Source organism: Streptomyces sp. NPDC002232 (assembly GCF_042890295.1).
Taxonomy (GTDB): domain Bacteria; phylum Actinomycetota; class Actinomycetes; order Streptomycetales; family Streptomycetaceae; genus Streptomyces.
Window position 1 is genome coordinate 111,023 of sequence record NZ_JBIARV010000008.1, and the last position, 57,389, is coordinate 168,411.

Annotated in this window: 49 protein-coding genes and 1 tRNA gene (2 of these 50 running past the window's edge); 27 read left to right on the forward strand and 23 right to left on the reverse strand. The window is 72.8% G+C overall.

What is annotated here, in order from left to right; all coding sequences use genetic code 11:
* Positions 1-1,258: the 3' portion of a serine hydrolase gene (locus tag ACFYXU_RS34390; protein WP_389461531.1), read on the forward strand. It extends 1,226 nt beyond the left edge of the window; the window shows 1,258 of its 2,484 coding nt (coding positions 1,227-2,484); the start codon falls outside the window, past its left edge; the stop codon is at positions 1,256-1,258.
* 420 nt (positions 1,259-1,678) lie between these two features.
* A complete protein-coding gene (locus ACFYXU_RS34395; RefSeq protein WP_376508370.1) occupies positions 1,679-3,364 on the forward strand; it encodes an MFS transporter in 1,686 nt (561 codons plus the stop codon).
* Between the two features lie 69 nt (positions 3,365-3,433).
* Here ACFYXU_RS34395 and ACFYXU_RS34400 read toward each other — a convergent pair whose 3' ends face one another.
* The 4 genes from ACFYXU_RS34400 to ACFYXU_RS34415 form a co-directional block, all read right to left on the reverse strand.
* Positions 3,434-3,883 (reverse strand): hypothetical protein, encoded by a 450-nt coding sequence (locus ACFYXU_RS34400; RefSeq protein WP_361394595.1) that lies wholly within the window; start codon positions 3,881-3,883, stop codon positions 3,434-3,436.
* Between the two features lie 13 nt (positions 3,884-3,896).
* Positions 3,897-4,262, reverse strand: coding sequence for a hypothetical protein (locus tag ACFYXU_RS34405; protein WP_361394598.1), 366 nt, complete (start codon positions 4,260-4,262; stop codon positions 3,897-3,899).
* 72 nt (positions 4,263-4,334) lie between these two features.
* Positions 4,335-5,267 carry a M56 family metallopeptidase gene (locus tag ACFYXU_RS34410; RefSeq protein ID WP_329853156.1) on the reverse strand — a complete coding sequence of 311 codons (933 nt, stop codon included), beginning with the start codon at positions 5,265-5,267 and terminating at the stop codon, positions 4,335-4,337.
* A gap of 4 nt (positions 5,268-5,271) precedes the next feature.
* Entirely contained in the window at positions 5,272-5,616 is a 345-nt protein-coding gene (locus ACFYXU_RS34415) for a BlaI/MecI/CopY family transcriptional regulator (RefSeq protein WP_329853398.1), read from the reverse strand.
* Between the two features lie 779 nt (positions 5,617-6,395).
* Between ACFYXU_RS34415 and ACFYXU_RS34420 the strand changes: the two genes are divergently transcribed.
* The 3 genes from ACFYXU_RS34420 to ACFYXU_RS34430 are packed head-to-tail and all read left to right on the forward strand — an operon-like array spanning position 6,396 to position 9,172.
* Positions 6,396-7,820: a hypothetical protein gene (locus ACFYXU_RS34420; protein ID WP_389461533.1), complete on the forward strand. Its 1,425-nt coding sequence runs from the start codon at positions 6,396-6,398 to the stop codon at positions 7,818-7,820.
* Complete coding sequence (locus ACFYXU_RS34425) at positions 7,817-8,407, forward strand: hypothetical protein (RefSeq protein ID WP_389461535.1); 591 nt, start codon at positions 7,817-7,819, stop codon at positions 8,405-8,407. Before ACFYXU_RS34420 ends, ACFYXU_RS34425 begins: the two co-directional genes overlap by 4 nt.
* A gap of 15 nt (positions 8,408-8,422) precedes the next feature.
* Complete coding sequence (locus ACFYXU_RS34430; RefSeq protein ID WP_389461537.1) at positions 8,423-9,172, forward strand: ABC transporter ATP-binding protein; 750 nt, start codon at positions 8,423-8,425, stop codon at positions 9,170-9,172.
* A gap of 144 nt (positions 9,173-9,316) precedes the next feature.
* On the opposite strand, the gene ACFYXU_RS34435 is transcribed toward ACFYXU_RS34430, so the two are convergent.
* Positions 9,317-10,183 (reverse strand): tetratricopeptide repeat protein, encoded by an 867-nt coding sequence (locus ACFYXU_RS34435; RefSeq protein WP_389461539.1) that lies wholly within the window; start codon positions 10,181-10,183, stop codon positions 9,317-9,319.
* Between the two features lie 325 nt (positions 10,184-10,508).
* Between ACFYXU_RS34435 and ACFYXU_RS34440 the strand changes: the two genes are divergently transcribed.
* From ACFYXU_RS34440 to ACFYXU_RS34460, 5 genes are all read left to right on the forward strand, one after another.
* Positions 10,509-11,111, forward strand: coding sequence for a TetR/AcrR family transcriptional regulator (locus ACFYXU_RS34440; RefSeq protein ID WP_389461541.1), 603 nt, complete (start codon positions 10,509-10,511; stop codon positions 11,109-11,111).
* Between the two features lie 93 nt (positions 11,112-11,204).
* Complete coding sequence (locus ACFYXU_RS34445) at positions 11,205-12,446, forward strand: MFS transporter (protein WP_389461543.1); 1,242 nt, start codon at positions 11,205-11,207, stop codon at positions 12,444-12,446.
* Positions 12,447-12,469: 23 nt separating this feature from the next.
* Positions 12,470-12,739: a DUF1877 family protein gene (locus ACFYXU_RS34450; protein ID WP_389461545.1), complete on the forward strand. Its 270-nt coding sequence runs from the start codon at positions 12,470-12,472 to the stop codon at positions 12,737-12,739.
* Between the two features lie 1,049 nt (positions 12,740-13,788).
* Positions 13,789-14,541: a hypothetical protein gene (locus ACFYXU_RS34455; protein ID WP_389461547.1), complete on the forward strand. Its 753-nt coding sequence runs from the start codon at positions 13,789-13,791 to the stop codon at positions 14,539-14,541.
* Positions 14,538-14,720 carry a hypothetical protein gene (locus ACFYXU_RS34460; protein WP_389461549.1) on the forward strand — a complete coding sequence of 61 codons (183 nt, stop codon included), beginning with the start codon at positions 14,538-14,540 and terminating at the stop codon, positions 14,718-14,720. Before ACFYXU_RS34455 ends, ACFYXU_RS34460 begins: the two co-directional genes overlap by 4 nt.
* 266 nt (positions 14,721-14,986) lie before the next feature.
* Here ACFYXU_RS34460 and ACFYXU_RS34465 read toward each other — a convergent pair whose 3' ends face one another.
* Complete coding sequence (locus tag ACFYXU_RS34465) at positions 14,987-15,418, reverse strand: hypothetical protein (RefSeq protein ID WP_389461551.1); 432 nt, start codon at positions 15,416-15,418, stop codon at positions 14,987-14,989.
* A gap of 402 nt (positions 15,419-15,820) precedes the next feature.
* On the opposite strand from ACFYXU_RS34465, the gene ACFYXU_RS34470 reads away from it, so the two are divergent.
* On the forward strand, positions 15,821-16,030 hold the full coding sequence (locus tag ACFYXU_RS34470) for a hypothetical protein (protein WP_389461553.1): 210 nt from the start codon (positions 15,821-15,823) through the stop codon (positions 16,028-16,030).
* A 71-nt stretch (positions 16,031-16,101) separates the two neighbouring features.
* On the opposite strand, the gene ACFYXU_RS34475 is transcribed toward ACFYXU_RS34470, so the two are convergent.
* Positions 16,102-16,174: transfer RNA gene (locus ACFYXU_RS34475), tRNA-Arg, on the reverse strand.
* 141 nt (positions 16,175-16,315) lie between these two features.
* Between ACFYXU_RS34475 and ACFYXU_RS34480 the strand changes: the two genes are divergently transcribed.
* A complete protein-coding gene (locus tag ACFYXU_RS34480; protein WP_389461698.1) occupies positions 16,316-17,932 on the forward strand; it encodes a class I adenylate-forming enzyme family protein in 1,617 nt (538 codons plus the stop codon).
* Here ACFYXU_RS34480 and ACFYXU_RS34485 read toward each other — a convergent pair.
* The gene (locus ACFYXU_RS34485) at positions 17,919-19,190 is read right to left on the reverse strand and encodes a M6 family metalloprotease domain-containing protein (RefSeq protein ID WP_389461555.1); all 1,272 of its coding nucleotides are present in this window, start codon (positions 19,188-19,190) and stop codon (positions 17,919-17,921) included. The two genes, ACFYXU_RS34480 and ACFYXU_RS34485, sit on opposite strands and share 14 nt — an antisense overlap.
* A gap of 441 nt (positions 19,191-19,631) precedes the next feature.
* Here ACFYXU_RS34485 and ACFYXU_RS34490 point away from each other — a divergent pair, with 441 nt between their 5' ends.
* Both ACFYXU_RS34490 and ACFYXU_RS34495 read left to right on the forward strand, forming a co-directional pair.
* Positions 19,632-20,297 carry a TetR/AcrR family transcriptional regulator gene (locus ACFYXU_RS34490; protein WP_329853162.1) on the forward strand — a complete coding sequence of 222 codons (666 nt, stop codon included), beginning with the start codon at positions 19,632-19,634 and terminating at the stop codon, positions 20,295-20,297.
* 240 nt (positions 20,298-20,537) lie between these two features.
* A complete protein-coding gene (locus ACFYXU_RS34495) occupies positions 20,538-22,067 on the forward strand; it encodes an MFS transporter (protein ID WP_389461557.1) in 1,530 nt (509 codons plus the stop codon).
* A gap of 81 nt (positions 22,068-22,148) precedes the next feature.
* Here the strand turns inward: ACFYXU_RS34495 and ACFYXU_RS34500 are convergent, their stop codons facing one another.
* The gene (locus ACFYXU_RS34500; protein WP_361394622.1) at positions 22,149-22,655 is read right to left on the reverse strand and encodes a MarR family transcriptional regulator; all 507 of its coding nucleotides are present in this window, start codon (positions 22,653-22,655) and stop codon (positions 22,149-22,151) included.
* Positions 22,656-22,767: 112 nt separating this feature from the next.
* Between ACFYXU_RS34500 and ACFYXU_RS34505 the strand changes: the two genes are divergently transcribed.
* Entirely contained in the window at positions 22,768-23,556 is a 789-nt protein-coding gene (locus ACFYXU_RS34505; RefSeq protein WP_389461559.1) for a dioxygenase, read from the forward strand.
* Positions 23,557-23,559: 3 nt separating this feature from the next.
* Here ACFYXU_RS34505 and ACFYXU_RS34510 read toward each other — a convergent pair whose 3' ends face one another.
* Entirely contained in the window at positions 23,560-24,567 is a 1,008-nt protein-coding gene (locus ACFYXU_RS34510) for a questin oxidase family protein (protein WP_389461562.1), read from the reverse strand.
* Between the two features lie 536 nt (positions 24,568-25,103).
* Between ACFYXU_RS34510 and ACFYXU_RS34515 the strand changes: the two genes are divergently transcribed.
* A complete protein-coding gene (locus tag ACFYXU_RS34515; protein WP_329853167.1) occupies positions 25,104-26,105 on the forward strand; it encodes a sigma-70 family RNA polymerase sigma factor in 1,002 nt (333 codons plus the stop codon).
* 590 nt (positions 26,106-26,695) lie between these two features.
* On the opposite strand, the gene ACFYXU_RS34520 is transcribed toward ACFYXU_RS34515, so the two are convergent.
* The gene (locus ACFYXU_RS34520) at positions 26,696-27,655 is read right to left on the reverse strand and encodes a YafY family protein (protein ID WP_361394631.1); all 960 of its coding nucleotides are present in this window, start codon (positions 27,653-27,655) and stop codon (positions 26,696-26,698) included.
* 61 nt (positions 27,656-27,716) lie between these two features.
* Between ACFYXU_RS34520 and ACFYXU_RS34525 the strand changes: the two genes are divergently transcribed.
* A complete protein-coding gene (locus ACFYXU_RS34525; RefSeq protein ID WP_389461565.1) occupies positions 27,717-29,246 on the forward strand; it encodes an MFS transporter in 1,530 nt (509 codons plus the stop codon).
* Positions 29,247-29,380: 134 nt separating this feature from the next.
* On the opposite strand, the gene ACFYXU_RS34530 is transcribed toward ACFYXU_RS34525, so the two are convergent.
* The 6 genes from ACFYXU_RS34530 to ACFYXU_RS34555 form a co-directional block, all read right to left on the reverse strand.
* The gene (locus tag ACFYXU_RS34530; RefSeq protein WP_376508336.1) at positions 29,381-30,223 is read right to left on the reverse strand and encodes a DUF6227 family protein; all 843 of its coding nucleotides are present in this window, start codon (positions 30,221-30,223) and stop codon (positions 29,381-29,383) included.
* A 73-nt stretch (positions 30,224-30,296) separates the two neighbouring features.
* Entirely contained in the window at positions 30,297-31,373 is a 1,077-nt protein-coding gene (locus ACFYXU_RS34535; RefSeq protein ID WP_389461567.1) for a P1 family peptidase, read from the reverse strand.
* Positions 31,374-31,399: 26 nt separating this feature from the next.
* The gene (locus tag ACFYXU_RS34540; RefSeq protein WP_376508334.1) at positions 31,400-32,176 is read right to left on the reverse strand and encodes an SDR family oxidoreductase; all 777 of its coding nucleotides are present in this window, start codon (positions 32,174-32,176) and stop codon (positions 31,400-31,402) included.
* Between the two features lie 825 nt (positions 32,177-33,001).
* Positions 33,002-35,539 carry an ATP-binding protein gene (locus tag ACFYXU_RS34545; protein WP_389461569.1) on the reverse strand — a complete coding sequence of 846 codons (2,538 nt, stop codon included), beginning with the start codon at positions 35,537-35,539 and terminating at the stop codon, positions 33,002-33,004.
* 49 nt (positions 35,540-35,588) lie between these two features.
* Entirely contained in the window at positions 35,589-36,764 is a 1,176-nt protein-coding gene (locus ACFYXU_RS34550) for a low temperature requirement protein A (protein ID WP_389461571.1), read from the reverse strand.
* On the reverse strand, positions 36,761-37,600 hold the full coding sequence (locus ACFYXU_RS34555) for a sirohydrochlorin chelatase (protein WP_389461573.1): 840 nt from the start codon (positions 37,598-37,600) through the stop codon (positions 36,761-36,763). The genes ACFYXU_RS34550 and ACFYXU_RS34555 overlap by 4 nt, the downstream gene beginning before the upstream one ends.
* A gap of 721 nt (positions 37,601-38,321) precedes the next feature.
* On the opposite strand from ACFYXU_RS34555, the gene nirB reads away from it, so the two are divergent.
* The 10 genes from nirB (at position 38,322) to ACFYXU_RS34605 (ending at position 51,730) form a co-directional block, all read left to right on the forward strand.
* On the forward strand, positions 38,322-41,066 hold the full coding sequence (nirB, locus tag ACFYXU_RS34560; protein WP_389461575.1) for a nitrite reductase large subunit NirB: 2,745 nt from the start codon (positions 38,322-38,324) through the stop codon (positions 41,064-41,066).
* A 110-nt stretch (positions 41,067-41,176) separates the two neighbouring features.
* Entirely contained in the window at positions 41,177-42,598 is a 1,422-nt protein-coding gene (locus tag ACFYXU_RS34565; protein WP_389461577.1) for an MFS transporter, read from the forward strand.
* A gap of 343 nt (positions 42,599-42,941) precedes the next feature.
* Positions 42,942-45,221 (forward strand): formate C-acetyltransferase, encoded by a 2,280-nt coding sequence (gene pflB, locus ACFYXU_RS34570; RefSeq protein WP_361394659.1) that lies wholly within the window; start codon positions 42,942-42,944, stop codon positions 45,219-45,221.
* 82 nt (positions 45,222-45,303) lie between these two features.
* Positions 45,304-46,248, forward strand: a complete 945-nt coding sequence (pflA, locus tag ACFYXU_RS34575) for a pyruvate formate-lyase-activating protein (RefSeq protein ID WP_376508327.1) — start codon at positions 45,304-45,306, stop codon at positions 46,246-46,248.
* A gap of 66 nt (positions 46,249-46,314) precedes the next feature.
* Positions 46,315-47,439 carry an MFS transporter gene (locus ACFYXU_RS34580; protein WP_389408830.1) on the forward strand — a complete coding sequence of 375 codons (1,125 nt, stop codon included), beginning with the start codon at positions 46,315-46,317 and terminating at the stop codon, positions 47,437-47,439.
* Positions 47,436-49,757 carry a molybdopterin oxidoreductase family protein gene (locus ACFYXU_RS34585; protein ID WP_389461580.1) on the forward strand — a complete coding sequence of 774 codons (2,322 nt, stop codon included), beginning with the start codon at positions 47,436-47,438 and terminating at the stop codon, positions 49,755-49,757. The genes ACFYXU_RS34580 and ACFYXU_RS34585 overlap by 4 nt, the downstream gene beginning before the upstream one ends.
* 7 nt (positions 49,758-49,764) lie before the next feature.
* Entirely contained in the window at positions 49,765-50,412 is a 648-nt protein-coding gene (locus ACFYXU_RS34590; protein WP_376508324.1) for a 4Fe-4S dicluster domain-containing protein, read from the forward strand.
* Positions 50,409-51,065, forward strand: a complete 657-nt coding sequence (locus ACFYXU_RS34595) for a ubiquinol-cytochrome c reductase iron-sulfur subunit (protein ID WP_376508323.1) — start codon at positions 50,409-50,411, stop codon at positions 51,063-51,065. Before ACFYXU_RS34590 ends, ACFYXU_RS34595 begins: the two co-directional genes overlap by 4 nt.
* Entirely contained in the window at positions 51,062-51,466 is a 405-nt protein-coding gene (locus ACFYXU_RS34600) for a hypothetical protein (RefSeq protein WP_329853186.1), read from the forward strand. The genes ACFYXU_RS34595 and ACFYXU_RS34600 overlap by 4 nt, the downstream gene beginning before the upstream one ends.
* A 42-nt stretch (positions 51,467-51,508) precedes the next feature.
* Positions 51,509-51,730 carry a hypothetical protein gene (locus ACFYXU_RS34605; protein WP_329853188.1) on the forward strand — a complete coding sequence of 74 codons (222 nt, stop codon included), beginning with the start codon at positions 51,509-51,511 and terminating at the stop codon, positions 51,728-51,730.
* Between the two features lie 19 nt (positions 51,731-51,749).
* Here ACFYXU_RS34605 and mscL read toward each other — a convergent pair whose 3' ends face one another.
* The 6 genes from mscL to ACFYXU_RS34635 all read right to left on the reverse strand — a co-directional run.
* Positions 51,750-52,304, reverse strand: a complete 555-nt coding sequence (gene mscL / locus ACFYXU_RS34610; RefSeq protein ID WP_376508322.1) for a large conductance mechanosensitive channel protein MscL — start codon at positions 52,302-52,304, stop codon at positions 51,750-51,752.
* Between the two features lie 111 nt (positions 52,305-52,415).
* Positions 52,416-52,943 carry a hypothetical protein gene (locus tag ACFYXU_RS34615; RefSeq protein WP_389461583.1) on the reverse strand — a complete coding sequence of 176 codons (528 nt, stop codon included), beginning with the start codon at positions 52,941-52,943 and terminating at the stop codon, positions 52,416-52,418.
* Positions 52,944-53,067: 124 nt separating this feature from the next.
* The gene (locus tag ACFYXU_RS34620; protein WP_361394681.1) at positions 53,068-53,913 is read right to left on the reverse strand and encodes an S-methyl-5'-thioadenosine phosphorylase; all 846 of its coding nucleotides are present in this window, start codon (positions 53,911-53,913) and stop codon (positions 53,068-53,070) included.
* Positions 53,914-54,159: 246 nt separating this feature from the next.
* Complete coding sequence (locus tag ACFYXU_RS34625; protein ID WP_376508320.1) at positions 54,160-54,492, reverse strand: FmdB family zinc ribbon protein; 333 nt, start codon at positions 54,490-54,492, stop codon at positions 54,160-54,162.
* Between the two features lie 68 nt (positions 54,493-54,560).
* The gene (locus ACFYXU_RS34630) at positions 54,561-55,841 is read right to left on the reverse strand and encodes an MFS transporter (protein WP_329853194.1); all 1,281 of its coding nucleotides are present in this window, start codon (positions 55,839-55,841) and stop codon (positions 54,561-54,563) included.
* A gap of 254 nt (positions 55,842-56,095) precedes the next feature.
* Positions 56,096-57,389: the 3' portion of a potassium/proton antiporter gene (locus ACFYXU_RS34635; protein WP_361395045.1), read on the reverse strand. Its footprint extends 269 nt past the window's final position; 1,294 of the gene's 1,563 nt are visible here — the last part of the coding sequence; its start codon lies off the right edge, out of view; its stop codon occupies positions 56,096-56,098.

Genomic DNA, 57,389 nt, shown 5'->3' on the forward strand with positions numbered 1-57,389 from the left:
GCTCACCAACACGCCGCCCCCGCCGCCGACCCCGCTGCGGACCACCGTGCGCCGGCTCCGGATCTGGACCCCGCTGGTCCTGCTCCTCCTCATCGTCTTTGCGATCGCGCAGATGGTCCGCCCGCTGCCCGCGCCCGCGCTGACCCTGTCGGCCGCGCCGACGTTCACCTTCGGCGGCGGCAAGCTCGCCATGCCGTGGCCCGGCGAGGGGCAGGGCGCCGTCGAGGTCGAGGGCGTCGGTTCCATGGGCCTGTACGGGGCGCAGAAGCCGGCCCCGATCGCGTCCGTGACCAAGACGATGACGGCGTACGTGATCCTGCGCGACCACCCGATCAAGGGGAAGCAGCAGGGTCCCGAGATCACGATCGACAAGAAGGCCGCGGACCAGGCCGGGGCGACCCACGAGTCGACGGCCCAGGTCAAGGAGGGCCAGACCTACACGGAGAAGGAGCTCCTCCAGCTCCTGATGATCCCCTCCGCGAACAACGTGGCCCGGCTGCTCGCGCGCTGGGACGCCGGTTCGGAGGCCGCGTTCGTCGAGAAGATGAACGCCGCCGCGAAGGAGCTGGGCATGACCCGGTCCACGTACACGGACCCGTCCGGCCTCCTCGACAGCACCATGTCGACCCCGCAGGACCAGCTGAAGCTGGCGAAGGCGGTCATGCAGTACGACGTCTTCCGCGAGATCGTCAACATGCCGAACCTGACCGTCGACGGCATCCCCGGCCGGATCGAGAACAACAACACGATCCTGCTGGAGCCGGGCGTGAACGGCATCAAGACCGGCTCCTCCACCCCGGCCGGCGGCAATCTGCTCTGGTCGGCGAACACCGTCGTCGACGGCAAGAACCGCCGCGTCCTCGGCATCGTCATGGGCGCCAAGAACGCCAAGATCCTCAACGACAAGCTGGACCTCGCCATCAGCTACAGCCTCAAGCTGATCCAGCAGGCCCAGAAGGACGTCACCTCGGCCGCGGTGGTCAAGAAGGGCCAGCTCCTCGGCTACGTCGACGACGGGCTCGGCGGCCGGACCCCGGTCGTGGCCACCAAGGAGCTCAAGGCGGTCGGCTGGCCCGGCCTCGAGGTCGAGCTGGAGCTCACCGACGGCGGCAAGGCCGTCCCGCACTCCGGCAAGGCGGGCGACATCGTCGGACAGGTGTCGATCGGCACCGGCGCCGGCAAGGTCAGCTCCCCGGTCGCCCTCTCGGCGGACCTGGTGGAGCCCGGCTTCGACAAGAAGCTCACCCGCGTGGGCTGACGGCCGGCCCCCAGCGGCCACCCGCTCGGCCGGGCGCCCCGGAAGCCCCGGGGCGCCCGGCTGTTAGCGTCTCCGGGGGACGAGAGGCCCGCCTGACCGCGCCGGAAGCGGGGCGGGCGGCGGGCGCGCAGCACACGGGCAGCACGGGAAAGGGCCGCAGTGACCACCGCCGAGCCGACACGCGCCGACCGCGCGGACTCCGACCCCGACGTCTACCGTGAGCCCCATGACGCTCCTGACACCGGGGACGGCGAGGGCCGCCCGCCCACGGATACCGACCCCGCTTCGCTCTCGCGAATAGTGCTGCCGACCCAGCGGCCCGCGCCCGCGCCGGCCCCCGGACCCGTCCCGGCACCCTCCGCCCCGGCCGCCGCGCCCGCGCCCGCCCGCGCCCCTCGGCGCAAGCGCCGCTACACGGTCATGGCGGCCACCGGACTCGCCGCCCTCACGCACGTCCTGTGGTTCTTCTTCTTCGCGAACAGCGGCGGGGACCTGGCCGCGCAGGACGCCTGGGCCGAGTTCGTCGGACGGCACCCGGACTCCGCGTACAACCTCGCCTGGTACGGCGGGATGCACCCGGTCTCGTACAGCGTGGTCTCGCCATACCTGATGTCGGTGCTCGGCGTGCGCAGCACCATGATGGTCGCCGGGACGCTGTCGGCCGCCCTGACCGCGCTGATCCTGGTGCGGGTGCGGGCGGTCCGGAACCCCCTGGTCTGCTCGGTCGCGGCCGTCTTCGCGTTCCTCTGCAACGCGCTCTCCGGCCGGGTGACCTTCGGCCTCGGCATGATGTTCGCGCTCGGCGCGGTCGCCGCCGTCTTCTGCTGGCCGCACCGCTGGCGCTACCGGCGCTGGGCGAAGGCCGCCGTCGCCGCCCCCCTCGCCGGCCTGGCGACGGCGTGCAGCCCGGTCGCCGGACTGTTCCTCGGGGTCGCGGCGGCGGCGCTCTTCCTCAACAAGCGGCGCCCCGGCGCGTACGCCCTCGGCCTCGCCCCGGTGGCGGTGGTCGCCCTCTCCTCCTGGCTCTTCCCCTTCTCCGGCACGCAGCCGATGGCCTTCGGCTCGACGGCCCTCCCGCTGCTCTTCGGGATCCTGACCTTCGTCCTCGTCCCCCGGGACTGGCGCACGGTCCGCACCGCCGCGGCCGTCTACACCATCGGCACGTTCCTGACCTGGCTGATCGACTCCCAGATCGGCTCGAACATCTCCCGGCTGCCGATGCTCTTCGCGGGCGTCGTGCTGCTCGCCGCCCTGCCGTACACCGCGCCCCGCTCACGCCGCTGGTACGCGCTGCTGCTCGCGTTCGCCGGGCTGAACTTCTGGATCGGCTTCAAGGGCGTCGACGACGTCATCCGCACCGCCCCGGACGCCTCCTGGGCCCGTGAGCTCGCGCCGCTCGTCAACCAGCTCCAGGTGCGGGACGCGGGCAAGGCGCGGGTCGAGGTCGTCCCGGCGTCCAGCCACCGCGAGTCCTCCGCCCTCAGCCCGTACATCAACCTGGCGCGCGGCTGGAACCGGCAGGCCGACATGGAGCGCAACCCGCTCTTCTACGACGACACCCTCAACGCGGTGAACTACCAGGAGTGGCTCGACCGCTGGGCCGTCCACTACGTCGTCCTGCCCACCGGCGCCCCCGACTCGGGCGCCGAGCGGGAGGCCAAGCTGGTCGGCGAGGGACTGCCGTACCTCCACCAGATCTGGTCGGACGCGAACTGGCGGCTGTACGAGGTCGAGAACCCGACCCCGCTGGCGGACCCGCCCGCCCAGGTGCAGAGCGCGGAGGAGAACGAGGTCGTGATCCGGGTCGACAGCCCCGGCCGGGTCCTCATCCGCGTCCCGTACTCGCCGTGGCTCGCCCTCATGGACGAGAACGGCGGCAAGATCGAACCGCCGCAGGAGACCGAGGCGTCGAAGACGGCCCGCGAGGAGTCGGAGACCGAGCTCCCGAAGGTCTTCGCGAACGAGGAGGGCTGCCTCTTCAAGGCGGAGCCGGACGCCGAGGGCGACGAGTGGACGGAGCTCGTCGCCCCGAAGGCGGGCGTCTACCGCCTGGCGGCCCCGTACAAGCTGTCACGGGGCACGGCCTGCCCGGAGGAACTGCGCTGAGCGGGACGGGGTCCCTCGCGCGGCGCGGGTCCCTCAGGCCGCACGTGTCCCTCAGGCCGCACGTGTCCCTCACGCCGCGCGCGGCCCCCGCCGGTAGGCCGCCATCATCCGGCGCATCGCGAAGGCGTGGGCCCCGCTGCTGATCACGAGCAGCCGGTAGAGCCGCCCGGCCACGCCCGGGAAGACGGCGCGGGTCTCGGCGCGCAGCCGCGAGCGGCCGTCGGAGAGCGCCTCGATCCGGTAGACCAGCGCGTACGTGGAGAACAGGTGCCGGCCCCGGAGCGCGAGCTCCCGGCCCGGCTCGAACCCGGCCACCAGGAACCCCGGGAACGCGGATCCCCCGTCCAGCGGCCGGGGCCCGCCCGCCGCCACGGGATCGGCCCGCACGAGCCGCGCGTACCTCGCGCCGGCCGCCCCGGAGAGCGACCGCTCCACCTGGACGAGCAGCCTCCGCCACAGCTCCTCGGGCCCGGAGTCGACGAGGACGGTGTGCTCGTCGACGAACGGCAGTCTGTCCATGGTGCGCCCCGTCTCAGGCCAGGTCGGTCAGGTCGTCCGCGTACACCTGGGAGAGCGGCTGCGGGCCCACGTACTGCTGGCAGTTGCACGCGCCGGGCTCGTACCGGACGGGCTTCTTGTTCTCGTCCCAGGCCGTCGGCACCTCGACCCGCTCGTGGCAGCGGCCCTTCCGGTCGTGCTTCGCCAGGTGGTGCGTGCACCCGCACACCGGCTCCGGCGCCTTGTGCACGGCCTCCAGGGCGAGACGTTCCTGCTTGGACGCCTCCAGGACCTCCATCTTCCGCTCGTGCCGGTGGCGCAGCGCGGTGCGGACGTTGTCCGCCGCCCAGCCGAGGCCACCGGTCCAGAAGAGGATGAGGACCCACCAGAACCATTCCATCGTCCACCCCGTTTCCCCGTACCCCCGATTCCCCCGGGGGGTGGAGGCCAGGATAGGACCGCGCGGGCCCGGTCAGAGAGGGGTCGCGGCCTTCAGGATCAGGAACAGCGTGACGGCCGAGTTCGCCGAGGACAGCGCGGAGACGGTGGTCCCGGCGGCGGCTCCCCAGGCGGCGAGGCCCGCGCTGGTGAAGACGGACGGCCAGCGGCGGGGCGCGGGAGCGGGGGCGAGCAGCGCGGCGACCCGGCGCGGCACGGGTCCGGCCTGCGCGGCGAAGCCGGCGAGCGCCGGGGAGGGCGCGCCCCGGGAGACGAGCCCGGCCTTGCCGACGGCGCGGGCGACGGTGCGGCGGCTGCCGACCCGGGTGGCCGCTTCCTCGTCGGCCCACCGCTCGGTGGTGTAGGCGACGGCCGTGCTCAGGGGCCGCAGGAAGGGGTTGGCGCGCGCGGCGAGCTGCACGGTCAGCAGGAACCTGTGGTGCCGGGCGTCCAGGTGGGCGCGTTCGTGGGCGAAGAGCGCGCGGCGCTCGGGCCCGGTGAGCGTGGCGAGCAGGGAGGTGGTGACGACGACGCGGTCCCTGCGGCCGGGCAGGGCGTATGCGTAGGGCTTCGGGTCGGGCAGGACGACGACGGAGGTGGCGGGCAGCCCGGCGAGGGCGCGGCCGGCGCGGCGGCGGACCCGGTGGTGGTGCCAGGCGGTGCGGGCGCAGGAGGCGACGACGAGGACGAGGGCGGGGATGGCGAACCGGCCGGCGACCTCGTCGTACGGGACGGCCTCGCGCACCTCGGGATCGGACCAGCCGTCCGGGAGCGGGTTGCCGGGGAGCTGGGCGGTGCCGACGACCATGAGCAGGCCGAGACAGAGGGTGCTGCACACGGCGAGGACGCCGGAGAGGACGGTCAGCAGCCAGGTCGCCATCCTCGGATGGAGGCGGTGGGCGGCGAGCCGGGCCACCGGCCACGCCGTGAGGGGCAGGACCAGCGGCAGGAAGACGAAGACCCCCATGCCGTCAGTCTTCCGCCTCGCCGGGCTCCTGGGCCAGCAGGTCCCGCAGCAGGCGCTCGTCGTGCGCGGAGAGGCCGGTGACGAAGCTGGTGAGGACGGCGTCCCGGTCGGCCTCGCCGTCCAGGACCTTCCGCATCCGCAGGGCCGCGAGCCCGGCCTCGTCGGCGACGGCGGTCCACTCGAAGGACCGCCCGGCCCGCTCGCGGCTCACGGCGCCCTTGACGTGGAGGCGGGTGAGGATGGTGATGACGGTGGTGTACGCGAGCCCGCCGCCGAGGCGCTCCTGCACCCAGCCCGCGGTCCGCGCCCCCGGCGCCTGCCGGAGCGCGGCGAGCACCTGAGCCTCCAACTCGCCCTGCCCGCGCCGCCGAGGGGAGGCGCCCCGGCTGTCGTCCTGCCTGTGGCGCGGGGAGGCGCCCCGGCTGTCGTCCTGTCCGTGGCGCGGGGAGGCGCCCCGGCCGTCGTCCTGGCCGTGGTGCGGGGAGGCGCCCCGGCCGTCGTCCTGGCCGTGGCGCGGGGAGGCGCCCCGGCCGTCGTCCTGGCCGTGGCGCGGGGAGGCGCCCCGGCCCTCCCGCTCACTGTTCGTCATCCCGCAGCCCTCCCACCGATGATGGATGCCAAAAGGCACCTGGTGACCTCACCAGGTGCCCTGCGTACTGGTGCCCCGGCCCACGACACCCGCGTGCGGAGTGCGACCCGACGACCCCGGGCGGGGCCGGCCCGCAGCGTGAGAATACCGCGAGGGGCCGTCGGGGGACCTGGGGCGGCGGCCTTCGGGGGACCGGGGGCGGTCGCCTTCGTCGGGGACGCCTGCGGACGTCGACGGCCGCCGGAACCGGCCGGTTCCGGGCCGTACGGGAGGAACAGCCCGCCCGACTCCCTCGACGACCTCTCACGGGACGACACCTTCCGGCCATCCAGGCGTCACTTCCGGGCACGATTCCCCGGCCTGCCACGGAGGGGTGGCCTCCGTCACAGACAGCTTCCCGGAGTGCGCATCGAATGGCCCCGGCGACTGCCACGAACCCGGGTGTGGCGAGCGACTGGCGTCGACCGACGACTCCGGCTGAACCGCACACACCGGGCCGGAGCGCCGTTCCGGCCGTCCTCCATGCGATCGGTGCCCCCTTGAAGTTCCGAGCCCTCCTGCGCTCCTCCGCCGCCCTCTGGACCGCGCCGGTCTGGGGCGGCATCGTCGCCTTCTACTTCTTCTACGCCCTGCACTTCGAGGACTCGTACGAGGAGGTGATCGACGGGCCGCTCTGGGCCGCCCAGCAGGTGGCCCTCGCCCTGAACTACTTCTACGCCTTCGCGTACGCCATCACCCTCGGCCTCGCGACCTGGGAGGGCGGGCGGCTGCGGCGGGACCGGGTGTGGGACCTCGCTCCCGGCCGGGCCAGGTGGCGGGTGGCCGGACAGGTGCTGGCTCCCGTCGTGGGGGCCGGCTGGGCGATCCTCCTGCTGCCCGTGGGCATGCGTCTGGTCGAGACCCGGCTGCTGCCCACGCCGGCCGCGCTCCTGCCGCTCCTCATGGGGATGGGCATCGTGGGCGCGTACGCCGTCGTCGGCTGCGTCCTCGGGCACCTCGCCCGGCGCGAGATCGCCGCACCCATCGGGGCCGTCGCCACCTACTACCTGATCAACAAGTCGTCCGCCTACAGCGACCACCTCTGGCCCCGGCACCTCTCGGGCAAGCTCGACACGGGCGTCGCCTTCGGCGAGTACTACTCCCTCGCGACCGTCCTCCTGCCCTTCCTGGTCGCCGCCGCCGTGGCCGCCGCCGTCGCCACCTGGTGGATCCCCGGCCCCCGCCACCTGCCGCTTCGGATACTCGCGACCACCGTGGCGCTCGGCACGGTGGTGGTGAGCGCGCGGACGGCCTCCGGCTGGGGCATCGCCGACGGGCCGGTCAGCGCGGGCCACGCCCCCGCCCGCTGCGCCGGTGAGGCGCCCCGGGTCTGCATGGCCGAGACGGGCGGCGCGGTCGAGCGGCTCGACGACGTACGGTCCGAGGTCGTCGAATCGCTGGAGAAGCTGGAAGCCGCGGGTGTCGACGTCACCGTCCCGTCCACCGTCACCGACGGCATGCTGTACGAGCGCACCAGCACCCGCCCCCGCTCGACCACCTCCACCTGGTGGCTGCCACTGACCACCCAGGCGGAGACGGCCGGGCCCGACGGCCGCATCGCGGGCATCCGCTACGCCGTCCTGCTCAGCTCCGTCACCTTCCCCTGCGCCTTCCCCGCCACGGTCACCACCGACGCCCCCACCGCCTGGATCGTCAACCGAGACGCCGCGATGCTCTGGGCCGCGTACACCGTCGACGCCCAGGACCCCTACCTCCGCTGGCGTTCCGGCGAGTACGCGCAGTTCGCGAACGGGCCCGAGGTCCTGGCCAAGGTGAAGGAACGCGCCGCGAAGGGCCGGGCGCTGCCCACCGCCGCACAGCGCACGGCCTGGTTCGAGCAGGAGCAGGCGAAGGCGTGCCGTGGCATGCCGAAGCGGCCGGCCGGCGTCCCTGCCGCGACCGGCCCCCAGGGGGAGGACTCGTGATCTGGTGGTACAAGGGACGCCGCCTCACCACGGTCGTCGTGCCCGGCCTGCTCGCGTTCACGCTGCTCGCCGCCGTCGCCCACGGAGAGTCGGTGGCCCTGCCCGGACTGATCAGTTCGGGCGGAAACCTCCTCTTCCTCATGCACCTGACGCCGCTGATCGTGACCGCCGTCCTGGGGCACAGCCTCGCCCAGCGGCTGCCCGAGGCCGAGGACTTGTCCGTGCGCCCGGTCCGGCGGTACGACGTGGCGCTCGTCCTGTGCACGGTCGCCGTGGCGGTGTCGGCGGCCTGGGTCGTCGGGGCGTTCGCGGGCTCCGCGTCCGCGTACGAGGCGGCCCGGAACACCCTGTTCCTCACCGGCCTCATGCTGGTCGCCGGAGCCGTCCACCCACAGGCCGCGACCGTCGCCCCCGTCGCCTGGGTGTTCGCCGCCGCCTTCGTCGGCTACCGCGACTTCCACCGCCCCTGGCCCTGGGCCGTCACCCTGCATCCCGCCGGCTACGTCCCCACGTCTCTCTTCTGCCTGGCGGTCTTCTTCTGCGGCCTGGTCGCGCTCCGCCACACCCGCCGCCGTCCCACCTCCTGAAAGGCCGCCCGCCCCGTGTCCATCGAACTCGACGCCGTCTCCTACGCGTACGGGCGTCGCTCGCGCAGCATTCTCTCCGGGCTCAGCTACACGGTCCCTGATGGCTTCACGATTCTTCTCGGCCCCAACGGGGCGGGAAAGACGACCACGTTGAAGCTGGCCGCCGGGGTGAACCAGCCGAGCCGGGGGTCGGTACGGCTCGGGCGTCTGTCCTCCGACTCGAAGGCGTACCGCACGAAGGTGGCCTGGATGCCGCAGACCGTCACCGCCATGACCGGTCTCACGGCGCGCGAGCAGGTCGCGTACACGGGATGGCTGAAGGGGATGAGCCGCCGGGCCGCCTGGGACGCCTCCACAGGTGCACTGGAGCAGGTCCGGATGACCGAGCACGCCGACATGAAGACCAAGCGGCTCTCCGGCGGTCAGCTGCGGCGCGTGGGCGTCGCGTCCGCCCTGGTGCATGGTGCGGAGGTGCTGCTGCTCGACGAACCCACGGCCGGCATGGACCCGACCCAGCGCCGCGTCTTCCGCGACCTCGTCATCGGGCTCGCCTCCCGGGAGGTGCGGGTCCTCCTGTCGACGCACGACGTGGCCGACCTGGCCGAGGAGGCGGACCACGTGACCGCCCTCGCCCAGGGCGCGATCACCTTCTCCGGCACCACCGGCGCCTTTCTCGCCCACGCGCCCGCGCACGTCCCGGAGGCCCGCCGCGCGGAAGCGGCGTACACGGCCCTGACGGGAGAAGGGTCCCCCGACATGGCCTGACCGCTCGCGTCGCTGCCGGAAGAGGCCGCACCCGGACGAACGGGTGTGGCCTCCGGGCGCGCAGAGAGAGCGTCAGGAAACCGAAGCGGTGCCAGGGGTACGCGCCGGTCCTGACCCTCCTGACCCACCCAGCCCTGCCGGGGCTCAGTCGGACAGCTCCAGTCCGCTCCAGCCGCGTTCGCCGTCCGCCGCCCAGGCGTCCAGGAGCTGCCGGGCCTCGTCCTCGGGGGCGGCCAGCCAGACGGTCTGTGAGCCGCCGTGCGTCGACGCTCCGGCCTCGTCCCAGTCGACCCGCCCCTCGCTGCAACACGCGCACAGCATGTGGAAGCTGCTCGCCGGCTCGGCACCGAAGTCCCGCGCGAAGAACGAGGCCACCAGGGCCTCGACGTCGGACGCGTCCGGCGCGTTGACGGTGGCGTGCAGCGTCGGCAGCGGAGAGGCCTCGAAGAGCAGCAGTTCGTCGAAGACGGAGACGCTCCGGCCGTCGTAGGTCCGCTCGCCGGTCGGCTCCCCGTCGTGCACGACGATCTCCCCGAAGCGGCGGCCCTTCGTGGCGGGAACGTTCAGGACGCGTCCTCGCGTGGGGCAGAGCCGCTGGATCCAGACCACCTCGCGCTGGCCGCCGGTGTCCAGCCGTACGCACGCCGGGCCGAAGGAGCCGTGGATCTCGCCCTCGCCCTCCGGCATCGGGATTCCGAAGCCCTCCCAGGCGTCACGGGCGGTCGACCAGTCACGCTGGATCGTGGCGGCGACCCCGAGGTTCCAGAACGCCGGGTCCTGCTCGCCGCGCGGCGCCCGGGCAGCAGCCTCACGGCCGAGTTCACAGGCCTTCGCCCAGTTGCGCAGGAACTTGTACGCCAGCGCCGCGTCGTACCACCACTCGGCGCTGGGGCCCTCGTCCGGATAGTGAGCGAGGACCTGCTCGTACAGCTCGGCGGAACGCAGCCACTCCTCCGCTTCCCACGTCTCCCGAGCCCGCTCCAGCAACCGCTTCGCCTCGGACTTCTCCACGCCCCTGCCCCTGTCCTCTCGCCGACCAGGGAGGGAGTCTCGCACGACGGAGGAAAGGGGCCGGAGAGAGGGCTGGAGAGGGGGGCCGGAATGAGGTCTCCTCACGAACCGGCACGGAGGGGGCGCGGTCTCCGACGAACCGGCACGGAGGGGGCGCGGTCCCCGACGGCGCCTGTCAGTGCATCGGGACAGGGCTGGGGAGCCGGGTGTCAGGGGCCGTTCCCAGCTGTTGCGGGGCAGGAGGTCGATGACGGTCGGCGAGGCGTCTCGGGCTTCGAAGAAGGCGTTATGGATTCTGTCATCCAAAACGTGCTAGCTTCGCTTCATGGCCAGACCGCGCACGTTCGACGAGAGTGCCGTGCTTGACGCCGCGGCGGGTGAGTTCCGCGTGCACGGCTTCGCCGAGACCTCGACCGAGCAGCTCTGCGAGGCGGCGGGCGTGCGCCGCAGCAGCCTGTACAACGCGTTCACCTCCAAGGACGAGCTGTTCGTGCGGGCCTTGCAGCACTATGTCGCGACGACCGGAGCGCGCCAGTCGACGATCCTCACCGACGACGAGCTGACGGGCGCGGAGAGGTTGCGCACCCTGGTCGACGTCGTGGTGGACGAGGAGCTACAGGCCGCGAACCGCGGCCACGCGGCAGGCTGCATGGTCGTACAGAGCCTCATGAACCCGGACCTGCGCGAGCGGGACGAGCGCGTGGCCCGGATCCTCGACCGCGACCTGCGCGCGAGGCTCTCGCTTCTGTCCGGAGCGATCCGGGCCGGTCAGATCGACGGGTCGATCGCCGCAGGCGTGGATCCCGACGACGGGGCGGTGCTCGCCAGTACCGTCATCTCGGGCCTGCGCGTGACGGCGCAGACCGGCGTCGACGTCGAGACGCTCCGGCGGATCGCCCTGGCCGGACTGAGCTCGCTCCTGCACTGACAGCACCGCTGCCCGGCGGCGTTTCTTCATGCCTGCATTTTGGATAACAGAGTACAGAAAGGCTCTCTCTTGAACGCAGCAACAGCACCAGCCGTGAAGAAGGCCGTCCCACCCGCGGTGTACGTCCTCGCCGCCGGGGTGTTCGCGATGGTGACCAGCGAGTTCACCGTCGCAGGCCTCATGCCCCAGCTCGCGGAAGGCCTCGGCACCGGGATCCCGCAGATCGGCTACCTCGTGACGATCTTCGCCGCCGCGATGGCCGTCGGAGGCCCACTGCTCACCTATGCCCTGCTCAAGGTTCCGCCGAAGAGCGCGCTCCTGACCATCTTCGCGGTCTTCCTCGTCGGCAACGTCATCGCGGCGCTCGCGACCGGGTATCCGATGATGGTCCTCGCCCGGATCATCAGCGGGGCCGCCTCGCAGGCGTTCTTCGGCATCTCGGTCTCGATGGGCGTCCAATTGGTCGACGAGCGGGTGCGCGGACGCGCGGTCGCCGTCGTCATGAACGGGCTGATGCTCGGGACTCTGCTCGGTCTGCCGCTCGCGATCTTCGTGGGTGGCCGGTTCGGCTGGCAGGCAGCGTTCTGGACGATCTCGGCGATCACCCTGGTCGCCGCCGTCCTGACGCTGGCCTTCGTGTCGAACCCCGCCGCACCGGCCGGCGGCGGGGTCGAGCCCGCCGCGTCGACCCGTTCGGACGTGGCTGTGCTGCGAAAGCCGCAGTTCTTGCTCGCCCTCGCCTCCAGCACGCTCATCATCGGAGCGACGTTCTCGGCATTCAGCTTCTTCACCCCGATCCTCACCGAAGTCACCGGCTTCTCGGACGGCCTCGTGCCCGTTCTTCTGCTCGTCTACGGAGCGGCAACCCTGGTGGGGAATCTCGTCGTCGGCCGTCTGGCCGACAACCACACGATCTCCACACTGCTGTTCGGCACGGCGCTGAACGCCCTCTTCCTCACCGGCTTTGCGCTCTTCACCGACATTCCGTCCCTGGCGCTGGCGTTCATGCTCGGCATCGGCCTGGTCGGCGTCACCATGAACCCCGCCATGGCTGTCCGCGTCCAGCGTGCGGGAAGCACGGCACCACTGGTGAACACGATCCACGGCTCGTTCATCACCCTCGGCGTCATCATCGGGTCCGCTGTCGGCTCCGCGCTCATCCCGCCGCACGGCTTGCGAGCACCGGTCATCCTCGGGATCGGCCTGGCAGTCCTGGCGATCGCCGCCATCCTGCCCGCCCTGGCCAGCCCGTACTTGCGCCGCGGCGCACCCGATGACGCGGCAGAAGCAGAATCGGACCAGTCCCTCCGGTCTGCCGTGACCGCAGACGCCTGAACCGATCGGGAGACCACGGTGCATTGCGGGCCGGCAAACCGCCCCTGCGAGGCAGGATCCCCGACGGCGGCGGATGGCGCGTCCACGGCCGCGACCGTGACCGAGCAAGGCCGCCGGTCGCGCCAAGTCGGCCTGAGACGGCCGACGGCTGGGGATACGGCCCGCCGCGCTACCTCGCCGCGGATCGGGTTCCTCTCCGTGCTGAGGCTCTGAGCGGCTTGACGTACGACCAGCTTCTCGACGCAGTCGAACCCGCGGAACTCACTGAGGCGGAGGTCCACCCACTGATCTGAGAGGACCGAGCCCCACTGGAGCGAGCCAGGGACTGGTTCGCCGGCCTGACTGAGACAGGCCGTTCGCCGCCGGCCGTCGACGTCGATGTCAGCCGTAGACGTCAAAGGCCACACCTGAACATTTAGGTGTGGCCTCTGTGCTTGCGCTCCCGGCAGGATTCGACCCTGCGACACACGCTTTAGGAGTGGGATCGAATCCGTGCCGGGCGGTTCCAGACCGTTCCGCGCGGTGCTGTTCAATCGAACAGCTGAGGCATGCCGCTGTGGACTCGCTCGTAGCAACACCCGTCATTGGAGCGGATGGCAGCCCGGCACGGCCGGGCGGCTCCCAGTCGTCACCTCGACGGCAGCTGCTTTCCGCTGGGGCTCCGAATGCGTCGACGTGTGGAGGCCATGGAGCGCATAGCCCCGTTGCGAGGCCCCGCGGCACGTCACCGGCACTGTTTTGCACACTCGTCAGCGGCCAGTGCGCCGCCTCCGCCCGGCTTCCGTGGGCCATCTTCGAGGAACAGGTCGTCATCACCTTTCCGAGCCCGTCGAGCCGGTTGCAACGTACAGAGATTTACGGCAGCATCCGTAGACGGGCCGGATAGGCGGCCTGTTCCGGCACTGCGCTGCCCCGCCTGCAGTGCCAACAGAGGGACGAAGAAGCCAGCGCTGCACCTGTCGTGGTTGAAACCTGCTCTTGCGCGCCCAAACTCGGGCGTACCGATCAGTTTTCGAGTGTTCAGGGGCGGCAGCGCTCGAGGACGGATCGCACTATGGCCGCTGGTGGTCGCCTCACCCGCCTTGCCCGCACCCGGAGCTGCTACTCCGGGGAGCCGTTCCAATATGCGTCGGAAGCCCTTCGAGCCCATCGCCATGCTCCATTGCTCCCGGACGCTCGCGGCGAACAAGCACTCCTCGAAGCTCAGGTGATGAAGGAGCTCGGCCGCGGAGGGGAGTGGTGGGCACATCCGGTCGGAATCGCTGGCATGCGTCTGACGCCTGGACAATCCGTAGTGGTCCTCGACAGTCACAGTGGGTCCCGCCCCGGCCGGAATTTCCCGATGGCCGACTATGCGCTGGCGCATCTGCTTCCGTCTGCAGAACCCGGCGTCCAGGTCAGTGGTGTGATGCTGCTGCGTGTCGTTGCAGTACGCAACGCGGATCTTCATCTCGAATTGGCCGGCACCGAAAGTCGATTGGTCCTGAGGGGAGCCCCGGGTACCCGCTGGCATCCTTTGCTCGCACAACGAAGGCACGACCTGGAAGAGGGCGGTTTCGTGCCCTTGTGGGGTGTAACCGGGCCGTCGCCCTACGAGCTGGAGGACGAGCGTCAGTTCGCCTCACTCATGCAGACGGGTCGGGATCTGGCGTGGCTCGGCTCAGGACTCCTTCGCCGCATCGCGATCTTCCAGAACTTCAGCACTGCTTACTCGACTCGCGCCTGGATCACCGGGGACGAGTGGATCTTCGAACTGGATACGCATCGCGACGCATCCCTCGAGCACGACGCGTTTCTCGACCGCCTTATGGACGATGTCTGGGGTCTGCCACTGAGGATCAGGCGCCGCTACTGCGACTGCGGTCTGCAGGGGACGGCACGTGGCTATCAGTGCACGTTCTACCTGGAGCACCAGAACCCCGACGTGCGAGGGGTGATGCAGATCCGCTTCAGGTGGGGGGACCCTGTCTACGGCGACGATGTTCGGCAGAGGCTGGAAGACCTCAACGCCAATCGAGACTGGCTCGACAGAGTGCTGCCCCGCCGAGCCGCCCAGGCCAGTGGCCCGGCTGTCCGGAAGGGCGGAGCCCGATGAACTGGGACAGTCTTGCCCTGCTGATCCTGGCTCTGTCGGGTGCCTTGAGCCTGTTGCTGTCGCAGGCCCGCGATGTCCTGGCGAAGACAGCAGAGGTCATCCACGCCTGGCGTGAAATTCGGCAGAGCCTGCGGGAAGAGGACAGGCCGCCGAGCCGGCAGGACCTGCCGCGCGATTGAGGCGACTGATCGCCGGCGAGCCGAGGTGGCCTTGTCGATGCGTACCTGAAGAGCGCCGTCGACAAGGCTCATCGCGCGGACGGAGCCCGTGCCCTGGGGCTATTGCGTGCCTTCGGCGCACGTGGCGATTGCCTTCGGCAGACCGGTGAAGTCGGTCTTCAGCGGTCTGAGGCGTTCGAGGCTGGAGAGCCTGATGGTCTTCTGGGTCGGGCACTGTTCGTCCAGGACCTGAGTGGCCAGAACGTAGACGGTCCACTGGTCGAGGTTCAGGGGTTCGAGGGTCTGCTTGTCCGGTGGTGCAGCAGGCAGAAGACGTACACGTCGGAGCGCCGCAGTACATCGGCAGAGGCTGTGCCGGTCTGGGCGTCCCAGCCGGAGGCCGGCCTGATGGAGAACGAGATCTCCGACGGCTGTGACTGCGCCCATGACTGCAGGTAGGCCGCTGACTTCACCTCGACGCGCCACTTTTCGGGGGTACGGATATCCACGGTGTCCCATTCGGCGCGGGTGCCAGTGGTGGCGTCGAGCGCTGTGGCCACGAGGTACTCAGCCAGAACACCCCGCAGAGTGTTGTTGGCCAGGTCAGAACACGCCCAGCTCCAAAAGTCACCCAGCCTCCCCACCGTTTCACCGCTGGCCTGTATGGGCTCTTCGCCACTGCGGCGCGTGATGACCAGCGGACCGAGATCGGCACTCATGTTGTCCTCCACACGGCGATGTAGGGCGACGCTGAGCCTGACAGCAGGCACTGACAACAGCGGCGGGCTCGCCGGAGGAAGGCTTTGCCGACCCCCTTGCAACCCTTGAGGGCAGGAAGAGCGCTTATGAACTTGCCCAGTTCTACGACCACGGCATGGCAATCCGACTGTTGGATCGCTTCGCTGCTGGGCATGGCCCCGTCGCGGAGCCTCTGCGGACCGATCTCTGACGATCCGGACCACCGATAGCCACGGCCGTCCGGACGGGCCCTAGCTGGAGAGCGTGAAGATCTGTCCCTTGCGATCTGGGACAAGGCGACTCGTGAATCCGCCCTCCTCCGGCGGAGCAACTTCCGGGACGACTGGACCGCCGCCCGTACGAAGGCCTGCGTCTCCGGGGGCGTGCACCTCCACGACCTCCTCCACACCGGGAACACCCTGGCGTCCAGCGCCGGCGCCGGCACGCGCGAGCTCATGACGCGGATGGGGCACAGCACGACCCGGGCGGCCCTGATCTACCAGCACATGACCAGCGACCGTGATCGGCACATCGCGGGGAAGCTCGGGGAGGTGATCCGCCAGGCCCGCGCGGAAGGGCCTTCTGGCACGTAGGTGGCACGGTCGTGATCATGAGAAAGGGCCAGCGTCGGGGAAGACTTCCCCTGTGCTGGCCCTTCTGCTTGTGCCCCCGGCAGGATTCGAACCTGCGACACCCGCTTTAGGAGAGCGGTGCTCTATCCCCTGAGCTACGAAGGCGAAGGTGGAGCGGTGTCAGTGTAGCGGGTGGTGGGGGTGGCGTCCGGGGGATATCGGGGTGGGGGCGGGGGGTCCGGGGGTGGGGTTGACCCCTCTCGTGGGGGGCGCATAGCGTCGCCGGGCGCTGAGGAGGTGGCTGTGGTGGCTGGTGGAGTCGAGCGGCTGACGGCCGACGGGGCGCCCTTCGCCGTCGTCGACGGGGTGTTCGCTGGCGGGCCCCGGACCCTGCGGGAGTTCGCCGAGGTCACCTGGGCCTACGGCGACCGGGTGTTCCTCGTGTCCGAGGACGTCCGCATGACCTACCGGGAGTTCTTCGACGCCGCCTGCGGGCTCGCGCGGCGGTTCGCCGGTGCGTACGGGCTGCGGCCGGGCGACCGGGCCGTCGTGGCCATGCGGAACCTGCCCGAGTGGCACGTCGCCTTCTGGGCCGCGCAGCTCGCCGGGCTCGTCGCCGTGCCCCTCAACGCCTGGTGGACCGAGGACGAGTTCGCGTACGCCCTCGACGACTGCGCGCCCGGCGTCCTGCTCGTCGACGGAGAGCGCGTCGGGCGGGTGCGGGCGTGGGCCGCGCGGAACGGGGTGCCCGGCGTCGTGTTCCGGGGCGAGGCCGAGGAGGGGTTCGCCGCGTACGTCGCCGACACCGACCCGGTGCTCGGGCCGCCGCCCGTCGACGTGCTGCCCGAGCACGACGCCACGATCATCTACACCTCCGGCACCACCGGGCGCCCCAAGGGGGCGGTCGCCACTCACCTCGCGCAGGCCGGGGCCGCCATGAACCCCCGCTACTTCGCCGCCGCCGCTGCCCTCGCGCGCGGCGAGGTGCCGGGCACGGGCCCCACGATCGTGTCCCTGACGACCTTCCCGTTCTTCCATGTCGCCGCGTTCACGTCGTTCTACGCCGTGATGGCCGCCGGCGGGACCCTGGTCATGATGCGGAAGTGGGACGCGGCGCGCGCCCTGGAGCTCATCCGCGAGCACCGCGTCACCCACTACGCCGGGGTGCCCACCACCGCCCTCCAGCTGCTGGACCTCGCGCGGAGCACCGGTGACCCGCTCGCCAGCCTCACCCTCCTCAGTACCGGAGGCGCCGCCGCCCCGCCCGGGATCGTCGCCGGGATCACCGAGGGGTACGGGGAGCGCATCGAGCCCCGGAACGGCTACGGGCTCACCGAGACCTGCGGCGGCGTCCTGGCCAACGTCGGGGCCGAGTACCGGGCCCATCCCGGGAGCGTCGGGCGCCCCTCGCCCGTCACCGAGGTGCGGATCGACCGACCCGACCCGGACGGCGTGGGGGAGCTGTGGCTGCGCGGTCAGTCGCTGATCCGCGGGTACTGGGGGAACGACGCCGCCACCCGCGCCGCGTTCACCGAGGACGGCTGGTTCAGGACCGGCGACCTCGCCCGGATCGACGGCGAGGGACGGGTCCGCGTCGTCGACCGGCTCACCGACATGGTGATCCGCGGCGGCGAGAACGTGTACTGCGTCGAGGTCGAGGCCGTACTGCACGAGCACCCGGATGTCGTCGACGCCGCCGTGCTCGGGGCCCCGCACCCGCTGCTCGGCGAGGAGGTCGTGGCCGTGGTGCGGCTGCGGCCCGGGGCCGACCCGGGCGTGGAGCGGCTGCGGGCGCACGTCGGGGCGCGTCTCGCCGCCTTCAAGGTGCCCGCCCGCATCCTCGTGCGGGAGGAGGAGCTGCCCCGGAACCAGACCGGGAAGATCCTCAAGCGCCGGCTGCGGGACGCCCTCAGTTCCGGGTGATCCTCACCCGGTACGTCCCCGCGTCGTCCTCGTCGAGGACGGTGATCCTTATGCCGTTGGCGCGGTCCGTGAACGACTCGCCGGGCCCGTACGGGGCGTCCGACAGTTCCGCGTGGACGTTGGCCCGGCGGGTGCAGCCGCCGCTGGCCCGGTCGCTGTCGGCGACGGTCACCGGGCCGTGGCCGGTGTCGACGTCGGACTCCACCCGGTAGACGAGGACGCCCTGGTCGCAGACGGCCTCGTCGTTGCCGTCCCGGCTGCGGACCTCGACGGCGTACCCGGAGGTGCCGGACAGCGGGACGAAGGCCAGTTTGGGTCCGCCGGGGACCGCCAGCGGGGTGAGGCTGTAGTCGCCGGTGCCGGGGCCGGAGGCACAGCTGACCTGGTCGTTGTCGAGCCAGCCCAGCTTCCACTTGTGCCAGCCGAGGAGGTCGTTGTTGGCGCCCCAGTCCTCGGACATGATGTCCCAGTGGCCGACGGTCCCGCCGCCGTCGGCGGTGTAGAGGTCGGGCAGTCCGAAGACGTGGCCGTTCTCGTGCGGCAGCACGCGGTAGCCGGTCTCGCCGAAGCTGCCGGAACCGTCGTCCTGGCGGCTGTAGACGAAGGATGTGTTGGCGAGCGGCACGCCGTCGGCGTAGGGGGCGTCGTCGTTGCCGGAGAAGGTCACGGACAGGACGGTGTCGAGGGCGGAGGGCCCGGCGTTCGGCGTGACGAGGATGTTCACCAGGTCGTAGGCGCTGAAGTCGACCCGCGCGTCGGCTGCCTTCACGATGTCCTCGACGAGGGCGCGGTAGCCCGGTTCGTACGGTGAGCCGCGCTCGATGCCGTACGAGGAGAACGCGCGGGGCATCCGCAGCCAGTCGGGTATCGGCGCCTCCGGCTGGTAGTGCAGGCGCCCGTACGAGCTGGTGCGGAACCAGTTGGCGGTCTGCGGGAAGAACTCGCGGAAGCGGCCCATCGCCGTGCCGTCCCCGGGTGCGTCCGGGAAGTCGATCATCAGGTTGAGGGCCCTGACGAGGCCCGTGGAGCGGACGTATCCGGGGGCCGTGGGCAGCCCCTCCGACATCTGCACGCCCATCGTCGTGGCGATGCGGCACGGCCCCAGCTGGGCGCCGCTCGGCGCGGCGGCCACCGGGCCCGCCGATGCCGGGGCGGGCCCGTGCAGGGTGCTGCTCGCGGAGGCGAGCAGGGTGAGGGAGAGGGCCGTGGTCGCCGCCAGGGCGACGGGTCTGCGTATCCGTCGGCGGGGGTGCTGCATGCGTCGCCTCTCCGGTCGGTGCAGGTCGGTGCAGGTCGGAGCCGCAACCCGCCTCGCGGGTCCGCGCTGTGCGATCAGCCTGTGACGCGGGGTCCTGACGCGCGCGCCGGGTGGCCCGATCGTGGGTATTCCACGGCGGAGGGGGCGTGTGGCGGGCGTCACACGGTGGCGTGAAATAACCGGGGACTCGGTCCCCGTTTACGTCTGTGTCGAACGAAGTGGGGACTCATTCCCCGGATGGGGACCCTTGCCGGACGGGGATCCATGCGGGGACAGGGACCCTTCCCCGGATGGGGATCCGTCTCCGGGTGGCGATCGGTCCCCGAGGGCTATCGCTCCCCGGGTGGCGATCGGTCCCCAAGGGACGAGGACCCGTCTCCCCGATGGTGATCCGTCCCCGAACGGGACCCTTTCCCCCGATGACTGTGAGGAGGTCGTGGCGTGACCAGCACCGCCGACAGCGCGCCCGCCCGGCGCGTACCCCGCCCGCGGGCCGACGCCCTGCGCAACCGTGAGCGGATCGTGGCGACCGCGCGCGAGATGTTCGTCGAGTTCGGACCCCAGGTCCCCTACGACGAGGTCGCGCGCCGCGCCGGCGTCGGGAACGCCACGCTCTACCGGAACTTCCCCGAGCGCGACGACCTCGTCCGCGAGGTCGTCCTCGCCAGCATGGCCCGCGTCACCGAGCTCGCCGAGCGGGCCGCCGAGGACGGGGACGACTCCTTCGCCGCGCTGCGCCGCTTCACCCACGGCGCCGCCGACGAGCGCATCGGAGCCCTGTGCCCGATGCTCGACGACGCCTTCGACAAGGACCACCCCGACCTGATGGCCGAGCGCGACCGGCTTGAGGAGGCCGTCCAGGGCCTCGTCGACCGGGCGCAGCGGGCCGGCCGGCTCCGCGCCGACGTGGGCGTCGGAGACCTGATGGTGGCGCTCTCCCAGCTGACCCGGCCGCTGCCGGGATCCGCCTGCGGGTCCTTCGACCGCTTCGTCCACCGCCACCTGCAACTGTTCCTCGACGGCCTGGAGGCTCCCGCCCGCTCCGAGCTGCCCGGCCGGGCAGCGACCCTGGAGGACCTGAGACGCGACTCCTGCTCCACGTCGTGAACGCGCCCCTCCGGCGCTCCCGACCCCGGGGCCCCGAGCTCATCTAGATCCGTAGGTCCGTAGATCCGTAGATCCGTAGATCCGTAGATCCGTAGATCCGTAGATCCGTAGATCCGTAGGTCCGCAGATCCGTAGATCCGTAGGTCCGCAGACCCGTAGATCCGTAGACCCGCAAACCCGTACTCCCGCACGTCCTTACGACCCTTTTCTTTCCGTACGCGCCAAGAGGTGGCCACCCCCATGCCGAAAATCCCCGACACACCCGCGATCCAGGCCGACTCCGGTCGCTGGAAAGCCCTGATCTTCATCGCCCTCGCCCAGCTGATGGTCGTCCTCGACGCGACGATCGTGAACATCGCGCTGCCCTCCGCCCAGCAGGACCTCGGGATCTCGGACGGCAACCGGCAGTGGGTCATCACCGCCTACGCCCTCGCCTTCGGCGGTCTCCTCCTCTTCGGCGGCCGCATCGCCGACCTGTGGGGCCGCAAGCGGACCTTCATCACCGGTCTCATCGGCTTCGCCGCCGCCTCCGCCCTCGGCGGGGCCGCGACCGGCGAGGCCATGATGCTCGGAGCCCGCGCGCTCCAGGGCGCCTTCGGCGCGCTCCTCGCGCCGGCCGCGCTCTCGCTGCTCGCCGTGACCTTCACCGACGCCAAGGAGCGCGCGAAGGCCTTCGGCATCTACGGCGCGATCGCCGGTGGTGGCGGCGCCGTGGGCCTGATCCTCGGCGGCTTCCTCACCGAGTACCTGAACTGGCGCTGGACGTTCTTCGTCAACATCCCGTTCGCGATCGTCGCGGCCGTCGGCGCGTACCTCGTCGTCCGTGAGCCCGAGGGCACCCGCAACCGCTCCGCGCTCGACATCCCCGGCGTGATCCTCTCCACCCTGGGCCTCGTCTCCCTGGTGTACGGCTTCACCCGCGCCGAGTCCGCCGGCTGGAGCGACGCCGGCACGATCGGCCTCTTCGTCGGCTCCGCGGTCCTGCTCCTCGCCTTCGTGCTCACCGAGGCCAAGGTGAAGTCGCCGCTGCTGCCGCTGCGCGTCCTGACCGACCGCAACCGCGGCGGTGTCTACCTGTCGCTGGGTCTCGCCGTCATCGCGATGTTCGGCCTGTTCCTCTTCCTGACGTACTACCTCCAGGTCGTGAAGGGGTACACGCCGGTCAAGACGGGCTTCGCCTTCCTGCCGATGATCGCGGGCATGATCGTGGGCTCGACCCAGATCGGTACGCGCCTGATGACCCGGGTCCCGCCGCGCCTCCTCATGGCGCCGGGCTTCCTGACCGCGGGCGTCGGCATGCTGCTCCTCACCCAGCTGGAGATCGGCACCTCGTACGCCGGTCTGATCCTGCCCGCGCAGCTGCTGCTCGGCCTGGGCATGGGTACGGCGTTCATGCCGGCCATGTCGCTCGCGACGCTCGGCGTGGACCCGCGGGACGCCGGTGTGGCCTCCGCGATGGTCAACACCTCGCAGCAGGTCGGCGGCGCCATCGGTACGGCCCTGCTGAACACGATCGCCGCCTCGGCGACCACCGCCTACCTGACCGACCACGCCGCCGGCGCGACCACTCCGGCCGCGCAGAAGCTGCTCCAGCTCCAGGGCATGGTCGAGGGGTACGCGGCGGCCATCTGGTGGGCGGTCGGCATCCTGGCCCTGTCGGCCACGATCGCCTTCGTGCTCATCAACACCGGGAAGCCGGGGACCGGACAGGTCGCCGGGTCCGGCGCGGACGTCGACGACGAGGTGAAGATCCCCGTCGTCGCGCACTGAGCCGGTCGGCCCGTCCGTCGACCGCCCAGGATCCCTCGGTCACCCGGCCCCGCCCGGCCCGTCACCTGCCCTGGTTCCGCCTCAGCGGAGCCAGGGCAGGTCCGCGTCCGCGTCCGTGGGTTCGAGGCCCTCGGCCATCGCGCGCATGATCGCGCCGAGCTGCTCCACCTGCTCGGCGGAGAGCCGGTCGAACATGGCCTGGCGCACGGCGGCCACGTGCCCCGGGGCGTTCCGCCGGAGGACCTCCGCCCCCTCGTCCGTCAGCCGGGCGAACTGGCCGCGCTTGTCGGAGGGGCAGTCCTCGCGCCGCACCCAGCCGTTCTTCTCCAGGCGGGCGATCGCGTGGGAGAGCCGGGACCGGGTGATCTTGGCGCTCCGGGCCAGCTCGGTCATCCGCAGCCGGCGGCGCGGGGCCTGGGAGAGCTGGACGAGGAGCCCGTAGTAGATGTGCGGCATTCCGGCGTCGCGCTGCAACTGGCGGTCGAGGTGGTCCTCCAGGAGCGTGGTGGCGTGCAGGTACGCGCGCCAGACGTGCTGCTCCTCGTCGGTCAGCCAGCGGGGTTCGGTCATGTCTCCCATGGTTCCCATCGTACGACTCGTTCTTGAAAGTTGAACTATGTGGCGTTACCGTGTGAAGGGTTAGCTTGAAGTTTCAAGGACTGGTCCTCGGGCCGGCCCGAGGACCAGGAAGGTCGCCGCCATGGACGCCACTCTCGAACGGATGCCGGCCCTCTACCTGTCCCACGGCGCCCCGCCGCTCGCCGACGACCCGGTCTGGCCCGGCGAGCTCGCCGCCTGGTCCGCCGGACTGCCGCGCCCCAGGGCGATCCTCATGGTCTCCGCCCACTGGGAGGAGGCCCCGCTCGCGCTCGGCGCGACCGAGACCGTCCCCCTCGTCTACGACTTCTGGGGCTTCCCCGAGCACTACTACCGCGTCCAGTACGGGGCTCCCGGTGCCCCGCAGCTCGCCGAGGCGGTCCGCAAGCTGCTCCGTGCACCCGGCACGCCCGTCCAGGACATCCCCGACCGGGGCCTCGACCACGGCGCGTACGTCCCGCTCGTCGAGATGTTCCCCGAAGCCGACATCCCCGTCCTCCAGATCTCCATGCCCACCCTCGACCCGCGCCGCCTCATGGACATCGGGCGCAGGCTCGCCCCGCTGCGCGACGAGGGCATCCTGATCGTCGGCAGCGGCTTCTTCACCCACAACCTCGCCGCCCTCCGCCACACCGGCCCCGGCGTCCCCGGCTGGTCCGCCGAGTTCGACGCCTGGGGCGGCGAGGCGCTCGCCGCACACGACGTCGACGCCCTCCTGGACTTCGAGCACAAGTCGCCGGCCGGCCGGCTCGCCCACCCCCGGACCGAGCACTTCGCCCCGCTCTTCGTCACCCTGGGCGCGGCGGACGCGGCCGGCGACCTCGACGCGGAACGGTCCGTGATCGACGGCTTCTGGATGGGGCTCGCCAAGCGGTCCGTCCAGTTCGGCTGACCGTCAGAGGACCGGCGGGTTCAGGTCGATCGAGCGGACCGCGGCGGCCAGCGCGAGCGGGTCTCCCACGTCGAGCGCCGTGTCCGTGAACTTGATCGTGTGGTCGTCGCCGTGCGCCGCCGCCCGCTCGAAGACCTCCTCCGGGGTGAGGCCGGTCCGCGCGTACGGGGCGGCCTCGCGCGGGGTGTAGGCCGCCGTCACCGCGGCCGCCGCCGCCCAGGCCGCCGCCACGCTCGGCACCCACAGGGCGCGGGGGAGCGCGGGCAGCGCCCGCAGCACCGCGTTCGGCGCGGTCGCCGCGTGCACCAGCATGACCGGCTCGCCGTGGCCGTGGGACGCGTACCGGTGCGTCGCCGCTGTCACCAGCTCGATGAGCAGCTCCTTCGCCGCGGCGGGATCCGGCGCCTCGCCCCACACCGGGAAGGCCGTCAGCTGCGCGAGCCGGGCCCGGATCCCGCCGTCCTGCTCCGGAACCGGCGGTACGGCGTCCAGCGCGGCCGCCGCCGTCGGCGCGGCGGCCAGCGGGGCCAGCGGCGGCAGGGGCTGGTGGCGGGCCGCCCAGTACCCGAGCGCGTGTGCCAGCTCGGCGCGGCGCGGCGCCGTCTCGTCCGTCGTGAGCAGGGTCCGTACGGCGTGACCGGTGCGGATCACCGGATGCGTCGCGCCGCCCGCGATGCCGGGCAGCAGCCGGGGCCACCACTCGGCGAGCACGTCCCGCCAGGGCCGGTCGGCCAGCTCGCGGGAGAAGAAACGGGTCCAGTCGGTGATCCGGACCGGGTCGCCGAGCGCCTCCCGCCAGGTGCCCGCGGTGACCGGGAGGTGCGCGGGAGGCAGCTCCTCCAGCTTCGGCGCGTAGTGGTCGAGCCAGCGGTGCACGGCCGGGGCCTGGCCGTGCCGGACCAGGGCCTCCACGGCCATGGGGGCGTGGTTGCTGAGCCAGCCGTGGCGCTCGGGTCCCGTGGTGTGGAGCCGTTCGAGGGCCTCGTCGAGGGTGCCGGTGGTGTCGGTCATGGAGGCGACGCTAGGCGCGGGGAGCACCGGCGCGGAACGGCCTCGGGACCTAGGCCGGAGGGCGGAGGGGCCTGCGCGGAGGGCGGCGGTCGGGGGTGCGCCGGGGCGGGTCGTCCGGGGTGTCTCGGGAGGTCGTGCGGCGGGTGTCCGGGGAGGTCGTCCGGCGGGTGTCCGAGGAGGTGGTCCGGCGGGTGTCCAGGAGGTCGTCCGGCGAGTGTCCGGGGAGGTCGTGCACGGGGAGCAACCGTGATCGGCGCGACCGCGTCTGAAGGGATGGCGCCGCATGTGATCGCGGTCTCATCGACGGTGTGGTCGAGGGACCCGCGAGCGGCGCCGGATCACCCTCCGTGCCTGGTCTGACCTGCACATCCCTGGGTATACGCGCTGTGCCCGCGGGGTTGGCGGCTGCGCAGGATACTGCATGATCGCGAAAATCCATGTGCCGGGTGGGAATTCTGTCCTGATTCCAGTCGTTGTTTCCGTCGGATGCAGGGCACCCGGAAGGGTGTCGCGACCTACTCAGCAAGGGAGCACGCATGGCAACCCGTGCCGTCGCCCGTCGTCAGACCTCCGCCCAGAGCGGGGCCGCACGGGCAAGCAGCGTTCGCGCCGTGGGCGGGGAGATCGCCGACCGCGACCTGGTCGGCATGTACCTCGACGAGATCGCGCGCACGCCCCTGCTCGACGCCGCCAAGGAGGTCGAGCTCTCCCAGACGATCGAGGCGGGCGTGTACGCCCAGCAGATACTCGACGGAGACGTGGAGAGCGACGGCGGCGGGGCGACCCGCGAGGAGCTCGAAGCGCTGGTCGCCGAGGGTGAGCGTGCCAAGGACCTCTTCATCAAGTCCAACCTGCGGCTCGTCGTGGCCGTCGCGCGGCGCTACCCGCGCAGCGGACTGCCGCTGCTCGACCTGATCCAGGAGGGGAACGCGGGCCTGGTGCGCGCGGTCGAGAAGTTCGACTACGCGAAGGGCTTCAAGTTCTCCACGTACGCCACGTGGTGGATCCGGCAGGCCATCACCCGGTCGATCGCCGACCAGTCCCGGACCATCCGGCTCCCCGTCCACCTGGTGGAGGAGCTCGGCCGGATCCGGCGGGTGCAGCGCGAGTTCAACCGGGAGAACGGCCGGGAGCCCGAGCCCGCCGAGATCGCGGCCGAGCTCGGCTCGACGCCGGAGCGCGTCACGGACGTCCTGGACTGGGCGCGGGACCCCGTCTCGCTGAACATGTCGGTGGACGACGAGGGCGAGACCCAGTTCGGCGACCTCCTCGAGGACACCTCGGCGATCTCGCCCGAGCAGTCGGTCCTGACCCTGCTGCGCAGCGAGGAGCTCGACGACCTCATCGACAAGCTCGACCACCGCACGGCGTCCATCATCCGCATGCGGTACGGCATCGAGGACGGCCGCGAGCGGACGCTGACGGAGGTCGGCAAGCAGCACGGGCTGACGCGCGAGCGGATCCGCCAGATCGAGAAGCACGCGCTGCTGGAGCTGAAGAGGATGGCGCACGACACGGGGTTCGACGCGGTGGCCTAGAGCGGCCGGCGACCCGGTGCGGCGCGAGCGGGCGGGGGCCCGCGCCCGTGCGGGCCTTCTCGCGGACCCGCACCCCTGAGGGCGCGGCGCCCGCCGCCCCTGTGTGGCCTGCCCCCCGAGGGCGCGGCGCCCGCCGCCGACGGCCCGCGTGGGCCTTCGCCCGCTACCCGTGTGTGTGGGCCTCTGCCCGTGCGGACTGCACCCGCGACGGCGCGCCGACCGCCGCCGACGCCCCCGCGCCCGGGCCTTCGGTGGGCCCGTCGCCACGCCCGTGTGGGCAATCGTCCCGCTGGGGCGGGACGGGTGGGCACACGGGACGGCGCCCTCTCGCGGCGCCTCCGCGGTCTGTGCCCTGGCCCGCACCACCCGTGACTGCACCTGTCGGTGCGGGTTCAGGCCCAAGAGCCTCCCGCGCCGGCAGGGCGCGGGTCCGTTGTGCCCACCCGTTCCGCCCCTTGCGGAACGCCTGCCCACAACGGGCGGGGCGCAGGCCCACCATGGGGCCCGGCGGGGGCGACGCCCGCAACGGACCGGCGAGGCGCGGGCCCGCAGCGGGCGCAGCGGAGCGGCCGGGCCGCCGGGGCGTGGGGTCAGGGAGTCGTCGCTGCCGTCAGGCGGGTTGAGAGGTCTCTCATGTACGTGACCAGCGGCTCCGGGCCGTGGACCGTGAAGTCGACGTCCATCAGGGCCAGCCGGAGGGCCAGCCACTCCACCGAGTCGGCGACGCGCGTCCGCAGGCGGCAGTGGGCCGGGCCCGTCGCGACCGGCACCAGGTGGGACGGGAGGCGGGCCACGACGAACTCGGCCGGCGCCGCGAACGACACGTCGAGGTCGACCTCGCCCTGGGACCGCGCCATGGACCGCGCCATGTACGTGGCGGCGTCGCCCGAGGGCAGCTCGCGCGGGGTGAAGCGCGCACCCGTCGGGAAGGGCTCGCTCACCCGGTCCACCCGGAAGGTCCGCCAGTCCTCGCGCCCCAGGTCGTACGCGACGAGGTACCAGCGCCGCCCCGTCGACACCAGCCGGTACGGCTCCACCAGCCGCTTCGACTCCGTGCCGTCCCCGGCCCGGTAGCCGAACCGCAGCCGCTCGTGCCCGGTCACCGCGCCCGCGAGCGCGGTCAGCGTGGCCGGGGTGACGGTGGCGCCGTCGCCCCGGGTCAGCGGGATCGTCGCGTTCTGAAGGGTGGAGACCCGGTGCCGGAGCCGCGCCGGCAGCACCTGCTCCAGCTTCGCCAGGGCCCGTACGGACGCCTCCTCGACGCCCTCGATGGCGTGCCCCGCCCCCGCCCGCAGGCCGACGGCGATCGCGACGGCCTCCTCGTCGTCGAGGAGCAGCGGCGGCATGGCCGTACCGGCGACGAGCCGGTAGCCGCCGACCGCGCCCATGGTCGCCTCGACGGGATAGCCGAGGTCACGGAGCCGGTCGATGTCCCGGCGGATGGTGCGCGGGGAGACCGAGAGCCGTTCGGCGAGCTCGCTTCCGGGCCACTCGCGCGGGGTCTGGAGGAGCGAGAGCAGATGCAGGAGTCGTGCCGGGGTGTCCGTCATGTCCCCAGGATGCGGCCCATCTAGGACATGATCTGACCTACATGATGTTTATCTTCTTCACATGAGTGCACACGACGCCGCCACCGAAGCAGCAGCGGCCAGAGACAAGAGGCGCTGGATCGCCCTCGCCATCGTCATGACCGCCGCCTTCATGGACCTGGTCGACGCCACGATCGTCAACATCGCGATCCCCAGCATCGAGAAGGACCTCGGCGCCTCGTTCGGGGCCATCCAGTGGATCACCGCCGGGTACGCGCTCGCGTTCGCCGCCGGTCTGATCACCGGCGGGCGGCTCGGGGACATCTACGGCCGCAAGCGGCTCTTCCTCCTCGGCACCGCCGGCTTCACCCTCGCCTCGGCCCTCTGCGGCTTCGCGGCCAACCAGGAGATGCTCGTCGGCTCCCGGCTGCTCCAGGGCGCGGCGGCCGCGATGATGGTCCCGCAGGTCCTGTCGATCATCCACGTCACCTTCCCGGCGCACGAGCGCGGCAAGGTCTTCGGCATGTTCGGCGCGATCATCGGCCTGGGCGCGGTCTCGGGCCCGCTGCTCGGCGCGCTGCTCACCCAGTGGAACATCGCGGGCCTGGAGTGGCGCCCGATCTTCCTGATCAACCTGCCGGTCGGCGTCGCCGCGATCCTCCTGGGCCGGAAGTTCATCACCGAGTCGAAGGCGCCGAAGGCGCTCAAGCTCGACATGGTCGGCGTGCTCCTGGTGACGGCGGCGCTGCTCATGCTCGTCTACCCGCTGACGCGCGGCCGTGAGCTGGACTGGCCGCTGTGGGGCCACCTGATGATGGCGGGCAGCCTGCTCGTCTTCGGCGCGCTCGTGGCGTACGAGAAGTACAAGACGAAGAAGGACGGCTCGCCGCTCGTCGAGCTGTCGCTGTTCAAGGTGAAGAGCTTCGCGGCCGGCATCGCCGTGCAGCTGACCTTCGGCGTCGTCCTCGGCATCTTCTTCCTGGTCTGGACGCTCTACATGCAGATCGGGCTCGGCTGGACCCCGCTGAAGGCGGGTCTGACCGGCGTGCCGTTCTCGATCTCGGTCTCGGTCGCGGCCGGCATGTCCGTGCAGAAGCTGGTCCCGCGCTTCGGCCGCAAGGTCCTCCAGGCGGGCGCGCTGACGATGATCGCGGGCCTCCTGCTCTACCTCTTCGAGGCCGGGCGGTACGGGACCGGGATCCAGCCCTGGCAGATGATCCCGCCGCTGGTGGTCATGGGCCTGGGCATGGGCCTCATCGTGGCGCCGCTGACGGACGCGGTCCTCTCGGAGGTGCCGAAGGAGCACGCCGGTTCGGCCTCGGGCCTGATCAACACGACGGGCCAGATGGGCAACGCGCTCGGCCTCGGCCTGGTGTCGGTGGTCTTCTTCGGGACGATCGACGACAAGAAGCTCGCCCAGGCGCCGTCCGAGGTGGGCGCCGCGTTCACGGACGCCTTCCAGAACTCGCTGGGCTGGGCGGCGGGCGTGCTCGCCCTGATCTTCCTGGTGATGTTCGCGCTCCCTGCGAGGCCGAAGCAGCACCTGGAGGGCGGCGGCGACGGCGCCGACGAGGTCGTGACGGTCGAGAAGGAGCCGGTGCTCGCGCACTGATCCCGCTCGCGCGCCGATCCGTTCATGGAAGGGCCCTGGTCACCGGACCAGGGCCCTTCGTCGTGATCGGCCGCGAACAGACCCGGGCCGACCGGGCCTTCGCCGTCGAGCGGCCGAGGCCGCGGGCCCCCGCGTCAGCGCACCCGGGAGCGGGACTCCATCGCGCCGCGGGCCGCGTGCTCGTCCTCGTACACCTCGCACATGTGCCGGCCGTCCGGCGTCGCCGTGTGCTCGACCTCCCAGAGGCTGACCTCGCTGCCGTCGAGCAGCAGGAACTGGTGCTCGTAGAGGGTGAAGCCGGCGTCCCGGCCGCCCTCCACCGGGCAGTGACGCCCGAAGGCCTGCGTGATGTGGTGCGCGAAGGCCAGCCGGAGCCGGCGGGCCGTCCGCTCGCCCGGCCGGTCCGCGTTCTCCGCGCGGCGCAGGACGCGGCGCGCGTGGTCGGCGGAGTTGTCCGGCACGTACATCCGCGGCTGGGCGGGTATCGGGCGGGCGAGCAGGGCGCTCAGCAGCTCCAGGTCGTCGTCCTCGTCGAGGGCGCGGCCGTCGGCGCGCTCCGCCGTCCACCCCGGCAGCGGGCCGGCCGGGAGACGGGACGCGGCGAGCCGCGCCTCCGACTCCTCCGCGTACAGCTCGTGCTGCTCGGCGCCGTCCCGCCCGGCGTTGTGCGCGAGCTCCCACAGGCTGAGGGCGCTGCCGTCGGGGAGCAGATACGTGTGGCGGTGGGTCGTGCGGTGCAGCGACGCGCTGTGGTGCGAGGAGTGCAGCGCGCTGGAGTGGGCGAGCGCCGTGCCGAGGCGCTCGACGGTCGAGTCGGGCAGGTCGAAGGAGTTGAGCGCCCGGCCGAGGAGCCGCTCAAGGTGCGTCTCGGTCGTCTCGTACGGATCGTGAGGATCCTGCGGATCGTTCAAGAGGGTCTCCAGGCCGTCGCCGCATGTCACTCGGTGCTTGCTTAACGTAGTCCCTGGGTCTGACATCTGGTCCGGGGTTCGGGGAAAACGAAGGGCCCTCTTGGGAAGTTCCCTCCCCGTTCATTCAACTCCCTTGGTCTTACCGGGAGTACGCGCCCGAATCCGGTCCGTACAGCTCACGGTACGAGGGGAAGTCGCCGCCCGGACCGCGCAGCCCGCCCGGCGCCGCGAGCACCGCGCGGACGATCGCCCGGGTGACCAGGTCCGCGCCCGCCGCCAGGATCTCGTTCAGCGCGAGCGGCCCCGGCCCCTCCGGCAGTTCGCGCGCCCCGGTCGCCAGCGCGAAGACCGTGTCCCCGTCGTTCATCAGGTGCACCGGCCGCACCGCGCGCGCGATGCCGTCGTGCGCGGTGCCGGCGACCTTCTGCGCCTGCGCCCGGGTCAGCGCCGCGTCCGTCGCGACGACCGCGAGCGTGGTGTTCATCGGCGGAGGGGCCGCCGCGCCCCTCGCCCCGGCGAGCCGCCGCAGCGCCGCCTCGTGGACCGAGGCGTCCGGGAAGACGGGCCGGCCGGCCTCGAAGTAGTGGCCGTACGGGACGCCCGTCGTCGGGTCGACGGCCGAACCCACCGCGTTCACCACCACGAGCGCGCCGACCGTGACGCTCGACTCCAGGACGGTGCTCGCCGTCCCCACGCCGCCCCGCAGGCCGCCGACGACGGCCCCGGTGCCCGCGCCGACCGCGCCCGTCGCCACGCGCGCGCGGTCTCCGCTCGCGGCCGCGGCCTCGGCCGCCGCGCGGCCCGTCGCCGCGTCCGGGCGGGCCGCGAAGTCGCCGCCCCGGCCCAGGTCGAAGACGCAGGCGGCGGGCACCACCGGCACCACGTGCGCGGGGTCGGGGCCGACCCGCACGCCCCGGTGGCGCTCCGCCAGCCAGGCCATCACCCCGGCGGCCGCGTCCAGGCCGTACGCGCTGCCGCCGGTCAGGACGACGGCGTCGATCCGCTGGACCAGGTTCCTCGGGTCCAGGGCGTCCGTCTCCCGCGTGCCCGGGCCCCCGCCCCGTACGTCCACGGCGGCGACGGCCCCGCCCTCCGGGGCCAGCACGACGGTCGTCCCGGTCAGCGCCCCGGGCCCGGCCACGCGCGCGTGCCCCACGCGCAGCCCGCCCACGTCGGTGATCGCGTCCCGGCCCTCGGGATCCTCGGGGAGTGTCATGTCCCCTGCCTACCACGGTGCTTGGCTCAGCGCTTGGGGCCGAGGTACGTGCCGCCCGAGGCGTCGATCACGGTCCCGGTGATCCAGCGGCCCTCCTCCGAGGCCAGGAAGGCCACCGGGTCGGCGATGTCCTCGGGCTGTCCGACCCACGGCAGCGCCTGGTTCGCGATCAGCATGCCCTCCAGCGCGGGCATCGCGGCCATGGCGGCGGTGAGACCGGCGGTCTGCGTCGGGCCGGGGGCGACCGTGTTGACGGTGATCCGGCGCTCCCCGACGACGTTGGCGAGCGTACGGGTGAAGGTCTCCATGGCGCCCTTCGTCATCGCGTACGCCAGCTCGTCGGCGAGTGCGATACGGGTGACGGCCGAGCCGATGTTGATGATCCGGCCGCCGTCGCGGAGCATCGGCAGCAGCCCCTGCACGAGGAAGTAGGGCGCCCGGACGTTGACGGCGAAGACGCGGTCGAACGCCTCCGGGGTCTCCTCCGCGAGATGCCCGCCCGAGGTCGTCGCGGCGGCGTTGTTGACCAGGACGTCGAGCACCGCCTCCCCGGTGTGGGCGTCGAGACCGGCCCGGACGCCCTCGACCAGGGCGAGGACCCCGTCGTGCGTGGCGAGGTCGGCGCCCACGGCGAAGGCGCGTCCGCCGTCCCCGGCGATCAGGTCCACGGTCTCCCGCGCGGCGGCGGCGTCCTGCCCGTAGTGGACGGCGACGAGCGCCCCGCCGGCGGCGAGGCGCCGGGCGACGGCCCGGCCGATGCCGCGGGAGGAACCGGTGACGAGGGCGGTGGTGGTCTTCTGCACGGTGATCTCCTGTGGCCTGTCCCGGAGGGTGTCCCCGGGGCGTGGGAGCACGCTGCCGCGACCCGCTGACGAACCACTGACGCGAGCCTGACGGTCCTGGCCGGTGGGCGCGCGGCGCCGGTCGCGGGCCGCGCCCGGCGCGTGGTGGGCCCACGGCCCGCCGCTCTGTTGCGGGCCGCGCCCCGCCGTGGTGTGCCCGCGCCCGCCCGTTGCGGGCCCACGGCCCGTCGGTCCGTCGCGCCCCGCGCGTTGCGGGCAGGCGCCCCCGTCGGCCCCGTTGTGGGCAGGCGTTCCGCAAGGGGCGGAACGGGTGGGCACAACGGAACGGCGCCCTTGCCGGCGCCAGAGGCTTCCGAGCCCCGACCCGCACCACCGGTGACGGCTCCCGGGAGATGCGGGTCCAGGCACAGAACGCGGAGGCGCCGCTCAGCGCGCCGTCCCGTGTGCCCACCCGTCCCGCCCAGCGGGACGATTGCCCACACGGGGCGGGGCGAAGGCCCACACGAGGCGGCGCGGGCGCACGGGGCGGGGGCGAGCGCCCACACGGGCGTGGGGCGAAGGCCCCACCGGGGGCGTGCGGCGGGCACCGCCCGAGGCGGGCGCGGGCCCGCGACGCGAGCCGTCCCGGCGGGCGCGGGCGCGCACAGGGGTGGGCGAAGGACTGCCTGCGCGGGCGGGGCATGGGTCCGCAGGCCGGGGGCGGGCGGGCAGGTACCGCCCGAGGCGGGCGCGGGCCACGCGGCGGCGGCGACGGGAGGCCGTCCCGGCGGGCGCCGGTGCACGCGCGGGCGGGGCGGCGGCCCGGGCCCCCGCCGCCCGGGGGTTCTACGGCGACGGCACGCGTAGGCCCGCGTGGTGGGCCGTCCGTGCGGCGCGGTGGCGGTCCCTCGTCGCCGACTCCGTGGCGCCCGCCGCCTCGTGGACCGTCGCCCGCCGCAGCAGCAGGTCCACGACGTCCTCCGCGACCCCCAGCTCCTCGAAGAGGGACAGGGCCTCCGCCAGGAGGGGCAGCGGGTCGCGCGCGTGCGCCGCGAGGCCCTCCAGGGCCGTCGCCGTGCCCCAGCGCTCGCCGAGCGCCCGGAAGCCCGTGAGGGCCTCCGTCAGAAGAGCCTCGGCCTCGGCGGGCCCCGGCGTCAGATGGGCGCGGCCCACCAGCGCCAGGGACCGGGACCACGGGTCGTCGCCGAGCCGCAGCCCCTCCACGGGGCCCACGGACGTCGACCAGAGGAACGCGGTGTACGGCTGCCGCAGCGGAGCCGTACCCGTGGTGAGGAACCCCCGGGCCCGCTCCACGTGCGCCCCCTCCCGCAGGCCCGCCGCGAGGACGCACAGCGCGTACTCCTCGCCCCGCTCCGCCGACGGCTCCACCCGGTCGAGGAGCGCCGCGACCGGCGCCGCGACCCGGCCCCGCAGCCCGCGCAGCCACCAGTACGGGCTGAGCGCGGCCACCAGCCGCAGCCCGTCCTCCGGGGCGGAGTGCCGCAGCGCGGCCCGCAGGTTCGCGTCCTCCGCGTCGAGGCGGGCCAGCCACTCCAGCTGGGCGGGCCCGCGCAGCTCGGGATCGGCGGCCTCGGCGAGCTCCCGGTAGTGGGCGCGGTGCGCGGCGGGTGCCGGATCGTCGGCCGGGAGCCGCTCGGCGGCGTACGCGCGGATCGTCTCCAGCATCCGGTACCGGCCGTCCTCCCGTACCTCCACCAGGGACTTCTCCACCAGCGACGCCAGCGCCCCGGTGCCCGCCCCGCACACCCGGGCCACCGCCTCCGCCGTCGCCCCGCCCCGGAAGACGGAGAGCCGCGCGGCCAGTCGCCGCTCGTCCGGTTCCAGCAGCGACCAGCTCCACTCCACCACGGCCCGCAGCGTGCGGTGCCGGGCGGGTGCGGTGCGGTCCCCGCGCGACAGCAGCTCGAAGCGCTCGCCGAGCCCGTCCGCCAGCTCCTCCACGGACAGCGTCCGCAGCCGGGCCGCCGCCAGCTCGACGGCCAGCGGCAGCCCGTCGAGACCCGCGCAGAGCTCCGCCACGCGCGCGTGCCCGGCGAATCCGGGCCGGACGGCGGCCGCCCGCCGCACGAACAGCTCCTCGGCCGCCTCCGGCGACAGCGCCCCGAGCGGCAGCAGCGACTCCCCGGTGATGCCGAGCGCCTCCCGGCTCGTCGTCAGGACCCGCAGCCCCGGGCAGGCGCCGAGGAGACGCCGTACGAGGACCGCCGTCTCCGCCACGACGTGCTCGCAGTTGTCCACGATCAGCAGCACCGGCCGCCCCTCCAGGGCCGCTTGGAGCCGCGCTGCGCCCCGCACCCCGAGCGCCGCCGCGAACGCCTCCGCGACCTCTCCGGACGGGCCGCCCCCAGCCGCGGAGCCGGTCCCGCCGTACGGGCCGGGGGCGGCGTCCGACGGGCCCGGGGTGCCCGCCACCGCTCCCAGGTCCACGAAGCGGACCTCGCCCCGCAGGCCCGCGCCCACCTCCAGGGCCAGCCGGGTCTTGCCCGCACCGCCCGGGCCCACCAGGGTCACCAGACGGGCCGCCGACACCAGGGCCGCCAGCCGCTCCCGCTCCCGCGCGCGCCCCACGAAGTCCGTCAGCGGCGCGGGCAGCGGCGGACACGGCCGCTCCGGCGCCGCCTCCCCGCCCCGCAGCAGCCGCAGGTGCACGGCGGCCAGCTCCGGCGACGGATCGGCCCCCAGCTCCTCCGCGAGGGCCGAGCGCACCTCCTCGTACACGGCCAGCGCGTCCGCCTGCCGCCCCGCCGCGCCGAGCGCACGCATCTGGAGCCCCCGCAGCCGTTCCCGCAGCGGCTGCTCCCGCGCCCACGGCTCCAGTTCCCGTACGAGCAGGGCCGGGTCGCCGTCCGCCGCCAGCTCGGCGGCGGCCCACTCCTCCACCGCGTCCAGCCGCAGCGCGTCGAGCCGGGCCGCCTGGCCCGCGGCGAACGGCGCGTCCCGTACGTCGGCCAGCGCGGGCCCCCGCCAGAGACCGAGCGCCTCCCGCAGCAGTCCGGCCGCGTGCCCGGGGTCGCCCGCCGCACCGGCCCGCGCGCCCTCCCGGACGAGCGCCTCGAAGCGCAGGACGTCCACCGCGGCGGCGGGATCCGCGAGGGCGAGCCGGTACCCGGCGGGCGAGAACTCCACGGCCGTGCCCGGCGGGAGGGCCCGGCGCAGCCGCGACACCTGGGCCTGGAGCGCGCCCTGGGCGTCGGCCGGGGGCTCGTCCCCGTACAGGCCGTCGACGAGCCGCTCCACCGGGACGCTGCCGCCCGCGTCGAGCAGGAGCCGGGCGAGCAGGGCGCGGATTTTGGGGCCGCCGGCGATTCCCGCGGTGCCGGCGGCTCCGGACACCGCGAGCGGCCCGAGGAGACGGAAGATCATGCCCCGGATTGTGTCCCGCCCGGCCGTGCCCTTCCAGTCCCGCGGGCCCTCAGGCGGCCGTCGCGCGCGTGCCCGGGTTCCGGGCGGTCAGGGTCACCCCGACGGCGACCGTGGCCGCCGCGACGAGACCGGCCGCGAGCACCGCCCAGCGGCCCGCGAACGAGCACATCAGGATCGCGAACGACGCGACCGGCAGAACCAGTTGCTGCGCGATGCCGACCTTGAAGTAGCGCGCGTGCAGCAGCCACACCGACAGCAGGAACACGGCGGACGGGATCGTCACCGCGGCGGAGGCCGCGAGCGTGGAGATGTGCGCGGCGCCCACGGCCTGCTCGACGGCGATCTCCAGGCCCGCGCCGACGGCGGCGGCCGACGCGAAGATCACGTAGTGCCCGTAGCCCCACAGGAAGCCCTGGCGGCTGGAGGTCAGCCGGTCGTGGGCGGGCACCACGAAGTAGATCCACCAGGCGGCGAAGACCAGCAGCAGACCGCCCGCGGCGATCGGGAGCACCTCGCCCAGCGCGTCGTTCTCGGCGATGCCCGTCTTCACGGCGACGGTCGCCGCGGCGACCGTCTCGCCGAGCACGATGATGGTGAACAGGCCGTACCGCTCGGCGATGTGGTGCGGGTGCCAGGCGCTGGGCGCGTCCTTCTCCGCGTAGACCGGCACGGTCATCTCGGCGAGCGCCATGACCAGGAAGATCCACGGGCGGGTCGGCTCCGGCGCGAGGACCAGCGCGAGCCAGCCGATCTGGACGGTGAGCACCCCGCCCGCGTACCGGCGGCACATCGTCCGCTCGGCCGGGTCGGCGGCGTGGTGCGCGGCGCGCAGCCACTGCGAGGCGAGTGCCACCCGCATGACGAGGTAGCCGAGGTAGACGACGAGGAAGTCGTGCTCCTCGAAGGCGCGCGAGACACCGGCGGCGAGGATCAGCACGCCGGCGATCTGGACGAGGGTGACGACGCGGTAGAGGACGTCGTCGTTGTCGTACGCGGAGGCGAACCAGGAGAAGTTCATCCACGCCCACCAGATCGCGAAGAAGATCATCGCGTAGTTGGCGATGCCCACGCCGGCGTGGCCCTCCGCAACCGCGTGCACCAGCTCGGCACCGGCCTGGGCGACGGCCACGACGAAACACAGGTCGAAGAAGAGCTCCAGGGGCGTGGCGACCCGGTGCGACTCCTCGCGGGAGCGGGCGGTGAGGGGAAGGAACGGTTGTGTCATGCGCCCCAGCACAGCAGAGCGGGCGGCGGGCCCGGGGGCCTGCCACGCGCTGTGTCCTCCGTGTCGTGCGGAGCGGTCGGCGGAGCGGGCTGCGGGTCCGCGTGCGCGCCACGCGCCTCTGTGTCGTGCGGCCCGGTCGGCGGGTCCGCGGGCCTTCGCCGCCCGGTGTCCGACGCGTCCGCGCAGCGCGCGGCCACGGCCGCCGCCAGGAGCGGGTGGTCGGCGAGCGGCTCCGTCACCGTCCAGGCGCCCGGGACACCCGCGAGGGCGCGGGTGAAGCGGCCCGGCGCCAGCAGGTGGGCGGCGAGCGCGACCCGGCGGAAGCCGTCCGCGCGCAGCCGCGCGACCGCCTCGGCCGGGGCCGGGGAACCCGCCGAGCAGTACGCGGCGGTCACCGGCACCGCCAGGTGCCGGGCCAGCTGCTCCACGGCCCGGAGGGTGCCGTCCTCACCGCCCGGCCGGGACGACCCGGCCCCCGCCACCACCACGACGTCCGCCGGGCCGCCGGCCGCCCGCTCGGCGGCCCGCAGCCGGTCGCGGAGGGCGAGGGCCACGGCCGGCTCGCCGCTCAGACCGCGCGTGACCGTGCTGCCGAAGCGGCGGGCGACGGCCGGGATGTCGACGGTGCGGTGGTAGCCGTCGCCGAGGAGGACCGGGACGACGAGCGCGCCGGGCCGCTCGCTGAGGGCGTCCGCGAGGGAGGGGGAGCGGTGGTCCAGGTGGGCGACGGTGACGGGGGCGGAGGCGAGGGCCTGGACGCGGGCGGCGAGGCGGGCGAGGACGGGGGTGGAGCCGGGGTCGACGCTTCCGTGCACGGCGAGCACGATCTGCTGCATGGTGCCTCCTGTTTTGGACCGGGGGGGTGGACGGCGCGCTGCCGTGGTGGGCCCCTGCCTCGCCGTTGTGGGCGTCCCCGTTGCCCGCGGTGGGCTCGCGCCCGCCCGTTGTGGGCAGGCGTTCCGCAGGGCGGAACGGGTGGGCACAACGGAACGGCGCCCTTGCCGGGCCTAGGCTTCCGCGCCTGGACCTGCACCGGATGCATCCCGCAGCCGTGGGGTGCGGGTCCGGGCGCAGGACGCGGAGGCGCCGCTGAAGGGCGCCGTCCCGTGTGCCCACCCGTCCCGCCCAGCGGGACGATTGCCCACACGGGCAGCGGGCGACGGCCCCCACGGGCGGGGGCGACGGGCCCACACCTGCGTGGGACACGGGGCCCACACGGGCAGCGGGCGACGGGCCCAAACGGGGCCCGTAGGCGGCAGGCCCCCACGGGCAGCGGGCAGCGCGCGGCGCCTCAACCAGGCGCGGCCCCACAAGGCGCGGCGCCTCAACCGAGCGCGGACCCACAAGGCGCCCCGCCCCGCACAGGCCGGGCGCCTCGTCTCGGGGTGCTGTCCCACACCTGGACGCTACGGCCCCGCCCCCCGTCCCGCCCCCCGGCACAAGGCCCGGGTTTCTGGGGCGGAGGTCCCTTCGCCTCGGGTCCTTCACGGGCCGGTCCGCGTGCCCGGCCGCCCTACCGTCGGAGGGAAGAGACCCGCGACCCCACGGAGGACCGCCATGGCCGCCCAGCGGACACCGAAACTCGTCCTCATCGGGCACGGCATGGTCGGGCAACGGCTCCTGGAGGCCCTGGCCGAACGGGACGGTCTCGCCGGGCCCGGTGGCGGCCCGGGCTGGAGCGTGACCGTCCTCGCGGAGGAGGACGTCCCCGCGTACGACCGGGTCCATCTGTCCTCCGTCTTCACCGGCACCGCGCCGAACCAGCTGGCGCTCTCCACGCCCGAGTTCCTCGCCTCGCACGGGATCGACCTGCGGCTGGGGGATCCCGCCGAGCAGGTCGACACCGCCGCCCGCACCGTCACCACCACGTCCGGCGCGGTCCTCGGGTACGACGCGCTGGTCCTGGCCACCGGCTCGTACCCGTTCGTGCCGCCGGTCCCCGGCGCCGACGCGCCGGGCTGCTTCACGTACCGCACCCTGTACGACGTCGACGCGCTCACCGCGTACGCCGAACCCGCCCGGACCGGTGTCGTCATCGGCGGCGGCCTCCTCGGCCTGGAGGCCGCCGGGGCGCTCCGTACCCTCGGACTCGCCACGCACGTGGTCGAGTTCGCGCCCCGGCTGATGCCGCTCCAGGTCGACGACGGCGGCGCGGCGGCCCTGCGGGCCACCATCGAGTCGATGGGGGTGGCCGTGCGCACGGGCGTCGGCGCCGTCGAGGTCGAGACGGACGACGCCGGGACGGTGAGCGGCCTCCGGCTGTCCAGCGGCGAGCGGCTCCCCGCCGACCTGGTCGTCTTCTCCGCCGGTGTCCGGCCGCGCGACCGCCTCGCCCGCGAGGCGGGTCTCGCCGTCGGGGACCGAGGGGGCGTGGCGGTCGACGAGCACTGCCGGACGTCCGACCCGTACGTGTACGCCGTCGGCGAGTGCGCGCAGACCGCCGACGGGCAGGTCTACGGACTGGTCGCGCCCGGCTACCAGATGGCCGAGACGGTCGCCGACCGGCTCGCGGGGGACGGCACGACGGTGTTCACCGGCGCCGACACCTCCACCAAGCTGAAGCTGCTGGGCGCGGACGTCGCCTCGTTCGGCGACCCGTTCGCCGCGGGCCCGCAGGCCACCGAGATCGTGTTCTCGGACGGCCGCGAGGGCGTCTACAAGAAGCTGCTGCTCGGCCCCGAGGGGCAGCTCCTCGGCGGGATCCTGGTGGGCGACGCCGGGGCGTACGGCTCCCTCAAGCCGCACGCGGGCCGCCGGCTCCCCGCCCCGCCCGAGGCGTTCCTCCTGCCCGCGACCGAGAGCGCGCCCGGCGCCGAGGCGCTGCCCGACGACGCCGTCGTCTGCTCCTGCCACAACGTCACCAAGGGCGCGGTGGCGGGGGCGATCGCCGAGCACGGTCTGACCGACCTCGGTGGGATCAAGCGCTGCACCCGGGCCGGCACCGGCTGCGGGGGCTGCGCGAACACCCTCCAGGCCGTCCTCGACGCCGCCGGGGTGCGCCGGGCGCGCGGCCTGTGCGCGCACTTCCCGGAGCTGTCCCGGCCCGAGGTGTACGAGCTGATCCGCACCGAACGCATCCGCTCCTTCAGCGAGCTGGCCGAGCGGTACGGCTCCGGCGACACGGGCGGGTGCGCGGTCTGCAAGCCCGTCGTCGCGAACGTCCTCGGCACCCTCGCGCCCGAGCTCGGCCTCCGGCACGTGCTGGCAGGGGAGCAGGCCGCGCTCCAGGACTCCAACGACCTCTTCCTCGCCAACCTCCAGAAGGACGGCACCTACTCGGTCGTCCCGCGCGTCCCCGGCGGCGAGATCAGCGCCGGGCAGCTCATCGCGATCGGGGAGGTGGCCCGCGACCACGGCCTCTACACCAAGATCACCGGCGGTCAGCGGATCGACCTCTTCGGGGCGGCGAAGGAGGACCTGCCCGCCATCTGGCGCCGGCTGATCGCCGCCGGATTCGAGTCGGGGCAGGCGTACGGAAAGTCCCTGCGCACGGTGAAGTCCTGTATCGGCTCCCGGTTCTGCCGCTTCGGGCAGGGCGACTCCGTTCAGCTCGCGATCGACCTGGAGCTCCGCTACCGGGGCCTGCGCGCCCCGCACAAGATCAAGGGCGGGGTGTCGGGCTGTCTGCGCGAGTGCGCCGAGGCCCGGGGCAAGGACATCGGCGTCATCGCCACCGCCGGCGGCTGGAACCTGTACGTCTGCGGCAACGGCGGCACCACGCCCCGCCACGCCGACCTGCTCGCCTCCGACCTCTCGGCCGCCGGGCTGTTCGCGCTGATCGACCGCTTCCTCATGTACTACGTGCGGACGGGGGAGCGCCTGGAGCGCACCTCGGCCTGGCTGGAGCGGCTCGGCGGCGGGACGGCGCACCTCCGGGAGGTGCTGATCGAGGACTCGCTCGGGATCTGCGCCGAGCTGGAGGAGCAGATGGAGCGGCACGTCGCCGCCTACCGGGACGAGTGGCAGGCCGTACTGGACGACCCGGCCGCCCTGGCCCGCTTCGAGCCGCACGGGGCCGGGGTGGAGTTCCTGGAGCCGGGGCGCGGCCGGGAGGCGGTCCTGCCGGACGGGACGCGGGCGGCGCTGTTCCGGGACGGGGACGGGGCGGTGTACGCGGTGGGGAACCGGGACCCGTTCTCGGGCGCCGACGTCATCGCGGACGGGATCATGGGCAGCCGGGACGGGGTGCCGGTGGTGGCGTCGCCGATGCACAAGCAGGAGTTCGACCTGAGGACCGGCGTCTGCCTCGACGATCCCGAGGTGGTGCTCCCGGTGCTCCCGGTTCCTCCGGCCTCCCGCTGAGGGGACCTAGGCCCGCCCGTCCGACGACCATCGGCACTGACCTCCCGCGGGGGTGCGGGCGCAGCCTGGAAGGGCAAGGAAGCACCGCCCCGAACCCTCAGGGAAGCGCCATGAGTTCCGTAGTCCAGGACAGCAGAACGGCCGGCCGGTCACCCGGCTCGTACGACACGGAGCAGTACCGGCCGGGGAAGCCGATCACCGACTGGGAGCCGGAGAACGAGCTCTTCTGGAAGTCCATCGGCCGCAGGGTCGCCGCCCGCAACCTGTGGATCGCGGTGCCGGCGCTGCTCGTGGCGTTCGTCGTGTGGCAGGTGTGGTCGGTCACCGCGACGAACCTGAAGGACGTCGGCTTCGGCTTCTCGACGTCGCAGCTGTTCTGGCTGACGGCGATCCCGGGCCTGACCGGCGGCACGGCCCGGATCTTCTACACCTTCCTCGGCCCGATGGTCGGCCAGCGCCGTTTCACCGCGCTGTCGACGGCGGTCCTGGTGGTGCCGCTGATCTGGCTCGGCGTCGCCATCCAGGATCCGACGACCCCGTACGGCGTGATGGTCGCGATCGCCGCGCTCTGCGGCATCGGCGGCGCGAACTTCGCCTCCTCCCTCGCGAACATCGGCTTCTTCTTCCCGAAGGCGAAGAAGGGCAGCGCGACCGGCATCAACGGCGGTCTCGGCAATCTGGGCGTCTCCGTGGTCCAGCTGCTGACCCCGATCGTCATCACCTGGTCGACGATCGCGATCGGCTCCGCCCAGCACAAGGCGGACGGCACCCCCGTCTTCCTCCAGAACGCCGCGTTCCTGTGGGTGCCGGTCCTGCTGGTCCTCGCGACGGTCGCCTGGTTCGGGCAGAACGACCTGAAGGTCGCGTCGACCCCGTTCAAGCAGCAGAAGGTCATCTTCAAGCGCAAGCACAACTGGCTGATGACCTGGCTGTACGTCGGCACCTTCGGCTCCTTCATCGGCTTCGCCGCCGCCCTGCCGATGCTGATCAAGACCACGTTCCCGGACTACTCGGTCGCCACGTACGCCTGGATGGGTCCCGCCGTCGGCGCCCTGGCCCGCTGGGGCGGCGGCTGGATCGCGGACAAGTGGGGCGGGGCGCGGGTCACGATCCTGTCCTTCGTGGGCATGGCCGCCGCCATCGTCGGCGTGATCAACTTCCTGCCGTCGGGCGGTGACGCCGGCTCCTTCCAGGGCTTCTTCCTCTGCTTCCTCGCCGCGTTCTTCTTCTCCGGAATCGGCAACGGCTCCACCTTCCGCCAGATCCCGGTCATCTTCCGGGGCACCCACCTGAAGGGCCTCGAAGAGGGCACGCCGGAATACGCCAGGGCGCTGAAGCAGGCGGAGATGGAGTCCGGCGCGGTCACCGGATTCACCTCGGCCGTCGCCGCCTACGGCTTCTTCTTCATCCCGGCCCTCTTCGGCTCGGTGGCCGTGACCAGCGCGATGTGGGGATTCGTCGCCTTCTACCTCAGCTGCACGGTCGTGACCTGGTGGTTCTACGCCCGCAAGAACGCCGAGGCGCCCAGCTAGACCGGCCGCCGACGCCGGAGAGGGCCCATCCCCGGAGAAGGCCCCCACTCCAGAGAAAGACCCACCCCCAGAGAAGGCCCCCCACTCCAGAGAAAGACCCACCCCCAGAGAAAGCCCCCCACTCCGGAGAAAGGCCCGCCCCGCACAAAGCCGCACCCCAGAGAAAGGCCCGCCCCGCACAAAGCCGCACCCCAGAGAAAGGCCCCGCTCCTGCGGGGTCTTTCCGCATGCAGGGAAGGGGACCTAGGGCCCTCGGGCGGTGACCAATGCCGCCCCAATCGATCGTTCGGAGGGAGTGCAATGGAGGCAGGCAACGACGCGATCGAATGAATCGAAGAAGGCGGTGCGGGCAGTGACTGCGACCCCTGCTGAGGCAACGGTGAACGAGCGGGCCTGGAAGGGCTTCAAGGGCGGACTCTGGCGCGACGCCATCGACGTCCGCGACTTCATCCAGCAGAACTACACGCCGTACGAGGGAGACGACTCCTTCCTCGCCGGGCCCACCGAGCGGACCACCGCCGTGTGGAAGGCCCTCACCGACCGCTTCCCCGAGGAGCGCGCCAAGGGCGTCCTGGACGTCTCCCACGACGTCCCCTCCACCATCACCGCCCACGCCCCCGGATACATCGACCGCGACCGGGAGCTGATCGTCGGCCTCCAGACCGACGCCCCGCTCAAGCGCGCGATCATGCCGAACGGCGGCTGGCGCATGGTCGCCGGCGCCCTGGAGACGTACGGCTACCCCGTCTCCGCCGAGCTGGAGAAGGTCTTCACCGACTACCGCAAGACCCACAACGCCGGCGTCTTCGACGCGTACACCCCCGAGATCCGCGCCGCCCGCAAGGCCGGCATCGTCACCGGACTGCCCGACGCCTACGGCCGGGGCCGCATCATCGGCGACTACCGCCGGGTCGCCCTCTACGGCGTCGACCGCCTCGTCGAGGTCAAGAAGGAGGAGAAGGCGGAGCTCGACTCCCTCCCGGCGGGCCACCGCACCCTGGAGGAGACGATCCGGCTGCGCGAGGAGCTGGCCGAGCAGATCCGCGCCCTCGGCGAGCTGAAGACGATGGCCGCCTCCTACGGCCACGACCTCTCCGGCCCCGCCCGCACCGGCCACGAGGCCGTCCAGTGGCTGTACTTCGCCTACCTCGCCGCCGTGAAGGAGCAGAACGGCGCAGCGATGTCCCTCGGCCGCACCTCCACCTTCCTCGACGTCTACCTCCAGCGCGACATCGAGGCCGGCCTGCTCACCGAGGAGGGGGCGCAGGAGCTCGTCGACGACTTCATCATCAAGCTCCGCATCGTCCGCTTCCTGCGGACCCCCGAGTACGACGAGCTGTTCTCCGGCGACCCCACCTGGGTCACCGAGTCCCTCGCCGGCATCGGCGAGGACGGCCGCCCGCTGGTCACCAGGACCTCCTTCCGCTACCTCCAGACCCTGTACAACCTCGGCCCGGCGCCCGAGCCGAACATGACCGTCTTCTGGTCGCCGCGGCTCCCCCGGGGCTTCAAGGAGTTCTGCGCGAAGGTCTCCATCGACACCTCCTCCGTGCAGTACGAGTCGGACGAGCTGATGCGGCCCCGCTTCGGCGACGACACCGCGATCGCCTGCTGCGTCTCCGCGATGCCGGTCGGCAAGCAGATGCAGTTCTTCGGCGCCCGCGTGAACCTCGCCAAGACGCTCCTCTACGCGATCAACGGCGGCCGCGACGAGAAGTCCGGCGCCCAGGTCGGCCCGGCCACCGGCGCCCTCACCTCCGAGGTCCTCGACTACGACGAGGTGTCGGCCCGGTTCGACGAGCAGATGGAGTGGCTGGCGAGCGTCTACGTCCACGCCCTGAACGTCATCCACTACATGCACGACAAGTACGCGTACGAGCGCGTCGAGATGGCGCTCCACGACCGCGACGTCCGCCGCACCATGGCCTGCGGCATCGCCGGGCTCTCCGTCGCCGCCGACTCCCTCGCCGCGATCAAGTACGCCAAGGTCACCCCGGTCCGGGACGAGACCGGCCTCGCCACCGACTACGTGATCGAGGGCGACTATCCGGCGTACGGCAACAACGACGAGCGCGTCGACGAGATCGCGGTCCGGCTGGTCGAGGAGTTCATGCGGAAGGTCCGCAAGCACCCCACCTACCGCGACGCCGAGCACACCCAGTCCGTCCTGACCATCACCTCCAACGTCGTCTACGGCAAGAAGACCGGCAACACCCCCGACGGGCGCCGCGCCGGTGAGCCCTTCTCGCCGGGCGCCAACCCGATGAACGGCCGCGACACCCACGGCTACGTCGCCGCGGCCCTGTCGGTCGCCAAGCTTCCGTACGAGGACGCCGAGGACGGCATCTCGCTGACCAGCACCGTCACCCCCGACGGCCTGGGCCGCACCCCCGAGGAGCGCATCGGGAACCTCGCGGGCGTCCTCGACGGCTACATGGCCGGCGACGGCTTCCACATGAACGTCAACGTCCTCAACCGCGACGTCCTCCAGGACGCCATGGAGCACCCGGAGAACCACCCGCAGCTGACCATCCGGGTCTCCGGCTACGCGGTCAACTTCGTCCGGCTCACCCGCGAGCAGCAGCTGGACGTCCTGAACCGCACCTTCCACGGGTCGCTGTAGCGCACCCCCTCCTCGCGCCCGGGGCCGGGGATCCTCACCCCGGCCCCGGGTCGCACGCCTCTCGCCCGAAGGAGTCCCTGCCATGACCAGCGCGAGTGCCCCGACCACCCCTCGGACCCGCGAGACCGCCTCCGCGTCCCGCGCGGGGTGCTCTCAGCCCCGCGACGCCGCCTCCGCACCCCGCGCGGGCGCCCCTCAGGCCCGTGCGGGCGGGTCCCCGGCTCGCGAGGCCGTCTCCCCGGCCCCCGTGGCCGTCTCCCCGCCCCGTACCCCGGCCGCCGCGGCCAGTCGGCGGCCCTCCGAGGGATCGGTCCACTCCTGGGACCTGTCCACCGGCGTCGACGGGCCCGGCACCCGCTTCGTCACGTTCCTCTCCGGCTGCCCCCTCACCTGCCTCTACTGCCACAACCCCGACACCTGGAAGATGCGCGACGGCACGCGCACCTCCGCCGACTCCGTGATCGCCGAGGCGTCCAAGTACGTCCGCTTCATCTCCGTCTCCGGCGGAGGCGCCACCGTCTCCGGGGGCGAACCCCTCCTCCAGCCCGTCTTCACCGGCGAGCTCCTGCACCGGATGAAGCACGAGCTCGGGCTCCACACGGCCCTCGACACCTCGGGCTTCCTCGGCGCCCGCGCCACGGACGCGCTGCTGCGCGACACCGACCTGGTGCTCCTCGACCTCAAGTCCTGGGACCCGGACACGTACAAGAAGGTCACCGGGCGGCCGCTGCGACCGACCCTGGACTTCGCCCGGCGCCTCGCCGACCTCGGCCAGGAGGTCCACGTCCGCTTCGTGCTCGTCCCGGGGCTCACCGACGACCCCGCCAACGTGGAGGGCGTCGCCGCCTTCGCCGCCGGCCTCGGCAACGTGTCCCGCGTGGACGTCCTGCCCTTCCACAAGCTCGGCGAAGCGAAGTGGCAGGCACTCGCCAAGCCCTTCACCCTGCACGACACGCCGTCCCCGACCCACGAGCAGGTCGCCGCGGCCCGCGAGGTCTTCCGGGCCCACGGCCTGACTGCCGTCTGAGCGACGCGTCACCCCCATAGCGGTCAAAACGGGACCGAACAGCGCATACCGCCGTACGGTGACCGCGTGACCGAGCCACCGCAGACCGCCGAGCAGACACCCCCGCCGAGCGAGCCCCCCGCCGCGCCGCCGCGGAGCACCGGGGCACCGCGACAGACCCCCGCCGCCGTCCGGCGCCGCGCGAGCCTCGTCGGCGCCGCCGTCTCCGCCCTGCTGATCCTCGCGATCGTGCTCGGCAGCCGCCTGCTCCGCGACTTCGACTCGGCCCTCCTCCCGTACGCCGTCGCCACCGTCTTCCTGGCCTTCGGCATCGCCTACCGCTACACCGTCTGGGTCTCCGCCCCCGGCGCCCGCCGCCTCTTCCGGAAGGGCTGGGGCTCCTTCTTCTCCCTCGCGAACTTCCGCAAGGCCCCGACCGCCCTGCCCAGGATGATCGCCACCTACCTCGGCTTCCAGAAGTTCCTGGGCGCCCGCTCCCACGCCCGCTGGGCCGCTCACCAGCTCCTCTTCTGGGGCTGCCTGCTCGCCGCCGCGATCACCTTCCCCCTCACCTGGGGCTGGTTCACCTTCACCTCCGACAGCGGCTCGGGACCCGGCTACGAGATGCGGATCTGGGGCTTCAAGATCCTCGGGTTCGACGCCCTCAGCGTGGTCGGCTGGCTCATGTTCCACGGCCTCGACATCGCCGCCGTCCTCGTCATCGCCGGCGCCGCCTACTTCCTCTGGCGCCGCATGAAGGACCGGGGAGCCATCACCGGCCAGCGCTTCGCCTACGACCTCGTCCCGCTGCTCGCCCTCATCGTCATCTCCGTGACCGGGCTGCTGCTGACCTTCTCGTCGATCTTCCTGCACGGCGGCGGCTACGAGTTCCTCGCCATCCTCCACATGGTGTCCGTCGTCTTCACCCTCATCTACATCCCCTTCGGGAAGTTCTTCCACATCGTGCAGCGCCCCGCCGCCGTCGGCATGCAGCTCTTCAAGTACACGGCCCGCCGCGACGGCGACGACGAGATCCTCACCTGCCGCCGCTGCCACGAACCCATCGACACCGCCCCCTACGTCGAGAACCTCCAGGGCACCATGCGCGACCTCGACCTCGGCTTCGACACCTGGGCCGAGTACTGCCCGCGCTGCAAGCGCGTCCTGCGCGGCAACGCCTACCTCGACCACGTGAAGAAGGGCTTCAAGTGACCGCGACCGACCCCGCGACCCCCGGCCGGCCGCTGCCGCTCGATCCCTCCCTCGCGCCGCCCGGCACCCGCAACTTCCGCGATGCCGGCGGGATCCCCGCCGACCGGTGGCACGCCGACCAGAACGAGGAGACCCTCGTCCCCACCCACTGCTGCTTCTGCGGCGTCCAGTGCGGGATGTACCTCCGCGTCGACCACCACGGCAAGGTCTTCGGCGTCGAGCCCCGCAACCACGACATCAACCGCATGCGGCTCTGCCCCAAGGGCATCAACGCCTACCAGCAGGTCAACCACCCCGACCGCCTCACCGCGCCCCTCATGCGCCGCAGCCGCGACGAGGACTTCCGCGAGGTCAGCTGGGACGAGGCCCTCGACCACACCGTCGCCGAGATCCGCCGCATCCAGGGCGAGCACGGGAACGACGCCTTCGGCCTCCTCGGCGGCGCCAGTCTCTTCTCCGAGAAGACCTACCTCGTCGGCAAGTTCGCCCGCGTCGCCCTCAAGTCCCGGCACGTCGACTACAACGGCCGCCTCTGCATGGTCTCCGCCGCCGGAGCCAACAAACTCGCCTTCGGCATCGACCGCGCCGGCAACCCCTTCTCCGACATCCTCCTCACCGACTGCCTCCTCATCGCGGGCTCCAACGTCGGCGAATGCTTCCCCGTGATGACCCAGTACCTCTGGGGCGCCCGCGACCGGGGCGCCTCGCTCATCGTCGTCGACCCCCGGCAGACCGCGATCGCCCGCACCGCCGACGTCCACGTCGCCCTCAAACCCGGCACCGACTCCGCCTTCTTCAACGCCGTCCTCCACGTCGCCGTCACCGAGGGCCTCACCGACGAGAGCTACCTCGCCGCCCACGCCACCGGCTGGGAGGAGGTCAAGCGGACGGTCGCCGACTACCCGCCCGCCCGCTCGGCCGAGATCTGCGGCGTCCCCGAGCAGCAGATCGTCCAGGTCGCCCGCATGTTCGCCGGCGCGGACAAGGCCATGGCCTGGCACGCCCGCGGCGTCGAGCACCACTCCCAGGGCGTCGAGAACTGCCTCTCGATCATCAACCTGTGCGTCGCCGCCGGACACATCGGCAAGCCCGGCGCCGGCTACGGCACCATCACCGGCCAGGGCAACGGCCAGGGCGGCCGCGAACACGGCCAGAAGTCCGACCTCCTCCCCGGCGGCCGCTCCATCACCAACCCCGAGCACCGCCGCCAGATCTGCGAGATCTGGGGCATCGACGAAGCCGAACTCCCGCCCGCCGGCACCTCCATGATGGAGATGGTCTGGCAGATGCAGCGCCAGGAGATCCGCGGCCTCGTCGGCATCTGCAACAACCCCTTCGTCTCCCTCCCGAACTACGCCACCGTCAAGGACGGCTACGACACCCTCGAATTCCACGCCCAGTTCGACTTCTTCCTCTCCGAGACCGCCGCCAACGCCCACGTCGTCTTCCCCGTCACCGTCTGGGCCGAGGACGAAGGCGTCATGGCCAACGCCGAGGCCAGGGTCGTCAAGCACAACAAGGCCCAGGAACCCCCCGCCGGAGTCCGCACCGACACCTGGGTCATCTGCGAACTCGCCCGACGCCTCGGCGCCGGGGACAAGTTCGCCTTCCCCGACTCCCGCTCCGTCTTCGAGGAACTCCGCACCGCCTCCGCCGGAACGGTCAACGACTACTACGGCATCACCTACGAACGCCTCGACGAGACCGGCGGCATCGCCTGGCCCTGCCCCAGCACCGACCACCCCGGCACCCCCCGCCTCTTCGAGGACGGCCGCACCTACCACCCCGACGGCAGGATCCACCTCCAGGTCGTCGAGTGGCACCCGCCCATGGACCCGTACAGCGAGGAGTACCCCCTCTCCCTCACCACCGGCCGCACCGTCGCCCACTTCCTCTCCGGCAACCAGACCCGCCGCCTCGGCGCCCTCGTCGAACAGACCCCCCGCCCCTGGGTCGAGGTCCACCCCTCCCACGGCTTCCGCAACGGCGACCCCGTCCGCGTCGTCACCCGCCGCGGCAGCGAGGTCTTCCCCGCCCTCGTCACCGAGGCCATCCGCCCCGACACCGTCTTCGTGCCCTACCACTGGCCGGTCCCCACCTCGGCGAACGCCCTCACCATCGACGCCCTCGACCCGCGCTCCAAGATCCCCGAGTACAAGGTGTGCGCCGCCCGCATCGAGGCCGCCGAACGCATCGACGACGTCCCCGCACCACCCACCGCCCCCGGCCACCAGGCCTACCCGGAGACCCAGGTCTCCCGCACCGACCCGCTGCCCCCCACCTCCCCCCAGGGCCGCGGCACCGCGGAGAGGAGCTGACCCGCACATGATGGGCCGCACGATCTTCATCGACCCGGGCCGCTGCATCGGCTGCCAGGCCTGCGTCTCCGCCTGCCGCGAATGCGACTCGCACCGCGGCAAGTCGATGATCCACCTCGACTACCCCGACGAGGGCCACTCCGTGGCCTCCCTCCCCACCGTCTGCATGCACTGCGAGGACCCCGTCGCCCCCTGCGCCGAGGTCTGCCCCGCCGACGCCATCCTCGTCACCGCCGACGGCGTCGTGCAGCAGGCCGACACCACCCGCTGCATCGGCTGCGCCAACTGCGTCAACGCCTGCCCCTTCGGCGTGCCCAAGATCGACCTCCAGGCGAAGCTCCAGATGAAGTGCAACCTCTGCTACGACCGCACCGCCTACGGCCTCGCCCCCATGTGCGCCACCGTCTGCCCCACCGGCGCCCTCTTCTACGGAACCCTCGACGAGCTCCGGGCCGAACGCCCCGGCGTCCAGGTCGCCGACTCCTTCACCTTCGGCAGCACCACCGTCTCCACCGGAGTCGCGATGGTCGTCCCCGCCGACAAGGTCCAGTGGCCCGTCCCCGGCGGCCTCCCCGTCGTCGAGATCAACGGAAGGGACGTGAGCCCCGTGCACGCGAACCAGGGTGACGGCGGGCGACGGGAGGACGTCCGTTGAGCGTCACCGACCCCCAGCCGCCCGCTCCGGACGCCCACGCCGACGCCGCTCAGGAGGCGCTCCGCGACCGGATCGCCGCCGACTCCCTCACCACCCGCCGCGACTACCTGCGGATCGTCGCCACCGTCTCCGGCGGCCTCGCCGTCGGCGGCGTCGGCGTCGCCTCCGGCATCCTGCACCGGCACGGCGACCCCGACGGCACCCCCGGGATCAAGAAGATCGCCGACCGGATCGAGCCGGGGGAGTCGCTCGCCTTCCGCTACCCCGGCGACGAGGACCGGGCGATCGCCGTCCGCATGGACGACGGCAGCCTCGCCGGCTACTCCGCCGTCTGCACCCACCTCGCCTGCGCCGTCCTCTGGCGCAAGGAACGGGGGAGCGAGGGCGAGCTCTACTGCCCGTGCCACGAGGGGATCTTCGACGCCCGCACGGGAGAGGTCACCGCAGGCCCCCCGCCGCGCGGCCTGCCCAAGGTGATCCTGGTCGAGCAGGCCGACGGCAGCGTCTGGGCCGTCGGCACCGCCCGCTCCGGCGAGAGCCTCCAGGAGGGCTACTGCCGTCAGCGCGGCGAGGGCAGCCCCCTCTGCGACCGCCTGGAGGGCGGCGCGGCCGCGACCGTGCCCGCCGGGGCCGAGAGGAGCGAGCGGACATGAGCGAGAGCGCGTTCCCCCGGGATCCCGAGGCCCCGGAGCCGGTGGAGCCCCCGCGCCCGCCCGCCTACACCCCCGGCAGCGCCCAGCCCCGGCTGAACCGGCCGGTCCACGAGCGGTACCCGCAGATCCGGCCCACCAGCGGCTACGGCGATCCCCGGATCCGGCACACCGGGCCGGGCCCCGGGGCCGGCACGGAGCAGGAGCCGGAGCGCTCGTCGAAGCTGACGGCGCGCCTCGCGCTGTCGCTCACGGTCGTCATCGGCCAGCTCTGGGGGCTGACGATCGTGGTGGACGAGTGGATGTCGGGCGACACCGGCACCGCCTGGTGGGGCGCGGGATTCCTCGTCCTGTCGTTCCTGGTGGTGCTGGGCATCTGGCTGATCGACCCGAAGGACCGCTGATCAGCGGGGTACGGGGCGGGAGAGCGGGCGTACTCTGAAGAGATGAGCACCGCCCCCGCCCACGGACCGCGAGACGCGAAGCGGTCCGGCACGTCATCCAGCCCGGAGAACACTCCGAAGCCGGCACTCGTCTTCGACGATCCGCTGGACCAGCAGTCCGCGGACGACACGGACCGCGGGTGGGGCGAGCGGCCTCCGGCCGGCGGCGGCAGCGCCGCCGAACTCGCGCGCTTCCTGGACGAGAAGCCGCCGCACCACCTCTGAGACCGGCGTGCCCCGCCGGTCAGGGGGTGGGGTGCGTCCCAGAACCACCGGCGGAGCCGGGGCCCGTACCGGGTCCCGAGCCGGGGCCGGTACCGGTTGCCGTACCGGATCCCGGGCCCGCCACCGGGCCGCGCTGGGCGACGAGGTGGTCGCGGATCTCCTTGAGCACCTCCAGCTCGCTGATCTCCATGACCTCCTCCACGCCCTCCTTGGCCTTCTCGTGCGCGGCGCGCTTGGCGAGGATCTTCGCCATCGGCAGGACCATGAGGAAGTACACGACGGCGGCCGTGATCAGGAAGCTCAGCACGGCGCTGAGGACCAGACCCCACTGGATCTGGATTCCCTGCACCTCGCCGTTGACCACGGCACAGGTGTCCTTGATGCAGGACGAGTAGCTCTCCAGGTCCTTGGTGCCGAAGGCGCCGACGACCGGGTTGATGATGCCCTTGACCACCGAGTTCACGATGTTCGTGAAGGCGGCACCGATGACGACCGCCACTGCCAGGTCGATCACGTTGCCCCGCATCAGGAAGGCTTTGAAGCCTCCGAGCAGGGATTCCTTCTTCTCGGCCACCGAGATGCCTTTCGTCGCGCGTGCTGTGTGCGGAGCCATTAGGCCGTGAACGGCGCAGGGGCGTCCAATCCATACACACGGGACGGTGACTTGACAGTAAGTCAGTGCGAATCAGCACAGGATCAACGCCAGTTGGGCGGTGACACCGGCTCCCGCCAGCTTCGCCGCCGTCGGCCGCGGCATGGAGAGGACGACGAGCGCCCCGCCGTCCGGCCGGGCCTCGCGCGGTCGCGGCACCTCGGCCACGCGGGCGCCCGTGGCGACGACGTGGGCCTCGGCGTCCGCGCCGAGCGGTGAGTCGGGCGCCGCGATCACGTCGACCCGGTCGCCGGGGCGCAGCAGCCGGACGGTCGCGGCGTCGGCGATCCGTACGGGCGCCTTCACCAGGGGCGCGGCGGCGGGCGGCCGGGCGCGGGCGGGTGCCGACGGGGGAGGGGGCGCGGCGGGGGCCGCCGCGGTCTGCGCGACGGCCAGGGCGCCCGCCGTCAGGGCCAGCAGCAGGGCGGGTGCGCGCCGCCCGCGCCGGAGCGCCCTGCGCAGCCGGTGGCGGGCGCCCCGGACGTGGAGCGGTTCGAAGGCCGGGACCGCGCAGGGCGGGGGCACGGAGGAGGGGGAGGTGAGGGAGGTGGGTGGCGTCATGCGGGGGCCGCCTGTCTGCTCGGGACGGTGTCGTGCCGCCACTGTCCCCGCTCGGCGGTCGTCCTGCCCCGGCCTGGGGATCACCCCCGCGCCTGTGGACAACCACCCCACCCCCCGGGGTGGTTTACGGCAGTTCGATGCCGAGGTCCCAGCCGTCGTGGGCATGAGTGCAGAGGCAGTCCCGCTCCACCGTCGCCGGCAGGGCCGCCACGGCGTCGAAGAGGACGTCCCGCAGGCGTCCGACGTTCTCGCGGAAGACCTGGAGGACCTCGGTGTGGGAGACGCCCTCGCCGGTCTCGGTGCCGGCGTCGAGGTCGGTGACGAGGGCGAGGGAGGTGTAGCAGAGGCCGAGTTCGCGGGCGAGGACGGCTTCGGGGTGTCCGGTCATGCCGACGACGGACCAGCCCGCGGCGGCGTGCAGGCGGGACTCGGCGCGGGTGGAGAAGCGGGGGCCCTCGACGACGACCATGGTGCCGCCGTCCACGGGCTCCCAGTCGCGGCCCCGGGCCGCCTTGACCGCGACCCGCCGTCCGTCGGGGCAGTAGGGGTCGGCGAAGGTCACGTGGACGACGCGGGGCACGACGCCGTCGGCCCGCCGTTCGCCGTCGAAGTAGGTCTGGTCCCGGCTCTTCGTACGGTCGACGAGCTGGTCGGGCACGACGAGCGTGCCGGGTCCGTGGTCCTCGCGCAGTCCGCCGACGGCGCAGGGCCCGAGGATCTGCCGCACGCCGACGGAGCGCAGGGCCCAGAGGTTGGCGCGGTAGTTGATCCGGTGCGGCGGGAGGGTGTGGCTCCGCCCGTGCCGGGGGAGGAAGGCGACCTGCCGGCCGCCGATCGCGCCGAGGAAGAGGGAGTCGCTGGGGCGGCCGTACGGGGTGTCGACGGTCACCTCGGTGACGTCGTCCAGGAAGGAGTAGAAGCCGGAGCCGCCGATCACGCCGATATCCGCGTACACGTCATGGTTGACCATGCCGGTCACCCTACGCAGGGCGGTCCGGGCGGGTCACGCCGCGCGGGCCGGTCCGGGCGGGTGACGTCGCGTGGGGAGGCCCGGTCCGGTCGCGTCGCGCGGGGCCGGTCCGGGCCGGTCGCCCGTGCGCGGGGCGGGCGGCCCGTGCCCGGTCACCTCGCAGGCCCCCGGGGCGCGTCCCGGGCCCCCGGAAACGCCGAGTGCCCCGTCCGCGCGGGGCGGCGGGGCACTCGGGGGCGCGACGGGTCAGGCGGCCGAGCTTCCGGTGCTCGACGAGGACGTCGAGGAGGCGGAGGAGGACGACGACGCGGTCGACGCGGCGGGCTTGGAGTCCGAGGAAGAGGACGTCGTGGACGTCGTCGTCGAGGACTTCGACGAGGCCGGCGAGCTGCTGGACGACGAGCCGCGGCTGTCGTTCCGGTAGAAGCCGGAACCCTTGAACACGATGCCGACGGCCGAGAACACCTTCTTCAGGCGTCCGTTGCAGCCGGGGCACTCGGTCAGGGCGTCATCGGTGAACTTCTGCACCGCCTCGAGGCCTTCGCCGCACTCGGTGCACTGGTACTGGTAGGTCGGCACTTGACTTCCTCCTGGCACTCACACTCATCGAGTGCTAACGACGATCCATAGTGACGTATTCCGGGGGATCAGTCCACCGTCACCGGCACGCGGTGACCGATGCCACGTGCCGCGACCCGGCTCGCCTCGCGCGGCCGGAGCCGCGAGCGCAGGGCGAGCAGCGTGGCCAGGGCGAGGGCCGTGCCCGCCATCGGGACCAGGAATCCGGTGCTCGCGCCGTGGGCGTCGGCGAGGCGGCCGGCGACCGTGACGGCGGCGGCCTGGCCGAGGGCGACGGCGCCGGTGAGCCAGGTGAAGGCCTCGGTGCGGGCCGTGGCGGGGATCAGGGTCTCGACGATGGTGTAGCCGGTGATCAGGGCGGGGGCGATGCACAGGCCGACGACGAGGCCGAGGGCGGCGAGGAGCAGCACCGAGTGGGTGGTCCACAGCAGTGAGGCGGCGACCGTGAGGCCGGCGTAGCCCATGATCAGGCGGCGGCGGGGGCCGGTCTTCCAGGCGACGGCGCCCATGGCGATGCCGGCGAGCATGTTGCCGGCGGCGAAGATCCCGTACAGGAGGCCGTTGGCGCCGGGGTTGCCGATCTCCTCGGTGAAGGCGGTGAGGGAGACCTGCATGCCGCCGAAGACGGACCCGATGCCGAGGAAGGCGACGACGAGGACGCGCACGCCGGGGATGGACAGGGCCGAGCGGCGGGGTTCGCCGCCGAGGTGACCGGCGGCCGCGGCGATGCCGTACGCGGGCTGGGTGGCGCTCTGGGCGGCGAAGAACAGGCCGCCGACGAGGGTGAGGACGGCCTCGGCGATCAGTCCGGCGGCGGGGTGGACGCCGGTGCACAGGGCGGTGGCGAGCACGGGGCCGACGACGAAGGTGAACTCGTCCGTGACGGACTCGAAGGCGGCGGCCGTCGGCATCAGGGGGGTGCCGTCGAGCTTGGCGGCCCAGCGGGCGCGGACCATGGGTCCGACCTGGGGCACGGAGGCGCCGGCCGGGACGGCGGCCAGGAACAGGGCCCAGAGCGGGGCGCCGCCGAGGGCGAGGACGACGAGCAGGGAGACGGCCGCGGTGTGGACGAGGACGCCGGGGATCAGGACGGCGCGCTGTCCGAAGCGGTCGGCGAGCTTGCCGCTCTGCGGGGCGAAGAGGGCCATGGAGACACCGGTGACGGCGGCGACGGCGCCGGCGCTGCCGAAGGATCCGGTGGTGTGCTGCACGAGCAGGACGATGCCGATGGTCAGCATCGCGAAGGGCTGCCTGGCCGCGAAGCCGGGGAGCAGGAAGGACAGCGCACCGGGGGTGCGCAGGAGCTGCCCGTAGCCGGGCCGCTTGTCCGAGATGACCGTGGACGCCACGGTCCTTGCCTTTCTGCCGCCTGGTAGCGCGCCCCGGCACGGTGGTGCTGCGGGTGTCGCCGAGAGCTGTCCTCATGCGCGTTACTGCGGTAGATACCGGGCCTGCCCCACGGTGGGGGGCCGCCACGGCCGCCATACGGTCGCGCCAGCTCTGCGTCAGGCAGAGTTGGTTCGATCTGGTGTGCCTTCATGGTACAGGGAGGAGCGTCTTCCCGCCTGGGAAAACGCTCCCGCACCTGAATTAATGCCTGGGATTAACCGGATGTTCTCTTGTTGCCGCCGTGGCCGGTCCGGTGTCCACCGCTGCCCGGCAGGTGGAAGCGTCCGGAGGCGGCGGGCGCCGAGGCGGCCGTGGCGCCTCCGGTCCCGAGCCAGCCGGCGAGCTTGCCGCCCTGTCCGACGGCCCGCAGCCGCCGCTCGGTGGCGTCCCGGACGGGGTCGGTGGCGACGACGAGGAGTTCGTCGCCGTGCCGCAGGACGGTCGCGGGGCCCGGTACGAAGCTGGCGTCCTCGCGTACGACGAGGGTGACGGCGGCTCCGGCCGGGAGGCGCAGTTCGGCGACCTCGACGCCGTGCATCCGGGAGCCCTCCGGGATGGCGACGGAGAGCAGGTGTCCGCGGAGCCGTTCCAGCGGGGCGGATTCGACGCCCAGGTCGGCGGCCTCGGCGGAGTCGCCCAGCTTGAGCGCCCTGGCCAGCCAGGGCAGCGTGGGGCCCTGGACGAGGGTGTAGACGACGACGAGCACGAAGACGATGTTGAAGATCCGCTCGCTGCCCTCGATCTGCGACACCATCGGGATGGTGGCGAGGATGATGGGGACGGCTCCGCGCAGGCCGGCCCAGGACATCAGGGCCTGCTCCTGCCAGGGGATCCGGAAGGGCAGCAGGCTGACCAGGACCTCCATGGGCCGGGCGACGACCGTCAGGACGAGGCCGATGACGACGGCGGGCCAGAAGTCGTGGCCGAGCTCGTGCGGGGTGACGAGCAGGCCGAGCAGGACGAACATGCCGATCTGGGCGATCCAGCCGAGTCCCTCGGCGAAGCCCCGGTTCGCGGGGGCGTGCGGCAGCTTGGCGTTGCCGAGGACCATCGAGGCCAGGTAGACGGCGAGGAAGCCGGAGCCGTGGGCCATGGCGCCGGCGGCGTACGCGCTGACGGCGATGGCCATGACGGCGATCGGGTAGAGGCCGGAGGCGGGCAGGGCCACGTGCCGCAGGCCGTAGGCGCCGACGAAGCCGACCGCGAGGCCGACGGCGACGCCGATGGCGAGTTCGAGCGCGATCTCCCCGACGAGGACGTACCAGTGGTCGACCGGTCCCGCGGTGGAGAAGGCGACGACGAGGATGACGACGGGGGCGTCGTTGAAGCCGGACTCGGCCTCCAGGACGCCGGTGACCCGCGAGGGGAGGGGCACCTTGCGCAGTACGGAGAAGACCGCGGCGGCGTCGGTCGAGGAGACGACGGCGCCGATGATCAGGGCCTGCCGCCAGTCGAGGCCGACGAGGTAGTGGGCGCCCGCGGCGGTGATGCCGACGCTGACGGCGACG

Bases quoted from the DNA above. Each gene is read 5' to 3' on its own strand.
- ACFYXU_RS34505 (WP_389461559.1), top strand. From the start codon at position 22,768: ATGGACGCCACTCTCGAACGGATGCCGGCCCTCTACCTGTCCCACGGC.
- ACFYXU_RS34615 (WP_389461583.1), bottom strand. From the start codon at position 52,943: ATGACGCCACCCACCTCCCTCACCTCCCCCTCCTCCGTGCCCCCGCCC.
- ACFYXU_RS34535 (WP_389461567.1), bottom strand. From the start codon at position 31,373: ATGACACTCCCCGAGGATCCCGAGGGCCGGGACGCGATCACCGACGTG.
- ACFYXU_RS34405 (WP_361394598.1), bottom strand. From the start codon at position 4,262: ATGGAATGGTTCTGGTGGGTCCTCATCCTCTTCTGGACCGGTGGCCTC.
- ACFYXU_RS34565 (WP_389461577.1), top strand. From the start codon at position 41,177: ATGAGTTCCGTAGTCCAGGACAGCAGAACGGCCGGCCGGTCACCCGGC.
- ACFYXU_RS34440 (WP_389461541.1), top strand. From the start codon at position 10,509: ATGGCCAGACCGCGCACGTTCGACGAGAGTGCCGTGCTTGACGCCGCG.
- ACFYXU_RS34520 (WP_361394631.1), bottom strand. From the start codon at position 27,655: ATGACGGACACCCCGGCACGACTCCTGCATCTGCTCTCGCTCCTCCAG.
- ACFYXU_RS34525 (WP_389461565.1), top strand. From the start codon at position 27,717: ATGAGTGCACACGACGCCGCCACCGAAGCAGCAGCGGCCAGAGACAAG.
- ACFYXU_RS34455 (WP_389461547.1), top strand. From the start codon at position 13,789: ATGGCCGACTATGCGCTGGCGCATCTGCTTCCGTCTGCAGAACCCGGC.
- ACFYXU_RS34550 (WP_389461571.1), bottom strand. From the start codon at position 36,764: ATGACACAACCGTTCCTTCCCCTCACCGCCCGCTCCCGCGAGGAGTCG.
- ACFYXU_RS34460 (WP_389461549.1), top strand. From the start codon at position 14,538: ATGAACTGGGACAGTCTTGCCCTGCTGATCCTGGCTCTGTCGGGTGCC.
- ACFYXU_RS34545 (WP_389461569.1), bottom strand. From the start codon at position 35,539: ATGATCTTCCGTCTCCTCGGGCCGCTCGCGGTGTCCGGAGCCGCCGGC.
- ACFYXU_RS34515 (WP_329853167.1), top strand. From the start codon at position 25,104: ATGGCAACCCGTGCCGTCGCCCGTCGTCAGACCTCCGCCCAGAGCGGG.
- ACFYXU_RS34530 (WP_376508336.1), bottom strand. From the start codon at position 30,223: ATGTCAGACCCAGGGACTACGTTAAGCAAGCACCGAGTGACATGCGGC.
- ACFYXU_RS34495 (WP_389461557.1), top strand. From the start codon at position 20,538: ATGCCGAAAATCCCCGACACACCCGCGATCCAGGCCGACTCCGGTCGC.
- ACFYXU_RS34590 (WP_376508324.1), top strand. From the start codon at position 49,765: ATGATGGGCCGCACGATCTTCATCGACCCGGGCCGCTGCATCGGCTGC.
- ACFYXU_RS34395 (WP_376508370.1), top strand. From the start codon at position 1,679: ATGGCGGCCACCGGACTCGCCGCCCTCACGCACGTCCTGTGGTTCTTC.
- ACFYXU_RS34605 (WP_329853188.1), top strand. From the start codon at position 51,509: ATGAGCACCGCCCCCGCCCACGGACCGCGAGACGCGAAGCGGTCCGGC.
- ACFYXU_RS34485 (WP_389461555.1), bottom strand. From the start codon at position 19,190: ATGCAGCACCCCCGCCGACGGATACGCAGACCCGTCGCCCTGGCGGCG.
- ACFYXU_RS34400 (WP_361394595.1), bottom strand. From the start codon at position 3,883: ATGGACAGACTGCCGTTCGTCGACGAGCACACCGTCCTCGTCGACTCC.
- pflA (WP_376508327.1), top strand. From the start codon at position 45,304: ATGACCAGCGCGAGTGCCCCGACCACCCCTCGGACCCGCGAGACCGCC.
- ACFYXU_RS34600 (WP_329853186.1), top strand. From the start codon at position 51,062: ATGAGCGAGAGCGCGTTCCCCCGGGATCCCGAGGCCCCGGAGCCGGTG.
- ACFYXU_RS34620 (WP_361394681.1), bottom strand. From the start codon at position 53,913: ATGGTCAACCATGACGTGTACGCGGATATCGGCGTGATCGGCGGCTCC.
- nirB (WP_389461575.1), top strand. From the start codon at position 38,322: ATGGCCGCCCAGCGGACACCGAAACTCGTCCTCATCGGGCACGGCATG.
- ACFYXU_RS34410 (WP_329853156.1), bottom strand. From the start codon at position 5,267: ATGGGGGTCTTCGTCTTCCTGCCGCTGGTCCTGCCCCTCACGGCGTGG.
- ACFYXU_RS34500 (WP_361394622.1), bottom strand. From the start codon at position 22,655: ATGGGAACCATGGGAGACATGACCGAACCCCGCTGGCTGACCGACGAG.
- ACFYXU_RS34465 (WP_389461551.1), bottom strand. From the start codon at position 15,418: ATGAGTGCCGATCTCGGTCCGCTGGTCATCACGCGCCGCAGTGGCGAA.
- ACFYXU_RS34510 (WP_389461562.1), bottom strand. From the start codon at position 24,567: ATGACCGACACCACCGGCACCCTCGACGAGGCCCTCGAACGGCTCCAC.
- ACFYXU_RS34555 (WP_389461573.1), bottom strand. From the start codon at position 37,600: ATGCAGCAGATCGTGCTCGCCGTGCACGGAAGCGTCGACCCCGGCTCC.